Annotated in this window: 36 protein-coding genes and 3 pseudogenes; 16 read left to right on the plus strand and 23 right to left on the minus strand. The window is 55.8% G+C overall.

Annotation, left to right across the window (positions count from 1 at the left end; translation table 11 throughout):
- Positions 1-225: transposase domain-containing protein (locus ACGYKA_RS18925; RefSeq protein WP_394439615.1), on the plus strand; the 225-nt coding region annotated here is incomplete at its 5' end.
- 149 nt (positions 226-374) lie between these two features.
- Here ACGYKA_RS18925 and ACGYKA_RS18930 read toward each other — a convergent pair.
- The 5 genes from ACGYKA_RS18930 to ACGYKA_RS18950 form a co-directional block, all read right to left on the minus strand.
- Complete coding sequence (locus ACGYKA_RS18930) at positions 375-1,385, minus strand: ATP-binding protein (protein WP_394439618.1); 1,011 nt, start codon at positions 1,383-1,385, stop codon at positions 375-377.
- Positions 1,382-3,607, minus strand: coding sequence for a hypothetical protein (locus ACGYKA_RS18935; protein WP_394439621.1), 2,226 nt, complete (start codon positions 3,605-3,607; stop codon positions 1,382-1,384). Before ACGYKA_RS18935 ends, ACGYKA_RS18930 begins: the two co-directional genes overlap by 4 nt.
- Positions 3,604-4,392, minus strand: a complete 789-nt coding sequence (locus ACGYKA_RS18940; protein ID WP_394439624.1) for a hypothetical protein — start codon at positions 4,390-4,392, stop codon at positions 3,604-3,606. The genes ACGYKA_RS18935 and ACGYKA_RS18940 overlap by 4 nt, the downstream gene beginning before the upstream one ends.
- 165 nt (positions 4,393-4,557) lie before the next feature.
- Positions 4,558-4,917 carry a hypothetical protein gene (locus ACGYKA_RS18945; RefSeq protein WP_394439626.1) on the minus strand — a complete coding sequence of 120 codons (360 nt, stop codon included), beginning with the start codon at positions 4,915-4,917 and terminating at the stop codon, positions 4,558-4,560.
- Positions 4,918-5,322: 405 nt separating this feature from the next.
- A complete protein-coding gene (locus tag ACGYKA_RS18950) occupies positions 5,323-6,081 on the minus strand; it encodes a hypothetical protein (RefSeq protein ID WP_394439629.1) in 759 nt (252 codons plus the stop codon).
- Between the two features lie 535 nt (positions 6,082-6,616).
- Between ACGYKA_RS18950 and ACGYKA_RS18955 the strand changes: the two genes are divergently transcribed.
- Together ACGYKA_RS18955 and ACGYKA_RS18960 are read left to right on the plus strand one after the other, a co-directional pair.
- The gene (locus tag ACGYKA_RS18955; RefSeq protein WP_394439632.1) at positions 6,617-7,030 is read left to right on the plus strand and encodes a c-type cytochrome; all 414 of its coding nucleotides are present in this window, start codon (positions 6,617-6,619) and stop codon (positions 7,028-7,030) included.
- A gap of 113 nt (positions 7,031-7,143) precedes the next feature.
- Positions 7,144-8,391, plus strand: a complete 1,248-nt coding sequence (locus ACGYKA_RS18960) for a cytochrome P450 (protein WP_394439635.1) — start codon at positions 7,144-7,146, stop codon at positions 8,389-8,391.
- A 381-nt stretch (positions 8,392-8,772) separates the two neighbouring features.
- Here the strand turns inward: ACGYKA_RS18960 and ACGYKA_RS18965 are convergent, their stop codons facing one another.
- From ACGYKA_RS18965 to ACGYKA_RS18975, 3 genes are all read right to left on the minus strand, one after another.
- On the minus strand, positions 8,773-9,384 hold the full coding sequence (locus tag ACGYKA_RS18965) for an exopolysaccharide biosynthesis protein (RefSeq protein WP_394439638.1): 612 nt from the start codon (positions 9,382-9,384) through the stop codon (positions 8,773-8,775).
- A 320-nt stretch (positions 9,385-9,704) separates the two neighbouring features.
- Positions 9,705-11,012 (minus strand): PQQ-dependent sugar dehydrogenase, encoded by a 1,308-nt coding sequence (locus ACGYKA_RS18970; RefSeq protein WP_394439641.1) that lies wholly within the window; start codon positions 11,010-11,012, stop codon positions 9,705-9,707.
- A 332-nt stretch (positions 11,013-11,344) separates the two neighbouring features.
- Positions 11,345-11,734, minus strand: coding sequence for a VOC family protein (locus ACGYKA_RS18975; protein WP_394439644.1), 390 nt, complete (start codon positions 11,732-11,734; stop codon positions 11,345-11,347).
- On the opposite strand from ACGYKA_RS18975, the pseudogene ACGYKA_RS18980 reads away from it, so the two are divergent.
- From ACGYKA_RS18980 to ACGYKA_RS18995, 4 genes and pseudogenes are all read left to right on the plus strand, one after another.
- A pseudogene (locus ACGYKA_RS18980) lies at positions 11,691-12,317 on the plus strand (IS256 family transposase); the annotation flags it as partial. The gene ACGYKA_RS18975 and the pseudogene ACGYKA_RS18980 overlap by 44 nt on opposite strands.
- A gap of 198 nt (positions 12,318-12,515) precedes the next feature.
- Complete coding sequence (locus ACGYKA_RS18985) at positions 12,516-13,607, plus strand: sensor histidine kinase (RefSeq protein WP_394439647.1); 1,092 nt, start codon at positions 12,516-12,518, stop codon at positions 13,605-13,607.
- A 336-nt stretch (positions 13,608-13,943) separates the two neighbouring features.
- A complete protein-coding gene (locus ACGYKA_RS18990) occupies positions 13,944-14,726 on the plus strand; it encodes a ZIP family metal transporter (protein ID WP_394439650.1) in 783 nt (260 codons plus the stop codon).
- Positions 14,727-14,857: 131 nt separating this feature from the next.
- Positions 14,858-15,226: pseudogene (locus tag ACGYKA_RS18995) on the plus strand (cation transporter); the annotation flags it as partial.
- Here the strand turns inward: ACGYKA_RS18995 and ACGYKA_RS19000 are convergent.
- Together ACGYKA_RS19000 and ACGYKA_RS19005 are read right to left on the minus strand one after the other, a co-directional pair.
- Positions 15,163-15,489 carry an SH3 domain-containing protein gene (locus ACGYKA_RS19000; protein ID WP_394439653.1) on the minus strand — a complete coding sequence of 109 codons (327 nt, stop codon included), beginning with the start codon at positions 15,487-15,489 and terminating at the stop codon, positions 15,163-15,165. The pseudogene ACGYKA_RS18995 and the gene ACGYKA_RS19000 overlap by 64 nt on opposite strands.
- Before the next feature lie 704 nt (positions 15,490-16,193).
- Positions 16,194-16,706, minus strand: a complete 513-nt coding sequence (locus tag ACGYKA_RS19005; protein WP_394439656.1) for a hypothetical protein — start codon at positions 16,704-16,706, stop codon at positions 16,194-16,196.
- Positions 16,707-17,068: 362 nt separating this feature from the next.
- On the opposite strand from ACGYKA_RS19005, the gene ACGYKA_RS19010 reads away from it, so the two are divergent.
- Entirely contained in the window at positions 17,069-17,356 is a 288-nt protein-coding gene (locus ACGYKA_RS19010; protein WP_394439658.1) for a hypothetical protein, read from the plus strand.
- A gap of 911 nt (positions 17,357-18,267) precedes the next feature.
- On the opposite strand, the gene ACGYKA_RS19015 is transcribed toward ACGYKA_RS19010, so the two are convergent.
- Positions 18,268-18,618, minus strand: coding sequence for a helix-turn-helix transcriptional regulator (locus ACGYKA_RS19015; RefSeq protein ID WP_014132722.1), 351 nt, complete (start codon positions 18,616-18,618; stop codon positions 18,268-18,270).
- A 63-nt stretch (positions 18,619-18,681) separates the two neighbouring features.
- Here ACGYKA_RS19015 and ACGYKA_RS19020 point away from each other — a divergent pair, with 63 nt between their 5' ends.
- Positions 18,682-19,533 (plus strand): cation diffusion facilitator family transporter, encoded by an 852-nt coding sequence (locus ACGYKA_RS19020; protein WP_038068544.1) that lies wholly within the window; start codon positions 18,682-18,684, stop codon positions 19,531-19,533.
- Positions 19,534-19,864: 331 nt separating this feature from the next.
- Here ACGYKA_RS19020 and ACGYKA_RS19025 read toward each other — a convergent pair whose 3' ends face one another.
- The 8 genes from ACGYKA_RS19025 to ACGYKA_RS19060 form a co-directional block, all read right to left on the minus strand.
- Positions 19,865-20,209 carry a RidA family protein gene (locus ACGYKA_RS19025; protein WP_394439661.1) on the minus strand — a complete coding sequence of 115 codons (345 nt, stop codon included), beginning with the start codon at positions 20,207-20,209 and terminating at the stop codon, positions 19,865-19,867.
- A gap of 2 nt (positions 20,210-20,211) precedes the next feature.
- On the minus strand, positions 20,212-20,982 hold the full coding sequence (locus tag ACGYKA_RS19030; protein ID WP_394439664.1) for an ABC transporter permease: 771 nt from the start codon (positions 20,980-20,982) through the stop codon (positions 20,212-20,214).
- Positions 20,982-21,671, minus strand: coding sequence for an ABC transporter permease (locus tag ACGYKA_RS19035; RefSeq protein WP_091429043.1), 690 nt, complete (start codon positions 21,669-21,671; stop codon positions 20,982-20,984). Before ACGYKA_RS19035 ends, ACGYKA_RS19030 begins: the two co-directional genes overlap by 1 nt.
- 67 nt (positions 21,672-21,738) lie before the next feature.
- Positions 21,739-22,530, minus strand: a complete 792-nt coding sequence (locus ACGYKA_RS19040; protein ID WP_394439668.1) for an ABC transporter substrate-binding protein — start codon at positions 22,528-22,530, stop codon at positions 21,739-21,741.
- 23 nt (positions 22,531-22,553) lie between these two features.
- Positions 22,554-23,324, minus strand: a complete 771-nt coding sequence (locus ACGYKA_RS19045) for an ABC transporter ATP-binding protein (RefSeq protein WP_394439671.1) — start codon at positions 23,322-23,324, stop codon at positions 22,554-22,556.
- The gene (locus ACGYKA_RS19050) at positions 23,321-24,709 is read right to left on the minus strand and encodes an FAD-dependent oxidoreductase (protein WP_394439674.1); all 1,389 of its coding nucleotides are present in this window, start codon (positions 24,707-24,709) and stop codon (positions 23,321-23,323) included. Before ACGYKA_RS19050 ends, ACGYKA_RS19045 begins: the two co-directional genes overlap by 4 nt.
- Before the next feature lies 1 nt (position 24,710).
- Positions 24,711-25,019, minus strand: a complete 309-nt coding sequence (locus ACGYKA_RS19055; RefSeq protein ID WP_394439677.1) for a (2Fe-2S)-binding protein — start codon at positions 25,017-25,019, stop codon at positions 24,711-24,713.
- A complete protein-coding gene (locus tag ACGYKA_RS19060) occupies positions 24,985-26,109 on the minus strand; it encodes an NAD(P)/FAD-dependent oxidoreductase (protein ID WP_394439680.1) in 1,125 nt (374 codons plus the stop codon). The genes ACGYKA_RS19055 and ACGYKA_RS19060 overlap by 35 nt, the downstream gene beginning before the upstream one ends.
- A gap of 90 nt (positions 26,110-26,199) precedes the next feature.
- Between ACGYKA_RS19060 and ACGYKA_RS19065 the strand changes: the two genes are divergently transcribed.
- Both ACGYKA_RS19065 and ACGYKA_RS19070 read left to right on the plus strand, forming a co-directional pair.
- Positions 26,200-27,108: a LysR substrate-binding domain-containing protein gene (locus tag ACGYKA_RS19065; protein ID WP_394439683.1), complete on the plus strand. Its 909-nt coding sequence runs from the start codon at positions 26,200-26,202 to the stop codon at positions 27,106-27,108.
- A gap of 472 nt (positions 27,109-27,580) precedes the next feature.
- A complete protein-coding gene (locus ACGYKA_RS19070) occupies positions 27,581-29,275 on the plus strand; it encodes an RNA-directed DNA polymerase (protein ID WP_394439686.1) in 1,695 nt (564 codons plus the stop codon).
- Between the two features lie 210 nt (positions 29,276-29,485).
- On the opposite strand, the gene ACGYKA_RS19075 is transcribed toward ACGYKA_RS19070, so the two are convergent.
- Complete coding sequence (locus ACGYKA_RS19075; protein ID WP_394439689.1) at positions 29,486-30,205, minus strand: hypothetical protein; 720 nt, start codon at positions 30,203-30,205, stop codon at positions 29,486-29,488.
- Positions 30,206-30,496: 291 nt separating this feature from the next.
- Positions 30,497-31,549, minus strand: a pseudogene (locus ACGYKA_RS19080) (transposase); the annotation flags it as partial.
- A 100-nt stretch (positions 31,550-31,649) separates the two neighbouring features.
- Between ACGYKA_RS19080 and ACGYKA_RS19085 the strand changes: the two are divergent.
- The 4 genes from ACGYKA_RS19085 to ACGYKA_RS19100 all read left to right on the plus strand — a co-directional run bounded on the left by ACGYKA_RS19085 (position 31,650) and on the right by ACGYKA_RS19100 (position 38,842).
- A complete protein-coding gene (locus ACGYKA_RS19085; RefSeq protein WP_394439691.1) occupies positions 31,650-35,237 on the plus strand; it encodes a tetratricopeptide repeat protein in 3,588 nt (1,195 codons plus the stop codon).
- 16 nt (positions 35,238-35,253) lie between these two features.
- Positions 35,254-37,128: a TniQ family protein gene (locus ACGYKA_RS19090; RefSeq protein WP_394439708.1), complete on the plus strand. Its 1,875-nt coding sequence runs from the start codon at positions 35,254-35,256 to the stop codon at positions 37,126-37,128.
- 351 nt (positions 37,129-37,479) lie between these two features.
- Entirely contained in the window at positions 37,480-38,667 is a 1,188-nt protein-coding gene (locus tag ACGYKA_RS19095) for a tyrosine-type recombinase/integrase (protein ID WP_394439694.1), read from the plus strand.
- Between the two features lie 28 nt (positions 38,668-38,695).
- Positions 38,696-38,842: a hypothetical protein gene (locus ACGYKA_RS19100; RefSeq protein ID WP_394439697.1), complete on the plus strand. Its 147-nt coding sequence runs from the start codon at positions 38,696-38,698 to the stop codon at positions 38,840-38,842.
- Between the two features lie 289 nt (positions 38,843-39,131).
- Here ACGYKA_RS19100 and ACGYKA_RS19105 read toward each other — a convergent pair whose 3' ends face one another.
- Positions 39,132-39,401: a hypothetical protein gene (locus tag ACGYKA_RS19105; protein ID WP_394439700.1), complete on the minus strand. Its 270-nt coding sequence runs from the start codon at positions 39,399-39,401 to the stop codon at positions 39,132-39,134.
- A 14-nt stretch (positions 39,402-39,415) separates the two neighbouring features.
- Positions 39,416-39,832 (minus strand): hypothetical protein, encoded by a 417-nt coding sequence (locus tag ACGYKA_RS19110; protein WP_394439703.1) that lies wholly within the window; start codon positions 39,830-39,832, stop codon positions 39,416-39,418.
- Between the two features lie 108 nt (positions 39,833-39,940).
- Between ACGYKA_RS19110 and ACGYKA_RS19115 the strand changes: the two genes are divergently transcribed.
- Positions 39,941-40,402 carry a hypothetical protein gene (locus ACGYKA_RS19115; RefSeq protein ID WP_394439706.1) on the plus strand — a complete coding sequence of 154 codons (462 nt, stop codon included), beginning with the start codon at positions 39,941-39,943 and terminating at the stop codon, positions 40,400-40,402.
- Positions 40,403-40,820: the final 418 nt, after the last annotated feature.

The raw sequence follows: 40,820 nt of genomic DNA on the forward strand, positions 1-40,820 counted from the left end.
AACCTGATCCGCCCAATTGCATTGACGCGAAAGAATGCGCTTTTTGCCGGTCACGACGAAGGTGGCCACGCCTGGGGTCGCACCGCATCTCTCATTGCCACGGCGAAGGTCAATGATGTCGAACCGTTCGCATATCTCAAAGCGACGCTTGAAGCGATTGCATCAGGTTATCCTGCCAATCGCATCGATGATCTTCTTCCGTGGAATTTCCAGCCGTCAAGCTGATCCTAAGTGCTGCGTAGCCGCCGCTTACCCACAAACCAACTTTCGACATCTTAAATGGCACTGACCTGACTTCCATACGAGGCGGGAACAGAAAAAGGGCCGCCCTTAGGGGGGCGGCCTGTGCAGGAACAATCGTTAACTGATGGCGACTATTTTTGTGTGACCCGCTTTCGGGGTTTCTTTTGTTCTTCAACCCACCGATCCACTGCGCGGGTGGTGTCGATCCCGCGCCAATGTTCAGAAATAAAAGGATTGAGATCTTCGTCACAGCCCATCCTACCATAATAGGCAGCGGCAAAATGATCGAGATTTATGACGGCTTCACCGTCAAATTTTGCCTCACCGATGGCTTCGATTGTAAGTTCAATGGCCAAACCAAACCTGTAAGCCACGGCATGGAGGAACATCGGCATAAAGTCAGGAACGTCAATCAGGCCCTCATGGGAAAGACCAGCATCCGCGATGAGTTTCCCGAGTGCGGCTCTGAGCGCGGGACCGTCCGAATTTACCGCCAAAGGTAGGATCTCAATTGATCGCAGACGGCGAGTCAACGTAAAGTCGTGATTGATAAACTCGCGCCCCTCGGGCGTCGAAGATAGGATTAGGCAAACAGGCCATGGCGGCTTTTGCATAAGATTTCGAAATCTCTTCGCAAAGCTCGACATAGTCTTCTCGGTGGAGTATCGGCCTGCATCCTGAACTTCGTCAAGATGCACAGCCGCGACACGTCGGTGCTCCAGCTGCGTTGCAAGACAACCGATCAAGTAGTCTTCAGTTCGCGCCCCTTCAGTTGGATAGTCCAATTCTTTGAGAATTATCCGACACGTGTCGCTAATACTCGCTTGCCCAGGGACAATGACACTCACAATCTTATGTCCAAACTTACGGCCACCAGTGGCCATTGCAATCTGTTCATATTCTCCAATTGCTTTGGCCAGAATCTCTGACTTTCCGCTGCCCGCCGGACCTATCAAAGCCACCCCTTTCTGTTCAAATTTACCACGTTTCAGTCGCGCCTCCCTTGCCTCGAGGACGCGAAACACCTCATCGCGGACCGACCGATATGTTTCAGTTTTAAAGAATGTCCGAGAAAGATCCGCTTTCTCGTTTTCCCCAGCGGTGATTGCGGCCATCGCATCGAGTGAGTCCTGACTGATCATGTGTTTTCCCCTTGACCTGATGGCTTCGGCGAACGGCGAAGTGTTTTTGAACGAAAACGGTCCAACGAATCCACGCTGGGTTCGGGGGCGGTGTCAGTAATTTCATCTTCCGCATCCGGGGCACGACCGATTTCAAAACCACTAGAGACTGGGTCGGCGTATTCATCCCGGCCTACGAAAGGCTGTTCATGGGCACCCTTTCCGTATCCAAATTCTCGTTTCATTTGAGCAACCTTTTCGTCGGTATGACCGATGGGCTTTTTACCTTGCGACGTGGCTATGGCAGCGGCCTCGCCCCTCCAAGCGTTGCCTGCATTCGACCTTGCTTCAGCGTGAGCAGCCACATCGTCTGCAGCCTCTGCTTTCCTCCTTGACTGCTCTCCTTTCCACCACGCAAGGGATTTCCCACGCATATCGTCGTCCAGACACGGAACAGAGATCAAATCACCACCGGCCAGAATAGAGATGGCACCAATATCAAGCGGGTCGATCATGATTTCGAGCTTCTGGTTGGCCTCCGTAAACTGATCAGCTCCTGTTGCCATACGCTGATCCCTCACTATTCCATTAGAGTAGGTGAGGTTCATCCAGCGGATACCCGAATCTGAAATCCCTGCGGTTTGGTAGGCTCCACATGCCTCCCGCAATGCTTTTGGCCCGGGCAGTTGAGTGGGGTCGAATTGGGAATTCTTCGACAGTTTCTCCCAAGTGCCTGCCGGTGTCGCAAACGCAAGCCCCCGGTGTGGCGATTTATGATACTCATCAATAAACTGCACAAACAGGCGATGCAGTTCGTCGTCCGTGATGCAGGCCTCTTCGCTCGGCTTGCGATCATTGCGCAAATGAACAGCACCTGCCGTCGCACCATATAGATGCCTGGCCCACTTGAGTTCGAAGGTCAGGAACAGCCTTTCAATGTAACCGCGCAACTCAGGCACGCCGGTCGTGGCGTTCAGCAAAGTTCCACTGAGCCGGCGAACCGCCTCGCCGAACTGAGCCCCTCCGAACGGGTGCCTGCCAAATTCATTGCCAGAATCTGTGGAAACGAGATGCAATGGGGCGCGGAAATTCCATTGCGTGTTATTCAGACCCGCATCCTTCAGCATGTCGGTCTTATCAGCAAAGCACATGCGAAGTGCCTGAAGTGACGCCTCTTGGTTGGGCGCCGTGCAAAAGGCAAAACCCAAGATGGCCCTCGTTGCAATATCGAGGCCCACTACGACCCAGCGCCGAACCCGCTTAACTTTCGATCGCTGTTCGACGGTCATGTTGTTGTATCTTTCGCGGGTTGTATTCAGCGTTATCACATGCACTTTCCAGGCATCGAACTGAACCTGCTCACCGGGAAAGCTGGCGCTCATACCTCTCTCTACTGAACCGAACTTTGCTTTGGCTGCGGCAAGTCCTTTGCGCTGAATGCAAACGGTAAAGGGATCCAAATACATATCGATCCAACGCTCATATTGTCGCGCAGATTTAACTTTGATCAAATTCGGGAAACCCGCAGCTTTGCGTCGCTCGTTTTCCTTCTTGGCTTCTTCGACTGCCTTTGCTGCAACCTCACACTTTGCTACTGGAGCGGCGTCCGCGTATTCGTTGAGGATGCCCAGAATGAAGTGAAAGTCGTTTGCAGCAATGTGGTCGTGATCCACCGGCTTTGAACGGGGCGGAATGAACACCATTGGATTTTGCTGACCTTTACGGAACTTCCGGTAGTAATCGAGCAATGTGGTATTGGCCGGCAATGATTTCATGTCCTGATTGCAGTTCGCTGCCTCGGTGTCGTAGCGAATGCGAGCCTGATATTTCTTATAATCCTCAGCCAGAGCCGTCTTCTTTTGTTCAACCCCTTTGGGGGTCAACGGCATACCTAGCTGGTAATAGTGCTCCATGCGTCTGCAAAGAAACAGAATTCGATCAACTCGGGCGCGCTGTTTCTTTCCTGCTCCAGCAAGATGATTGTCGTCATAAAGGGCTCGGTCCGTTTGACGAGCCAAACTGTAATATCCTTTGTCGACAACAAGTAGTTCACTTTCTAACAGGTGCGGGATTTCGTCCGAACGGAACGTTCTGAAAGTCGCACCTTCGTCCGGATCGCGGACAGAAAACTTGTAATGACTGATCGTGTCGGTTTTCCTATCCCGAAGCGGGATGATCTTCACGATTTCATTTCCCTCGAAGCAAACGCGATCTGCTTTGCTAATAGCTGAAAAATAGTTCATGCTGCCCTCCGGCAGATCAGATTTTCGTCGAAGCGATCAAGTGGATGTTTCCAAAGATCTCCGTCACCGATCAGCCGCACCGCAGCCCGCCAGCCGCGACCCTGCAATTTTGAAGTCTCGACCAGCTGGGCCATCGTAAAGGTTTCTGAAAGGTCTGAAGCCACATCGAGAACAATGCGATCAGCTTCGGGGTCCCATCCGCGACGCGCATGGTGAACGGTGCGCGCGCAATCGCGCCAGACCGGGTGAAAATGATATCGCGACAATACGACAAAGCGCTCTGCGATTTCCGGCGAACACTGCGCGGCGATGTCCGCCACTTCCGCAAGATAGGACGCGCGCTTGGCCTTTTCATCGTATTTTACCGAAACCAGAACTTCATCGTCGTTCGCCAGCAGCACATGTGCGTCAACTTTCGTGTAGGATGGTGAGCCATCCGGCTTTACGAAATCTACGCGTGTGAATTGCTCTTTGAAGTTCAATACATTCGGATGAGCGGCAAGGTTTTGATAGACTGCCGCTTCCTCATAGGAGGCACACCAAAATTCTTGCAAGACAGAGGTGCGATGAAGCCGTGTGACCAGCGACACTTTGCAACTGGCGCTCGATTTTCCAATCTCCATCTTAACGAGATGAGATCTTTGAACCCACAAAGGGTCTTCAGGATCGGCGCGCAAGGGCCTCTCAATCGTGCGCAGAGTGCGCGTTTGCCCTTCTGGGAAAGTGAGTTCCAGATGCTTTGCATCTGTAGGAAAAGACCCCCCACATTCATTCTCAGTTTCCATTACTTTGGTCCATATCTTCCTGCTCCGGTGGCATTGCCCCGGATGATTGGTGTTTGACCGAACTGAGAACTTCGGGTATCCAAGACCCATGCTGCGAAGTCGACTCAGCCGTCGATGACGAACAATGCTCGGGCCCTGCAACGGTCCGAGCGTTTTATCTTAACGCTAGGTCATAATCCCCCCTTTTTCTGCCCATTTGACTTTCAGGTCTGGGCCCTCAAAATCCGACCCAGAATTGCGAATTTTCAGCATCATTTGATCGACTGTGCAGACACGACGATTCGAGTCAACACATTGATTTTTATGGGATTTGCGGAATTTTTGTCGGTGTTTCTTTTTTCCAAAAGACACTTCACTCGCCTGACCTGCCATGATCTCGCTTGTGGCGCCCGAAAAGCCAATTACGCATGCCAAAAGGGCTGCTTGAAGAAAAACAAGCAGCTTGGTCGAGCTAAGCCCGAATACAAATTCCGATAGGGAATAAAATCCCGTCCAGAAACAAAATTGGAAGCGCAATTTGAACACGTGCAAAAGCCCGACGATTGAAAGAGTATCGATGGACCTTTTGCCGTTATGGCCGCACAAGCCTGGCTCAAGGGGTGGGAATATCTGCCACTTTTAAGCGGCCTTCCCAAAATTAACTCGGATGATGTCCTATACCCGCCGGGCTCCAATAGCGTCCCGGTTTCCTAGAGTTGTGCCGTCTCCGATGACAACCTTACTATAGTATCTCTAAATCGCTGTGTCGAATCAGATTCGAATGAATCAACATTTTTTTTCGATTCATTTGGTCGTAGGGCGGCTTCGAAAAATGCTGCAGTGCAGCATCAACGTGGGATGATCGGTCGGAATTGACCGCCCATTTCGACCAGATAGTCGGCGCACTGAAGTGGCATGCCGCGCTGCATTGTGAGGGCAATGAACTATATCTTATTCAGCAGGCGGGGGTCGCAGTAAGACATCGGTATCGAGGTTAAGTGTGCTGCGCCAGAGCGGGGTCTTAAACACCTGATACGCCAGCTTGCCAACCGCGTCTTCGCGGGTTTCAATTAGCAATCCCGCCCATTCGAGTGGCCGCAGCACGCATGATGAGAATGCTGCCATCTCTTGCCATCCCGCGGTATGCCAATCTTTTGGCTCATCATAGAATGTTTCGAACAAGGCAGCTTCGGTCGTGCCGTGATCGGCTTCTACGTTAATCACGTTTATCCAGACGTCCCATTGTCCTAAGGGGCGGCCCTTAAAGCGGGCATAGGAAGCGTGATCGACCCGGAACACAAAGTGTGGGATCAGCTCGGCAAACAGGCGGCCAGGGGCTTGCATGAGCTCTGAGCCGCGCTTGGTTAGCCGGAACTCACCTTTGAAGTGACGCCCCAAGCGCAGAGAAATCAGCAGAAAATGCAACATCTCGAGCGGGGGGAACTCATATTCGTTGATCACCTTGTTATAGCGGAACATCTCTGCTCCGCGTTGGCCCGGCCAATCAAAATTCTCAATAGCCCAATGAACGAACACGCGCTTGAAGGCCTTGTTTTTGGTTAAGCCAATCGAGCCGTGCTTCTGCACATATTCCAGAGTCAAAAGAGCACCACGAAGAAGCGGAGAATGCGCGAGGTCGGGATGGTCATCGATGAGAGTGCGAAATTCGATCATTACAAGATGCTGCCACAGACTGCGCGTCAGTTCCATGACGACCGCTCAGTCTGAATTTGTCGCATGCAGAGTTTCGCGTGCGCAGCGGGTAGCAGATTCGGCAGGCTGCGCTGCAGACCGGCTACATGTAGTTGAGCGGCAGGTCAGGGGACCCTTGCATTCAGCTTTTTCGATCCAGAGTGCTCCTGCCTGCTCGATAGCATGAAGCTGAACTTACTCGTTCACTTGCTAAACACAGACCTTCCAGCACATGGCTCGATATTCTGCGGAACTATCCCGTCTCTCATGCGTATCTATCCTAGGGAGGGCGAATTATGCCGAGTTTTTCCCGCCGAGGATTTTTCAAAGCAAGCGGTAGTGCCGCCGTTGTAAGCGTAATTCCTTTGGATCAAGCCCTTGCGGGGCTTCAGACTGAGCGTCAGCATCAGCCGCCGGGGTGGCGCGAAAATGGTCGTGTCCGATTTCGACAGGACGGCATCCCGAAGGTGACAGGGGGCAAAGTCTTTGCGATCGACATACGAGCGGTTGATATGCCTGACTGGCCTGATGAACAGGCTCACGCGTTCCTCGAATGTTCCCAGTGTTAAGCCACTCAACTAAATACTTGCCTGAGCGTGATATTACGGCTGTGGCGGACTATCTAACAGCGGGTATATCTAAGGCTAAGCCACCGGAGAACAACCTGCAGGCAGTCGAACAATATCCCCTAGGACACCAGCTCTACATAGGTTTATGCGGAGGTTGTCACGGGGCTGAAGGGCAGGGCCAGCCTGCAGGATCCGTGCCGATGATAGGGAACACCACACTGATGCTCGATCAGTCAATTAACCTGCACCGGGTTATCAATGAGGGTATTCCTGCCCGTCAACTGTCCGGTTATTTGCGAATGCAGGAAATGCCGGCCTTCGAGCACCGTCTCTCCTCAGAAGAGCTAGAGGCTCTTAGCAATTATTTGCGCACAAGATGGGGCGGTTCCTCAGAGTGACTGAAACGAAGCTTGGAATGCAGGCCACTGCTTCATAAATCTAGTCGCCGTTGGAAGGAGAGTGAAATGCCAAACGAGCCAACGTGAGGAAAAACTTAACGGAGGTCCAACCCATGTCCGATATACCATCCGCGAAGGGCTTTGATAGCACGCTCGCCCTGTTTCGCAATCCTTACGGGTTCATCTCGAAGACGTGCCGTGATCTCGATGCAGACCTCTTCATAACCCGCATCCTCCTTCAGAGAGCGATTTGCATGACTGGCGCTGCGGCGGCCGAAGCCTTTTACGGAGAAGACCGGCTGACCCGTTCAGACTCGATGCCGGGCCGCATTCAAAAAACACTACTCGGCGAGGGTGGCGTTCAGGGGTTGGATGGCGCGGCCCATCGACGCCGCAAAGAGCTGTTTATGTCGCTCATGGGAACCGAGAGGATCGCCGCTCTCGAGGACATGTCGCTGCACATGCTGGACAGCTATGCGCCTGACTGGCAGGTGAGGAACGAAATCGTGCTCTACGACGAAGTGCGCGAAATGCTTACGAGAGTTGTCTGCGCGTGGGCCGGGGTTCCGCTTCCCGAGACGGAAGTATCGACCCGAACGGCGCAGCTTACCGCGCTTTTTCAGGAAGCCGGGGCGGTTGGCCCGAAACACTGGGCAGCGCGGCGGGCGCGTCACAGCCTAGAAAAATGGGCAGCAGGGTTGATCCAACAAGTTCGCGATGGCGAGCTTCAGCCGACACAGGAAAGCGCCCTTAATGTTATCGCAACATGGGACGATCTAAACGGGAAGCTGCTGACCTCAAAGATTGCCGCAGTGGAGTTGCTGAACGTCTTGCGTCCGACCGTGGCGGTGTCGGTGTTCATCGTTCAAACGGCGCACGCCCTGCACAGGTATCCCGAATGGCAAGAAAAACTGCGAAAAGACGAAGGGTTGCTCGAACCCTTCGTGGAGGAGGTTCGCCGCCTCTACCCATTCTTTCCTGCGGTCGCGGCACGGGTCAAGAGTGCCTTCGAGTGGCGGGGGTATCGCTTTCCGGAAGGGTGCAGGGTTCTGCTCGACCTCTATGGCACGAATACCGATCCGCGTTCATGGGATGCGCCGCTAGAGTTCCTGCCCGACCGGTTCCAAAACTGGGGCGAAAACCCCTTTGACTTCATTCCACAAGGCGGCGGCGACCACTACACGAATCACCGCTGTCCAGGCGAGTGGATCGCGATCAATCAAATGAAAGTATTCTGCAGATATCTCGTAAATGAGATTGATTACGATGTGCCGGATCAAGGTTTGGAGCTGGACTCCAGAGAGCTGCCATCCCTGCCCGAGAACCGGTTCATCATGCGCAATATCAGACGTCGGCAATAGCTTCGGCCTTGTCCGGATGGCCCAACCGCGCTTCTTTGGCCGCGTCAAACGCCAGAGGATAAAGAAACTGGCAGCATTGATGGGAGCAATCGTCGCTTGATCGAGGGCTCGCAGGTTTCGGTCCCGAACAAGGCGATTTCCGGCATCACGTTGGCGCTCCATGAACCCGTCATCAACGCCTTAAAGCATGGTGCGCTTTCGGACCTTGCTGGTAATATAGATGCAAGCTGGCAGAGCACGGCACCTAGGATGCTGGGCCAGCGCTGAAGGAGCAAGGTGGTCCTCTGGTGGCGAGTTCTTAGCATGAAAGGTTCGGCACCCAACTGGTGCGGCCTGGTGCCCTCTTCTACCACATCGAGTGAAGCTGAGCTATTGCCGACATCATGTTGAGAAGCCTCCAGAACCAGAAGTAGAGAAACCCGACAGACCCCAAGCGACTGCAACTACCGCGCCAATGAACCCCAAAAGCATCAGCAAGCCATCGCGATAAAGCAGACCGAGACCGAAGATAGAGATGACGATCATAGGGCCGGACGTGGCGAAGGGAATGAGTTCGAGTGGTGGAACCGTAAGAAGAAGGCCGAGAATTACGACGCAGGCCGCGCGGCGGGCGGTCGGACCTGCAAAACGCGACAAGCGCTCGTGCAGCTTCGCATCGATACGCAGGGACACCGGTTTCAGCCACTCCACTGACTTTATCACTCGCTGGGACTTGAGCCTCCGCCGCCGCAGCCATCCCGGCGCCCAAAAATGTTCATACCCCATGAGAAGGCGAATGGTGATGATCGCGAGCGTAAATGCGAGAAGCGTCGGAAAGCCGGGAATACCACCGATTGGTGTAAGTTCAATCAAGGGTAATACAGCCAAGGCAGGTCCATAACCGCGATGGTCGAGTGCGTCGATGAGCTGGCCGACCTCAACCCGATCTTCTCGCTGCGAAACCTTCTTGAGTTCATCGACAACGTCGGTGAGAGCTCCTTTTTCCTCCCTCATTCTCGGCCTTCCCAAGTTTCAATGTCGTTTGCGGTGATCCGTTCCCGGGTCGTCCATTCCTCCAAAGCTCGGGGTGTATATGACACCGGGCAGGTAATGTTCTCTTCCTCACCTCGTATGAGGGCCGACAGCTTCAGGTGGAATTACAGGAGGCACTTTCTGTGCAAACCACTGTAAAGCAGCCTCGCTGCACTTGAAGCTTCAGGAGCCCCTGTATGAGCGGGGAGCCATGCGGGTTAACATGCAGAGAGTGGCTACATTGAGGCGTCAGTAGCACCGCACTCTTAAGGTGATCCCAGGTTTGCAGAAGTTCTCAGGTTTCAGTCTGCCGAGACTAGGCCAAGGTCCAGTTCCCCCGTATCCGCATTGGTGAACTCGGGCTCGGGTCTGTCCAACGCTTGGTCACCAACATATTGAATACGGTAGATCACCCCACCCGTATCGTCCGAAAGATAGAGCGCACCATCCGGACCCTGGGCCAAACCGGCGAGACGACCCATGTTGCCCCATCCAGTCGGGCTGGCATCGTCTTGCATCAGGAATCCTGCGACGAATGGCTTCATACCGACAGGCTCACCATTCTCGAAGTCCACGCGCATAACCTCATATCCAGAGGGCGGTTGCCGGTTCCACGAGCCGCGAAAGGCCACAAAAGCATCGCCATGATAGTCTTCAGGGAAAGAACCTCCCGTATAAAAGGTCATCTGCATCGGTGCTGCATGCGGTGTATGCAAGCCAATGGGTTCTTCACTACCGTTCGCATATTCACTGAATGAGCTATTTGGCGGTGTGTCCTGCGGGTTGAACCGCGACAGGGCGTAGACATAGGGCCAGCCATAGCGGGCCCCTTGCTCTATTTGGTTGAACTCTTCATGCTGCTCATTGTCACCCAGCCAGTCGATGCCGTGGTCGAACCCGTAGAGCTTCCCCGCAGATGGCTCAAAACCATAGCCAATCGTGTTTCGCAGGCCAGAAGCGAATATCTCGCGAGCCGAGCCGTCCGGGGCCATCGAAACGATGGTCGCGTTCTCTTCATTCGTCTCACCGCAAGCATTGCAGGTTGAGCCGACCGAGACGAACAAGTTTCCGTCCGGTCCCTTCACGATCATCCTGTTCGGGTGCTGTCCGCCTTCGGGGAAGTCATCCGCGATGGTCTCCAACTCGTCGAAGCTCCCGTCGTCTTGCCGTTCAGTGCGAAAGACTTCGTTCACTGTCATCAAATAGACGGTGTCGTCGTCGATCTCGATGCCATGCAGGCCTTCGCGCTCGGCGACGATCTGCCGCTCGTCGGCCGTGCCGTCGCCGTCATAGTCACGTAGCATCAGCACGTTGCCGGGTTCCCGCTGGGTGACATAGACCGCCCCGTCGTCTGCAACGCGCATCATCCGGGGGTTCTCAAGATCACGTGCAAAGACATTTATATCGAATCCGGGGGGAAGCGCCAGCCGCGCCATGCGCTCCTCGCTCCACTCGATCGGGATCGGCTTTATGACGTGGCCTACGATTTCGACGCCCTGCCGGCCTCGATCTTCTTCGGCTGCGGGCTCGCTGCTGCCCGCTCCAGCTTGGGCAAGGGCGAGATGCGGGAATGCTATGGCGAAACATGTGAGGAAGGTGGTCGAGCGCATGGGCGGCCTCCTATTATGACTAATACTCCAACTGCATAAATGCATTCCGGTTCCACAGATAATCCTCAAGCGTTTGCGGCAGGCTTAAAGGACCGCGCTATAAGCCTTATTGCTGGGATCTTCTTGGATCGCTTTAGTCGCCAAATTCGGGCTACGCCTTCTGAGCCGCGGCCTAAAACGACCGTTTGTTAAACGACTTCAAAAACGGCCGTTGGCACAGCCCCCGCGAAAGCACATTTTGCCCTGCATCTCTGTCACTGCCGCACCGCCCGCCAGAAGCCCGGATTGAACCTTCTTAGCCAGCTATCTCGCACCTTCGCGCAAATAGCGTTTCAAAGCCGGTGCCCTCTATGCCCAGTTCCAAACTCTCGGCAAAACAGGAAGCAAAGCTTGTTGCCTTCCGGGTCGCGGACATAGGCCGCATAAAAATCTTCATCGTAGACCAGCCTGTCACCCGGCGCACCTTCATCAGATCCTCCGTGATGGAGAGCGGCTCTCCAAGCTTCATCCACGGCATCCCGCGAACTGCATTGGAAGCTCACCTGGGCGCCATTCCCAGCAGAGGCAGGTTCTCCATTAATTGGGTGGCGGATCGCAAACTGTGGCCACCGGTTCTGTTCCTTCTGCCAAAGGACACCCGCGGGCCCAACCTTGTCGAGTTTCGTGGTGCGATGGAGGCGGGACGTTCTGGGGCTGTGGTTCCAGGCCAACGAGGGTGCCAAATTCTGGGCAAAGGTTCTGAATGATCTACGCCACAGGGGCGTTCAGGACATTCTGATTGCCGTCGTCGACGGCCTCAAAGGCTTCCCCCAGGCCATTGAGGCGGCTTTCCCGGAAGCCCAGGTTCAAACGTGCATCGTTCATTTGCTGCGCCACTCTATGAGCTTTGCCAGCTACAAGGACCGAAAGGCCGTGGCGACAGCCCTGAAGGCGGTCTACACCGCCTTGGACGTCGAAGCAGCAGAGGCTGCGCTGGCCGAGTTCGAAGGGAGTGATCTGGCCAAGCGCTATCCGGCCATTGCACCGAGCTGGCGCCGAGCCTGGAACGAGGTGATCCCGTTTCTCGACTACCCGCCCGAAGTGCGCCGACTGATTTACACGACGAATGCCATAGAAGCCCTGAACTCGAAAATCCGGCGTGCGGTGCGAACCCGCGGCCACTTCCCGAGCGATGAGGCGGCGGCGAAGTTGATCTACTTGGCCCTCAATGCTACTTCCGTCGAGTGGAAGCGATCTGTGCGTGAATGGCACCGCGTTAAAAGCCAACTCGCCATTATGTTCGAAGAACGCTTTCCCATGGCGTAACTAAAGGCGCCAGGGCACAAAATTACGCACACTCCCTCGGCGTGCGGCATTACCCTAGCAAGACGCTTCTTACGACATTCACGCACTTCTGGCGGCCATGGCAGAATACCTTCTAGCTTCGCAGCACAACATGTATTGTCACTCACGTAGGATGCGATAAACTGTTAACCATTCCCAAACCACCTTATAGCTTTAGATATGAATGCTCTAGCAAACCTTGAACAGCATCTGGCAGCTATCGTCAGCGGTTCCGACGATGCGATTATTACTAAAAGCCTCGATGGCGTTATCACAAGCTGGAATCCCGGGGCGGAACGGTTGTTCGGTTATTCTGCTGAAGAAGCTATCGGTCAGCCAATAACGATACTTTTTCCTGCAGAACGCTTAGACGAGGAAGCTGGCTTCATCGCGCGTTTACGCAAGGGAGAGCGAATAGCCCATTTCGAAACAGTTAGAAAACGCAAAGATGGCTCTCTCGTTCCAATCTCACTGACCGTTTCGCCTGTATGTGATCGTGAAGGCAAAGTTGTGGGCGCATCAAAGATCGCTCGGGACATATCGCTGCAACGTAAAGCAGAAGAGCGCCAGCAACTACTTTTGTCGGAGATGCGCCACCGAGTTAGCAATTCTTTCGCAGTGGCTAGTGGACTCCTTTCCATCGCGGCCCGCCACGCCGACAATATCGATGAATTTGTTAGTGATATGCGGCAACGTTTCCAAACCTTAGCTGCAGTCCACTCCCGAGCCGTGGACGAGCCATCCGGCGCGAAGCCAGAAGGCACCAATCTTGTTCATCTTTTCAGTTCAGTTCTGGAGCCTTTTGTAGGAGACATCCCGGCTTTAATGGAAGTCCCTGAGCTGAATGTCGATCCTGCGGCGATTACGCCGCTTTCACTAGTGATTTTTGAGCTCGCAACGAACGCCGTGAAATATGGAGGTCTTTCAGCGGCCGGGGGCGGCATTTCGATCCGAGCTGCGCAGCACGGAAACCGCCTGGTCATTCGCTGGGAGGAATCCTTTATTACCGAAGCCAACTCAGACAAGGTTAGCCACTCGGGATTTGGAACTCGCATGATACAAAGCACGGTCACGTCTTCTCTGAGAGGCACCTTCGCCCGCGAACTACATTCTAAAGGAATGCGAGCGATCCTCGATCTCGACTTGACGGCCGTCACGGGAACCTCATCCAATAGTGTCGGAGATAAGGAAGAGACTTCCTCATGCGCTAAACAAAGCAAAATAGCGGTGAATGCCGAAGGGAGTTCGAAAGATTCCCGGATGAATTCGTAGTGAATGGTGGGGCGGGCTGCCCCTTTCTTAGTGTCCGGGGCTTTGTTGCACCAACCCGATGTTAGGCAGATTTCCCCATTCCCCGGACGGATTTATCCTACGGGCTCGGTGACGGGTATGCCAGGTGCAGTGTAGCTGTTTGCAACGCAGTTTTGTGAGCTCATCAGGGTTGGAACCCCCCGTTGTGTCTAGCATTAGGCTGGAGAAGGCACGTCGCATTCGAACGCTAGATGGCTTAAGCGAGCACGGGGGCACGAACGCGCGACAAGTCCAATCGGCCTCAACACTAGTTTATGGCGGGCTGCGCTAGCCGAGCCACACGAAAGGATACCTGAGTTGGAAACGATGTCGCCTCTCATGCTTGGATTCATTGGCAGTCTCGCTGCTGGAGCCATGACCGCCGTGGGGGCCATTCCGGTGCTGTTTGGAAGCACACCCTCACGCGCTATGCGCGACCTGTCGCTCGGTTTTGCCGCGGGGGTGATGCTCGCCGCTTCTTTCTTTTCGCTCATCATTCCGGCGCTGGATGCGGCGGGGGCGCAGTTTGAAAACGGCGCTGCACCCGCTGCAATCGTTTGTCTCGCGATCCTATTGGGCATGGGTGGCGTGGCGATGATGAACACGCTCCTGCCGCATGAACACTTTAGAACAGGGCGCGAAGGACCAGCAGCGGCGTCGCTCCGCCGGGTTTGGCTTTTCGTCATTGCGATCACGATCCACAATTTTCCGGAGGGATTGGCAGTGGGCGTCGGATTTGGCGCACATGGTTTGGAGGGAGGTCTTCCACTGGCGTTGGGCATCGGCCTACAGAACGCGCCCGAAGGACTAGCCGTCGCAGTCGCGCTTTTGGGTGAAGGCTATCCGAAGGGCCGCGCATGGGGAATTGCCGCATTTACGGGGCTGGTCGAGCCGGTCGGCGGATTGCTTGGCGCGGGCGTTGTTGCACTCTCAGAGCCGTTGCTGCCTTGGGGGCTGGCATTTGCCGCCGGTGCAATGCTGTTCGTCATCAGCCACGAGATTATCCCCGAGACCCATCGTAACAGACATCAGAACAAAGCGACATTGGGCTTAGCGGTCGGGCTGGTTATCATGCTATTTTTGGATGTTTGGCTGGGATAGGGAAAACTTCAAAGCGCACTTGGAGCTACGGTAGCTGTAGGTCTTATGTGCTTATTTGGCGGAAAACCAGAATGGGGGCGGAGATGGCAGACAGCACTAAGGCACAGCAAGAGTAGAGCGTCACGGGCACGGATTGCGCTGCCTGCGCCGCCAAGGTGCGCGGCGCAGTGGAACGCTTGCCGGCGGTCGCGGATATTGAGGGGGCACTGATGTCCGAACTGCGGCTCACGCTGGATGAGGGCGAAACGTCGCATAAGCGCATTGGGAAAGCCGTGCGCGGTATCAGTTTTTGCATTTCTCCGAAGGGGGCGAAGGCAGAGAGGCCGAAGGATGGTATCACCATGCCGCAGGATGCGGTGATCGGTGGGACAATGACCGCACCTCAGCTCATCTCCCCTATCTGTCCGCGGAAGTTTCCACGACCTCGGACAGCAGGTTACCCGACCCATCTTCCCAACCAGTTGCCATGGACCCAGCCTTTGCGGCGGGGATTGCCATAATACACGCCCCACCAATTGCCGTTTCGAACACATGGGCGAACACCGTCGCCGTTATGCAGTTCGTCGATCTTACGGTAATTTGTCCCCGGACCGGTGCGAACAGCCAGAAAGCCATCTCCGTTCGGATCAAGACCTTCCACTCTGGCGCCGAGGCATCCCGCGGCCTGTTCATCTTCCTCAATTAGGAAGTCCATATCCAATTGTTCCGCTGAAAGTGGAGTGTAAGACAGAAAAATTATTATGGCGGCAGCATACTTCATCATCTTAATATCCTCCTATGGAGATTGGGATTATACTACAGTTCCTACCCGTTCCCTACAGCAACGCTGGCAGCCGGAGCTTGGTGGGGGGGGGGAGGTCGCCCGCCCATTCCAAATGGGGGGCAGAGAGGGCGATAAGGGAGCGATAGTAATGAGAAAGGTCATATGGCTGGCTGTAGGTATCGTTGGGTTGGGAGGCGCAATGGCCTCCTGCTCCAATGGCGAACGCCTCCTTTGCCTTAACCCAACCGGTTATTGCGGGGGCAGCAGCACGCCAGACCCCGATCGCATCGGGGGACCTGCTTGGTTTCTCTGGCAATCCACCGCAGAAGAAAGAATGGCCTATTACCGTAAGGAATGCGCGACCAGCAGTCTGCCAATGCCCTCCAATGATGTGACGACATGCGCCCTTGAGCAGATTGAATCCCAAGCCCATTCAAATTGTGTTCAGTATTATCTGCCACCGACCAGACCTAAGGATGCAGCTGAGGAAGCACGGCGAGACAGGCAATTTGAAAGCTGTAAACGGGATGTCTTGGGACAGCACGGGTTATAGAAAGTGATTGCGAACCTCCACGTTGGCGATCCGCGTGGTAGGATTTCGAAAGCGGCGTTTTGCTCGCACTATCTGGGATAGGCTACCAGAAGAGTCAGCTGGGCTAGCTCTACGTCGTCGTCTACGAGTGGGGATTAGGTGGATAGGCGTCTCAAACGAAAATGAGATCACATTCAGCGACAGGTTTGAAACTATCGCCGTGCGTGCCGGAATCCAAACTGCCGCTGCACCATGCATCAAGGTAGCGGCGCACCGACATGAGGCCGTTGAGCCCGCCCTCCAGCATGCTTCTCAGAGGCGAGTTCCCGGTAAAATAAGGACTTTTGTGGATGCCTTTTAACCAAAGCATTCCTTGCGCCTCGTCCTCAAACAAGAAGGTAAGAGCTCTGTAGATTCCGATTATCGCTGAAATGCGTAAAAGTGTATCAAGGGATAGGGCGATGGGCCGGTGATGGTTCGCTTTCATCAACCATCTGTAATAGGTGGACCTGCTCGGTTCGCCTAATATGGTAATACGTTCCGCCACACTTAAGCCAAGTCGATCTGCGATTTTTTGAAAGACCCGAAGGCCCGGGCCGCTTGTTCTTGTGCGGTCATCCCGCGATATCGTGCGAACGTTGGGCGGCAGCGAATCGGCATTTCTATGGAATTCTGTGCTTCGCACTTCGAACCTCCTTCGATCTTTCCTAAATATGGCCTCACAGTGCCATGACCTTACTACGAGACCATAGTTGGGGTAATTTATAGCACATGACTGAGGGATACTGTGGAGAGAAATTGGGCTTCTGTTTGTGAAGCAGGTTTGTTGGGACCTCCAACGGTGCCCTTGACTAAGGGCACTAGGTGGAAGTCAAAAAGCTGGTAATGAAAAGTGCGATTGGAGTGCTCTATGCCGAAAGGCTGGTATTTTTTATCGGGATCTGCTCTCTACTGTTCTATAGATGTGATTGGCGAAGGTAGCTCGACATGCCAAAATTGCGGTCGTCGGTTCTTCACGTTTCCCTCTGAAATAGGTTCATGATTAAGATGCACGATACCAACCGTATCCATGATCGCCGCGCTCTCCCCGACGCATTGGGCCAGGCAGAGAGCGAACTGAAGGCAGCCCACCCACAACTCAATTTCCATTTTGTTGGGCAAGCTCATTACGGGGAAACGGGCCTTGCATTCATTGAGGTTGTTGGGGTGGATGATCCGATAGTTTGCGGCCAGATCCGCAAAAAAGCGAATGCTAGGCTCGAACAGCTGGGCTTTCCTATAGACCTGAAGGAGGGCAAGGATGTCTTCCATATTGTGCCTACTCGACAGGCCTGAGTGAGAGAGGAAAGGTTCAGAATGCCGAACTCTATGGGACCAACTCTTGATGATCTGCGCGATGAACAGAGGGCCTTCATTGGCCCTCCGGTGCCGCCAAAAGTTCCTAAACTTACGCCGGCGCATCAGCGCGAGTCAGTATATTCAATGATGGTAGAAAACCTAATGGCCAAAATCGCCGCCGAGAGTGCCGCTTACATTCGAAAATAGGGGTTTTTGCCCAGAGTGTCCGCGCCGTTCATCGAGAAGATAAGTCAGTGCAAAGGTTGAGAGCGTTTTCTACTCAATCCTACCTAGAAAGCAGCGGGCCGGATTTGGTGTGGGGCCAGCAGACCAGACATGCTGTCTCAATGCTGTATCTTCACGCGTCTAGCTGAGCACACTTCTGGTAAGTCGCGCTACGAGATCAAAAGAGTCGATGTTGTGGGCCACAACAAATACTGCCACTGCGCGTGAAGCGAACACTGCAGACTGGTCCCAGTGCCAGTGTTTGGCAGAACCTCGCTCTCAATTCAACTGGTATGCATTGAATATTGAGATAGCAGCCAACCGACTCGCGCGCTGAATGCTAGTTCGTTGCGGTTCACTTTGTCCCCGGGATTGGCCCTTTACTAGTATCAGGCTTAATTTGGGCATACGGTCGTTGCGACTGATCGCGAGCCGATTGTCGTGACGTTGCCTGATTGAACGGAATGCTCATTAAGTAGATCAACCAATTCGTTCCAAAGCCGACATCCAGATTTGGCTTAAATGCCGCACTGCGGCTTCCCGAGATCGGGCATTCACGTATCGTGCAGCATTCTTGATTAGTGAAAGTCAGGTGCGCGGACAAAGCGCCATTTTGCTGCGGCTGCGCAAATGGCTGCTTTAGGCCTGGCGCACCAATAGAACATTGCAGCAGGACACGTCGGTTAATCCGTATAGCTTCGGCAGGCATCGACCCCTACGGCTGTCGAGGCAAGTAGTTGATCTGCGTCGCGGATGAGATCAGCGATCCGCCTGTCCGCAAGGCGATACCGGACGAACCGACCTTCGTTCCTGCGACTGACCAGACCGCAATCCAAAAGGCAGCGCAGATGGTTCGAGACATTGGGCTGACCAAGCCCTGTTTGGGTAACGATTTCCTGCACGCTGCGTTCGTCCGACAGTAGCGCATCGAGGATCGCAAGACGGCTGGGGTCGCCGAGACCCCGGAAGAGCTTTGCCCGCGGCTCAAGGGTGTCAGCTGCCGAAAGATCGTCTTGAATGTTTTGCAATGTCATATCATTATCCACTGATACGTTAGCGGCGACTTCTTTCGCACGCTACCTTCAAGAGGATCGCATATGAGCCGAGCAGATAACACCACGTTGCCTACAACGTCTTTGCCGATCCGGATGCGGGTGCATGGCATGGACTGCGCCAAGGATGCCGCCGAGATCGAACGGGCCGCTCGGTCTGCGGGCGTGGCTGAAGGCGATGTGAAGGTGTCTGCCGCAACCCATGTCATGACATTGCGGATCGCCGAAGACGACTTGCCGAAAGTGCGTCCAGCACTGGACGCAACCGGCTATGGCTTTGAGCTGATCAAGAGCGGGGATACATCGTCCGATCCGGCTTACAAAGACCCGAGCTATCGCCGCGCGCTCTGGATCGTGGTCCTGCTCAATCTCGGCTACGGGGTGATCGAGATGTTCGGCGGGTTCCTGTCCGGATCGCAAGCTTTGAAAGCAGATGCCCTGGATTTTTTGGGCGACGGCGCAATCACCTTTCTGGGCCTGCTCGCTATCGGTTGGAGTCTGACATGGCGGGCGCGGTCGGCGATGATCCAGGGCGTGTTCTTGGGATTTCTGGGGCTTGGCGTTGTCGGCAGCACAATCTGGCGTGTCCTGAATCAGACGACACCAGAGGCCGGGTTAATGGGAGCCTTCGCCGTGGGCGCGCTGATCGTAAACATTCTTGCGGTGCTGCCGCTGCTAAAACACCGCAAGGGCGACGCCAACATGCGGGCCGTATGGCTGTTCTCCCGGAACGACGCCATCGGCAACCTCGCCGTGGTGATCGCTGCCGGACTGGTCGCCTGGCTCGGCAGTGCCTGGCCTGACCTCATCGTTGCTTTCGCCATCGCAGGGCTGTTCCTGCATTCGTCATGGATGATCATCCGGGATGCGCGGAGTGATCTGTCAGAAACCGAGTGATCTGGCGGAAAAGCTGACGTGCGAACCGGAAACCGACATTCGCCACTGCGCAGCGAGTCCGGAACTTTGGGTTCATTCCTGCCATTCGCTGCGATCGCCCAGCCAAACGGCACTAAGGTTTGCAGGTCAAGGTCGCCTCTGCGGGACTTTGCTGCCGTTCGCTGCCGACGCACGGTTTCTATTGCAGTTGGGAATACCTCTTGGAGGAAGAACGGAGAGAGGACGTTCGCTGCTGTGGCGATTTGGCCTTGTTGTCGGGGATAAAGCAGCCATTCAGCATGAGTTGATTATAAGGAAATCATCGACGAAAGAGTGAGCTCTTAACCAGTCGTCAACCAGCTACGGCGGCGGTCACGATAATTTCTACACGCAGGTCGGCATCCGCCAGTTTGGCTTCTCCGCAGGCGCGTGCTGGGGCTGCGCCTGGGGGAACCCATGCGTCCCAGACCTCATTCATCGCATCGAAATTCGCCATATCTGCGAGCCAAATCGTCGCCTGCAACATATGCTCGCGCGAAGAACCCGCTTCGTGCAACAATCTGTCGACGCGACCAAGGCAGTCCTCGGTCTGTTCGACCACTGTGGTTCCGCTGCCGACTTGCCCACAGAGGTAGACAATGCCCCCGTGTTTGACGATTTTGCTCATACGTTGATTGGTGTGGATGCGTTCGATCATGATCATACTCTTTCAGGGGTCGGAAGGGGAGAAGTCGCGGGCTGGGCAGCGGTGTCGCGGCGGGTGAGATGGCGCAGGTAGCGGCGCTCAAACCCCCGGAAGGCCCATGTGATGCACAGGACAATTAGGAAATAGAGCAGGGCTGCGGTGATGAACCCTTCATAAGCGAGGTAATAGCGCCCGTTCAGCCAGCGCCCAACGCCGAGGATGTCTTGTAAGGTGATCGTGCTGGCAATGACCGAGCCGTGCAGCATGAAGATGACTTCGTTGGAATAGGCCGGGATCGCGCGGCGGAAGGCCGAGGGCAAAATGATCCGGCGCAGGCGGCTGCGGTAGGAATGGCCGGTGGCGATGGCCGCCTCGACCTCGCCGGTTGGCGTATCCGCAATGGCACCCCGCAGCAGTTCGGTCGTATAGGCGGCAGTGTTGAGCGTGAAGGCAATGAGCGCGCACCACCAAGCCGAGGACAGGATGGGGTCCCACAGGAAGCTTTCGCGGATCACCTCAAACTGGCCGACACCGTAATAGATCAGATAGGTTTGCACCAAAAGCGGCGTGCCGCGAAAGACATAGGTGTAGCCCTGCACCAAGGGGTTAAAGACCCGGTGTTTCGACGCGCGGGCAATGGCCATGGGGATCGACAGCAAGCCGCCCAACAGCAGCGACAGGAAGGTCAGGTTAAGCGTCACCCAGACGCCATAGAGGAAACGGTCAAAATTCTCAGCGATCAGGGCGATGTCGAGCGGGATATAGGTCAGCAGGTTTTCCATCATCACGCCCTCACTACGCCACGGTTGTAATGACGCTCCACCGCGCGCAACAGCAGGTCGGACACGCCAGTCAGCAGCAGGTAGATGACAAATGCTGCCGCCATGAAGGTAAAGAGCTGTCCCGTCGAACGACCGGCGGTGAAAGCGTTATAGACCAAGTCTTGAAGCCCGATGACCGAGACCAGCGCCGTGGTCTTGAGTTGCACCAGCCAGTTGTTTGTAAAGCCCGGCAAGGCAAAGCGGACCATCTGCGGCCAGATGATATGACGAAAGATCAGCGATTTGCGCATTCCACAGCTGATGCCAGCCTCGATTTGCCCGCGCGGGATGGCCATGATCGCACCGCGAAATGTTTCGGTGAAATAGGCACCAAAGATTACACCGATCGTGCCTGCACCTGCGGCGAACTGGCTGACCTCGACATAGCCCCAGAGGCCCGTAATAGCGCCGATATTATTAAGCGTCACCTGACCGCCAAAGAACACCAGCAGGATCAGCACCAGGTCCGGCACCCCGCGCACGATGGTGGTGTAGGCTCCAGCCAGTCGCTGGGCCAGACGGTTGGCGGAAAGTTTCGCCCAAGCACCGAGCAGGCCAAAGATCAAAGCGATGACCAGCGATGTGAGCGCCAGTTTGATCGTCATGATCGTGCCGTCGATCAATTGGGATTGGTATTCCAAAAGCAGGTTCATCGCGTGTTCCTCAAAGGATCATCAGGGCAGCGCATGGCCGCCCTGATGAATGGTGTAAGGCGGAAACTCACTCGCCCTCGGGACGGCCGCCGTAGATGTCGAAGGGGAAGTATGTGTCGTTGATCTCGGCATAGGTGCCATTCTCGCGGATCGCGGCAATCGCTTTGCTCAAATCTTCGCGCAATTCGTCCTCACCCTTGCGCACCGCGACGCCCACGCCTTCGCCGTAGCATTCAACGTCTGTATGATCGCCGCCGAGGAAGGCATAGTCGGTCCCTGCCTCTGCACTCAGGAAGCTTTCCTGTGCGATCAGGCTGTCAGAAAGCTGCGCGTCCACGCGGCCAAGCGCCAGATCGCGGAACACTTCGTCTTGCGAGCCATAGAGGACGATCTCGGCATCGGGGAACAACTTTTCCGCATAGCACTGATGTGTCGCGCCGCGCTGCACACCGATGCGCTTACCGGCCAGACCTTCGGGCGTGCCTTCGAAGTCGGCGTCCTTGGAGGCCACCAGACGCGCCGGGGTCTTGTAGTATTTGTCAGAGAAATCAATCTGGCGTTTGCGCTCTTCTGTGATCGACATGGAGGCCACGATGGCATCGAACTTGCGAGCTTTTAGCGCCGGGATCATGCCGTCCCATTCTTGCTCGACCAGTTCGCATTCACGTTGCATCTCGACGCAGAGTGCCTTTGCAATGTCGATGTCAAAGCCGACAAGCGTGCCGTCGGATTCCTTGGAGGAGAACGGAGGATAGGCACCTTCGACGCCGATGCGCAGCGTGTCTTGGGCAGCCAGCGGCAGGGCGACGGCGCTCAGCGCAATGGCAGCAACGCTGCTTAGGATGGTTTTACGAAACATAGGTTGGTCCTCTTTGTGGTTGGTCAGTTCATGCGCGATAGAAACGCTTGGAACTCTGGGGTTTGCGGGTTGGAAAACAGCTCTGCGGGCGGGCCTTCTTCACAGACCTCGCCCTGGTGCAGAAATACGGTTCGGGTGGATACATCGCGGGCAAAGCCCATCTCGTGTGTCACGACGAGCATGGTGCGGCCCTCTTCGGCCAGATCGCGCATAACGCTCAACACTTCGCCCACCAATTCAGGGTCCAGCGCCGACGTTGGCTCGTCAAACAGCATCACGTCAGGGTCCATCGCCAGCGCCCGGGCTATTGCCACGCGCTGCTGCTGACCGCCCGACAGATGCGCGGGGTAGTAGTCCGCCCGGTCCGACAAGCCGACCTTCGCGAGCAGTGCTTCGGCCTTTTCGCGGGCTTGCGCCTTGGGGGTTCCCTGAACGTAGAGCGGGCCTTCCATGACGTTTTCCATCACGGTCATATGTGACCAGAGGTTAAACCCCTGAAATACCATCGCCAGACGGGCGCGCATCCCTTCGACCTGTCGCAGGTCTTGCGGCACGATCTCGCCGCGGCGGTTCTGCGTCATCCGCATTTGCTCGCCCGCCAGCCAGACCTCGCCGGAATTCGGCGTCTCCAGCAGGTTGATGCAGCGTAAAAAGGTGCTCTTGCCAGAGCCGGAGGCTCCAAGAATGGCGATTACCTCGCCTTTTTGCGCCTCAAGCGACACGCCTTTGATGACGTCATGCGAGCCGAAACTCTTGTGCAAATCTTTGACTTTCAAGGCTGCGGGGGCGCTCATGCGGGTTCCTCCTGAGGGTGTGAGAGTGCGGCCAGCTCGCCCAAGGCAATCGGCTTGATCGGCGAGCGGGCGCGGGGCAGGTCGATAGGATGGTCGGGCGGGGCGTCGGCGCTGAGCAGGCCGCGCAGTGTGGCGTCGCACATGCGGCCCTGACAGGGGCCCATGCCACAGCGCAGGGATGTTTTGATCTGGCGGTGGCCGTGGGCGCCTTCGCGTATGGCCTGTCGGATGGCCCCGGCAGAGACTTCTTCGCAGCGGCAGACGATGGTGTTGTCTGATGGGGTAAGTATCTCGGTCGGCGGTGGGTATGCGGCATCAAGGAAGGGCCGAATGGCGCGGGCGCGGAACAACGCGGCGCGGGCGCGGGCGGCACGCTGATTGCGGGTGTCGCTGCTCAGGCGGCCTGATTGGAACAGGATACCTAACGCCGCTAATTCACCAGCCGCCGCAGCCGCCTCCGCCCCGATAATCCCAGCACTGTCTCCGGCCACATGCAGACCCGGCTGGTCGGTCGCACCCCAGATATCATGTTTGGGCTGAAAGGCAGCCTGCGCGGCGTTCCAGTGATGCGAGATCCCCGCAGCCCTTGTGATATGGGTGCCGGGGATCACACCCTGATGGGTCAGCAGCAGACCACAGGTAAGGCTTCGATCGCGCCCTTTCGCCCGGAAGGAAAAGTGGATGTCGCCATTCGTTTTAGCGTTCGCTTGGAAGTCCGAGGCGGCGGTGTAGCGCAGCACACCCGCCGCGCGGATCTTGGCGATCAGGCTCAGCCCTTTCAGCAAGGTTGGCAAGCCAAACAGGGCGCGGGGCAAATTAGGTGATGCACCCAGCATCTGCCGATACGTCTGTGTCTCGACCAGCGCCTGTGGGGGGCTTCCGGCGTCAATCATCTGCGCCGCTATCAGATAGAGCAGCGGACCAGACCCTGCGAGCACGGCATCGTTGGGCAGCATCCCCGCTGTCTTCATCAAAATCTGCGCGGCCCCTGCCGGCATTACACCGGGGAGCGTCCAGCCGGGAAATGGCACAGGGCGTTCCTGCGCACCGGTTGCCAGCAGCACATGGGCGGCCGAGGTTGTCTGACTTTTGCCGCCGCGCGACCAAGTTACCTGCGGCCCTTTGTCGAGCCGCCAAACCGTTGCGCCAGATTGAAGAGTGATGCCAGGATGCTCGAGTGCATCGACCAAATCCGCCCCGGCGGAATAGGCTTGGCCAAGAAAGCCGCGCTTGCGCCGGTTCTGAGCCACATTGCGGTAAATCTGACCGCCGGGCTGGGGCTGTTCGTCCAGCATCAACACCTGCAAACCGCCCCGCGCCGCGACGGCTGCGGCCGATATGCCTGCGGGCCCGGCACCAATGATAATCAGATCTACCTTAGTCACCTTAACCTCCGTTCAAATCACGCAGGCCCGTTTGGCGTCGGACGGACATACCCTCGCGCAGAAGGGTCATGCAGGCTTGGGTGTTGGGCGTGCCATCGACCTCGACCAGACAGTCAAAACACACACCCATCATGCAATAGGCCGTGCGCGGTGCGCCCTGTGCAGTCCGCCGCGTCCACGCGCCCGAATGGGCCAGCAACGCCGCTGCGACAGTGACCCCGGCGGGCGCAGTGGCAAGCGCGCCATCCAGCGTAAACTGCACACGATCTCCGGTCTCAGGTAGCGTGCGAAAGCGCGAAGCGACATTCATCGAAAGCCTCCAGATCAGGGGTGGCGGATGTATTCAGGATCCACTTAGCGAGCACGCTGGCGTGTAGTGGGGCAAGCGTGACACCGCTGTGGCAGGTCACCAGAAAGGCGCCGGGATTCGAGCCCGATTTGGCATAGACCGGGTAGCCGTCGGGCGACATGACCCGCAGCGCACCCCACGCCCGGACAACCCGCACATCGGCAAGCGCAGGGAAGACCGTGACCGCACGGTGCGCGAGTTTGGACATGATGGGCAAAGTCTCACGATCATCAAGCCCTGCATTCGCCTTGGTGCCGCCAATCTGCACGCCGCCCTCGTCGACCTGCCGGATGGTGCTGGACAGGAACGGCAGGCGGTCGCCCAGCTTTTCGGTGATCAGCAACTCGCCAAGCTGCGGGCGGACCTGTGTGATGAACCCAAGATCGCGGGCCAGAGTGGCAGCGCCCAGGCCGGCACAGAGCACGACCTGCTCCGTGTAATCGACTTCCCCATTTGCCAACGCGAGCGCAAAGCCACCCCTAAGTTGTGGCCTGATCGCGGCAACGGTGGCTCCCAGCGTCACACGCCCGCCCATCGCCTGAACCGAACACCGCAGGGCGCGAAGAAAGCGGAGCGGGTTTACATGGCCATCGCCGAGCGAGAAACTCGCGCCGACAACATCGGGTCCAATGCCTTCCAACTGACTGCGCAGGTCATCCCCGTAGAGCATTTCATAGCTGGCGCGTCCGCCCAGATGCGCTGCTTGCTGGTCCAACTCGGCCTTGAAGGCGTCCATCTCTGACGGATCGGTAAAGAACTCGTAGCCCCCGGATTGGTCGAGTGCCACGTCAATGCCCGATAGCTCCTTCAACTGCTGCGCAAAGCCGGGCCAAGCGGCCAGCGCATCCATTGTCCAATTGGCGTAAGGGGCGAAATCCCAGCCTTTGCCTTGGCCCCAGATCAGACCAAAGTTCCCCTGTGATGCTCGCGCATCGTTATCCGCCCCGTCCAACACCCGAACACGCTGTCCAGCCATCAGCAGACCGAGCGCTACAGAAAGGCCGACAAGGCCGCCACCGACGATGGTTATTTCAGGTGTGCGTTGATGCATGCGATTCCTCCATCGTTTAGATCGCAGCATTGCCTTCATAAGAATAATCGTAATATTTGCGTAAATCATTCTCTGAGGTTATGAATTGCCATGCTCTCTCGACTCACTCACCGTCAGATCGAAGCCTTCCGCGCTGTGATGGAGACCGGCAAGGTTACCTCCGCAGCTGTCGTCCTGGGAACAACGCAGCCCTCGGTCAGCAAACTAATTGCGGATTTAGAACGCGCGGCTGGCTTCGACATGTTCGAGCGGCAAGGCAGGCAAGTTGTGCCCACTTCTGAGGCGCGCGCGCTTTATGAAGAGGTTGAGCGGGCTTTCGTCGGAATGATGGAAATTTCCCGCGTTATCCGAGACATCCGAGACTTTCGGACTGGCAGCTTGCTGATTGCGGGGATGCCAGCACTGGCTCTGAAACTACTGCCCGATGTAATCGCTGAATTTATCGCAGGCCAACCCGGAATCACTGTATCCTTGCGCACCCGAAGCTCTCAGGCGGTGCTACGTCATCTAAGTTCGCAGCAATTCGATCTTGGCTTTGCTGCTTTGGAAAACGACCATCCCGCTGTCTTGCGCCGCGAGTTGTTCACGGGACCAATGTTGGCCGTGTTACCCCTGTCTCACGAGCTTGGGCGGAAAACAGTGCTCTTGCCGGAAGATTTCGATCAGCGCCCATTCATCGCGCTCGGCGCAGAAATTGGAACCCGCTCCGAAACAGATGCATTTTTACTCGCGGGCGGTGCTCGTCCTCGGATCGTTGCCGAGGCGCAATTGTCTGCGTCGATCTGTGAATTGGTGGCCGCTGGGGCTGGAGTTTCAATAGTAGAGCCTGTGACAGCAACGCATTTTGGCAATCTCGGTAAGATTCTGGTGCGCCCTTTGTCGCCTGTTCAGCCCTTTCGATATGACCTGCTTCTACCAGCCACGCGCCAACCGTCGCGCATAGCGGAGCAGTTTCTAAAATTAGTTGAAGCGCGGTTTGATGCGCTCCTTGGTGTTTAGGGATAGTGTCTCGGGCGAATTTTTTATCTTAACGAACGCGCGGATCGAACGGCAGCTTTAGGAAAGCCATGGTGCGGCAACGAAAGGTCAGACCAAGGCCCGGGTAGGGCCGCCCCCCGAAAAGAATGCGATGCTGCGACTGCGAATAGCTTCAAACCCGGCACTGTCACTAAGGGCTTAAAGCGGCCATGCGGCGTTGCGGCGGAAGGACTGGTCCACCAAGCAGGGAACGATAACGCTATCGGCCCAGAGCGGTCATTCGATCAAGCCGCGACGCATGCCCGGTCCGAATCTCTAAGCAGATCTGCTGGACTTGCGCATCCAGCTGCTACTCGCAGCTCGCCACACCTTTTGCCAAACTCAACCGTGCCAAACTTCCCACCATAATTGTGAGAAACAGCTCCTTGAAATGGCATTGAAGTGTCTCGACTTTTACGATTACCTTAGGTCTGAATAACCAAGGAAAAGATGAGTGTTGAGTGATACTTTACGTCGCGCATTGCTGTCTAAAGGCTATTTCCCAAAAGAATTGCCACCGGTGTTTACAACCGAAGACTTTGGCGAACATTCAGCTGATATCTTGGAAACTTGGGAGGCAGACGAGGTTTTCAAGGTCGACTCGAAGTCGCTCGGGAAGACACCTGAAAAAAAGAAGCGCCGCAACGCTCACACTTACAAACTGAGTAGCGCTGAGGCTGAGGTTCTTTCGAAACCTAAACGAGGGTATGAGCGCAGGAACCTCCACATTACTCACCCGATTCCACAGGCTTTACTGGTCAGCGAAATTTCTAAAAATTGGAAGGCAATTCAGAAATGGCTTTCCAGGCAAGCATTTTCGATTGATGAGATACACATCTCGAAGGACTATGATCGAGCGATCAAAGACATCAATTTTCGAGCACACCGCGAAAAGTCATTCTATCTTGAAGCAATATCAGATTGGCTGGTGAAAACAGACATCACGAGGTTCTACCCTTCAATCTATACGCACTCCATTCCATGGGCAGCCTACGGAAAGGAGCGTGTCAAGAGCTCTATGGACTATTACAAAGGGTCCTTTGCTGACCGTATCGATGTCTTAGTTCGCGCATGCAACAGAAATCAAACGATCGGCATCCCGATTGGGCCGGAAACCTCCAGAATCATCGCTGAAGTTATTTCGTCACGCATAGATATGGACTTTCAAGCCCGCGAACTTGAGCTTCCAGAGCATAGCGTTGATCGCCTTCAGGATGACTGGAATGTCGGAACGAAGACCCTTGAGCAAGCTGAGGATGTGATTACATGCATCAGTTCAATTTATAGGACATATGGGCTTGAGATAAACGGAAGCAAGACTTCTATTGAACACATTATTGCATCCAAACGAAAAACTTGGCTGTCTGAGATCGGTTCTTTTCTATCTCATCACAATGGAGCCTTGCACGGGGCAAGGCTCCGCGAGTTCATCACCATGAGCTTGCGGCTGCAATCTGAACATCAATCTGAACCTGTGGTCAGTTATGCTCTGTCAGTCATTGAACGCGCGGGGATGACGAACCCAGATATCCGTGAGGTCGAGAGCTTTCTTTTGCAGGCAGCCGTCATTGCACCAGGCTCAATGGACAAGGTTTGTCGAATTATTCTCAACATTCAGCACGCAACTGGGGCGATTTCAGCAAAGAGAATTGGGCGGCGTTTTTCACTCTTGGCAGAAAGGAACTTGGAAAAGGGGCATCATTTTGAAGTCATCTGGCTTCTTTATACCCTTCGAGGGTTAAAACGACCACTCGAAGCGAAAAAGCTGTGTGGTCTTTCCGAGTATGCGTCCTCAAGTGCAATTGCCCTTATTTTGCTGGACATGAAGCAATTGGGGATGGGCATTGGCACGCTTCCTAAAGCAGAATGGGAGGGCCAGATCTCGTCACATAGCGTTCTGCAAGATTGGTCATGGCTTCTTGCATATGAAGGGTTCAGGAAGGGCTGGCTGCACGATAGCAAGGGGATTTTGAAAGAGCCCTTCTTTGCAGCCATGGATAAAAGAGACATCGTTTTTTACGACCCAAAGCGAAGCATCGCTACCTCTCGCAGTGTCCTGAAGAAGGCGACGACGCTGAGGAAGCGGCAGTCGCATGAAATGAGAGCGTTTTTTGCGGAGATTCGTGGAGAAGCCTTCGATGAGTATTGATCTGAGGCAGTTTATTGAGAACTGATATGCGATGTCCCTTTTCGGATCGGACACCGAATTACGCATGACCGACGTCAGTGCATGTTGCATCGCATGGCTGCTTCCTGGCTTTCGGGACCAGGACAGGCAACGGTTCGACCCGGCCACTTCTGTCCGACGCAGCGAAGGTCCAGTCGGAGCTTTAAGTTGCTGCATAGCGGCAAAGCTCACTTAAAGAGCTCGGGCAACGCTACCCAGAGTCACCTCCTTTATTAGGAGGCTTAACTGATATCCATCTCGTTCAAAACGTGCGTGAAACTCTTCGGAATTGATAGGGGCGTGAATGATGTCTGAGACCCGAACATCGGCGCCTATTCCGGCCGCAGAAATAGAGGCCGAAATACCTGGTCGGATTGCCCCTGCTGAGCGTGATTTGACAGCGCCGTTCTTATGGGTCATGAAGCCGAGAAACCCCAAGCTAAAGTTGTAGGTCACCTCGACAACTGGTTCAGTGGAATTTTTTGATGCTCTAAGAAAGGCTACAAATTTTATCAGTAAATCTTCAAGGTCGGTTGTAACAAATGCGGTTGCGCCTCGAAGCTCAAGGGCCTGCAATTCCACTACGAACTGATCGACGTGGGATACAAAAACGGAGAGCCATTCTTCATCCTTCCCATGATAGAGATAGTTTTGGAACGCGCCCTTTAGAGCGGCGAGTTCCGCACTCAGGGGGACGTAGACGGTTCCGATCTGTTCCCGCGCATTTTTCAGATAAAAATCTCTTTGCTCATTAAACCTCTCAAGGCGAAGCTTCTTTAGCTCATCATTGAATTTCGATGCTGTATGCCAGCGCGAGACAATTGCGCCAATGCCAGCGCTCAGGATGACCGAAAGAACTCCAATGAGTGCAACGAGGACGGTTGGATCAAGGCTCTCAATCGCATTCATCATAGGTTTATTCCTTCGCCCGAAAACCGAAGTTTGTCGAAACTTAGTGAGAAAGCCAATGTCTGCAAAGCACAAAGAGCTGCTTTGCGATTAGACCGCTGCGGATGATCGCGCACCGCCCTTCGTGTCAAAGTTTGGACCGCTACCCGGGCTGTCGGCTGAATGTCCGCTTCGCCGGTGGGGCCAAGGCGCCTTTGCTCCCGCAGCGAAGGGCCGCTCTCCGCCGGTTCTGTGGAAAAATTAACGTTTGCAAACGCAGAAATAGCTGTTCCAAATCCGGCGCGTGCGCAGTTCCTATAAGGCTTTGCGCGTTTGCTGCGGCGCAGGAAGGTTCTTAGCCAATTTCTGGAGATTTTGGGCGGTTGCGGCGAGCAGGAATTCGTGATTTGCGCCGCATGGCCCACGCAATCGAAGCTGCCCCAAGCCAAGAATACGTTTGAGGTGCGCGAAGAGCCTCTCGACCTTCTTTTGGAGCTTCATCGAGATGCCGTATCGTTTGATCTTGGCGAGGTCGCGCGCAGCTTGTCGGGCGTCTTCGTGCTCCACGCGGGTGATCTTGCGAGCGTCCGCATTTGGGCAGCATCTGGCTTTGGACGGACAGGCCTGACAGACCTCTTTCAGGGCGCAGCACTGGGCTGTGCCTTTACCGCTCGGCCCACGGTTCGGGTCGGATCAGTTGCGGCGGAACTGCTTTAGGGTGTGACCTTCAAGGCAGATGTATTGGTCGTTCTCGGCGTCCCACTCGAAGTTAGCCCGCGTCCGGGTGCCGTCGCTGCGCCCGGACTTGTCGAACACAGGGATGTGGGGCGCGATCTTGCGATCAACCAGCCAGCCCAGCATGGGTCCGGTGCCGTAGGCGGTGTCCGCGATCAGGCGTTCGGGATGCGACTCGGACCTGGCTTTTACCCTATTCAGCATGGTCCTGGTCGATCCGACCTCGGCTTGTCGAATGGATCGCGTGGCTTCGACATCGACAATCACCCGATGATCCGTGTCGATCAGGTAATTGTCGGAATAGCTGAAGAATGCCGGCCCCTTGCGTGCTGCGGTCCACTGGCTGGCCGGGTCCGAATGCGAGGTGAACTTTGGCTGCACCTCGCTGGCCGCACCGAATGCTGCCTCGTCCAGCGTGTCGAGATACTCCCGAACCGCGCGGGGTGCATCCGCCGGGTCGATAGTTGATGCGTCCCATTCCTCTTTGGACGTCGAGTTCTGTTTGTTGGCGTCCGCCTCGATAAGGCTGGCATCCATCCCCATGCGCTGCCCACTAACAAGACCTTCCGCGATGCACCGCGCGACGGTTGTCTCAAACAGGTGTCGCAGAAGTTCGCTTTCGCGGAAGCGACCGAGAAATACAGCAATAACTACCTCCTTCGTTCCGCGTGTGTTCTTCTTGTGGTATAAACTACAATATACTGAATCACCGAACAGAAACCTGAATAACGCAATGAATAAGATTGAAAAACCAGGCAAGGGCACGGGTGTGCGCGAAGGGACACGGCAGAGCGCCGAAGCTGGTCTATCTCTTTTACCGGGAGGCGGAGTTCTTACATCCTTCGCGCGCTGGCTGTTGCCATCCAAGCTGGACAAGCAAAAAGCGGAATGGCTGGACAGGATTACCGAAGCAACCAACCAGCAAGGCGAAGACATTGAGGGACTCTCCGCGCAGACAGATGTCCTAAAGCTGGAGCAAGCGGACCTGGTCGTCCGAGTTGATGATACCAGGGAGCATGTCGACGAACTCGCTCGAAAACTTGAGGCCGGTATTGTTGAAGCTGACCCGTTGGATGGCGAACTTGAAATTTGCCGGGAACTTGTGCTTGCAGAGAAGTATCAAACAGCGTTGGACCTGCTGGAAGAGCGCTTTGATGATCCCAAGCGTTCAAATCAAATCTCCCCGAAGTTGAGGGCCAGGATTCAGGGCCTGCAAGGAATGTGTCTGAAATACCTCGGGCAGTTCGACGCGGCCGCACAGCACTTTCTGGCCGCATTGGCTACCGATCCTGAAAGCCCAAAAGTGCGCGCTAATGCGGTGGTTGGGTATCTCATAAAAGGAGATACAGATGCTGCCGTCGAACTTTTGGATCGATTGATCAAAGATGAGCCAGACATGCCGATGCACTGGGCCAACCTGATCTACACACGGAGCAAGATGGGCGAGGTGGTGGATCTTAAGTCTATCCCGGTCGCCATTCGCCAATCCAAAGATGTCTGTATAGCATTGATCGATGCTAAACGTGAGAACAGCGATCCGACATGGGCCCAGCAAGCTCAGGAAGTCGCGCATCTGCATCCAGAATCGGAGCGGGCGCGGCGTCACGGAGCCGAAGCCGCTCTTGATATGGCAGTTCAGGCGATGGTGAATGACGATGTATCGGTGACAGAAAAGACACGAAGACTGCAAAAGGCCGGCGATGCTGCTTTGGAACTGGAGAGGCAGTGGGCCGAACATCTTTCATCGGAGGCGTCAAAAGCCTTTCCCGACGTAACACTCTTGCAAAACGCACTTGTAGCTCATCGCGTGAACGGAACAAGGGCGGCAGCCTCCGCTTTGGTCCAGGCGCATGTCGATCTGCTTCTCTCAGATGATCGGGCAAGGCAAGCTCTCGGTGCCTTTGCACTGGATACCGGTGATGAAGCTCTGCTGGATCGGGTTCTATCGGATAACTTTTCCGGGTCCGGGATTATTCGGCTCGAGAAGGCGCTGCGGGGTGCGGACTGGGCGGAGGCGCTGGCACTTTGTGAAAAATACCCAGAAGAAATAGAACTTTCCGGTCGAATTGACCCCGCTTTTGCGGCTGATGCGCTGCGCGCAATCCTGTCGGAGGAACCAGACCAAGCGGCTGCTTTCGAAGAGATTTTTACGCGCGAACTGCCGCCGGACCCGGTGAATGAACTTTTTCTGTGCCAGATCGCATCGAAAGCTGGGCTTCCGGACGTGGCGGACGCCGCCTTTGCGCGCGCGACGGCTGCGGAGGTCGGAACAGACGCGGAGCTCCGACGTGCGCTTGCCGGCGAGGCAATGGAAAGAGATATGCCGGAGTTGGTCATCGACCTGCTGGCCCATTTTGTCGATCCCGCGCGCGATGACAGGCTCAGACGGTGGCTGGCAATTGCCTACGCCCGAACCTCCGTCCCGCATGAGGCAGGTATCGCATTCTTTGCGGCAATTCGATCGGTGCCGAACCTTGATGCCGAGCTGAATCGCGCCGGGGGTCATTTTCACCTCAATCGGCGGAGGCCGGCAGAAGCGGTCCCGTGGTTTCGGAGGTCTCTTGAGCACGAACCACACAATGTGCGCACGCAGCTAGCCTATTGGCAGGCTCTGAATCGTGACGGGGCGCATAGACGGGCCAAAGATTTTCTCGCAGGCATCGATCTGCTACTGATCGAGGGGCCGGCAGAAGACCGTATGGCCATGGCGCAGCTTCTTTGGCGCAATGGTCGAGAAGTGGCACTTGAATACGCCTACGAGCTGGCAGCCAGAAACAGAAACGACTTTCAGGTTTGTCTGGGTTACAGCGGTCTGCTTCTCGCTGATGCCTTCGACGGGAAAGCGCCGCAGATCCCCGATATTGATGAGGTGTCTATTGATGCGATGGTGCGTTTGGGGCGGGTGGCACGGGATGACTGGGTGATCGTGATCGACAATAACCAGAGCGATCTGCCTGACCACGTTCAGGTTAACAATGCTATCGTGCAGCAAGCGCTGGGTAAGTCGGCCGGAGAAACGTTCGAGACAACGACGGGGCCAAATTGCTTCTCATGGACCGTCAGAGAGATCAAATCGAAGTATCTGCATCTTTTTCACGAGATCACGCGGACGCTGCAGGATCAGTTTCCGGATAACGGCAGCTTTTACTCGATGACCATTGTCGACGATGACGTGACACCGATCCTTGAAAGCGTCCAGGCGCGGCGAAAGTCAGTCGAGCGTCTGGAGGAGAATTACCGCGAACACCCAATGCCCCTCGGAGCCGTCGCCAAGGCGGGAGGTGGTTCTACCATCGATTTTGCGGTCCATCTCGCGCAAAGTGGCCGACAGGTTTTCAGCGCAACGGGACATGCATCGGATACGGAACGGGAATTCGCGATCGCTCAAAAGTCTTTTGACCGTGTGCTCGTGCTCGATGCGTATACGGCTTGGCTTCTGGATGGGTTGGGCGTTCTGGAGGCTGTAAAGGATGCCTTCCCAAACCTGACTTTGCCGGCATCGGCACTCGATGAATTCGGAGAAATGATTGAAGAAATAGGACGCAATCCGGATGGTCGGAAATCCATGACGGCGCATGATGATGGATATGTGATCCACGAGTCTACGGCTGAAGAGGTAGGGGAGCATGTGTCTTCACTGGAACAGACTAGAAATCGTATTTCCAGAACCTGTCGGGTCGTTGGCATTGAGGTGTCGGCAGATGCCGACGCCAGCTTTCTACGATATTCTGATTTTTTGGGCAGCCAGTTTGATTGCCTCTCAGTCATTCAACGAGAAAATGGTGTCCTCGTGTCGGCCGATTTGCGGCTTCGACAAATTGCTTCCGAAATCTGCAACGAGCAGGCATTCGGCTTGGACGCCTTGTTGCGAGCCATGGCAATTGGAGGCGCGTTAAGCATTGAAAGCTATGCAGATGCGCTCCTGAAACTTTGTAGCCAAGGGCACTCCTATGTGTCGCTCAATGGACAGATTATGCAGAGAATGCTGATGGTTGATGACACAGCTACTCTCGAAAGATTCAAGAACGCCGCTGCGTATTTGGGCACACCCAACGCCGATATCGAAACCCATATTTTGGCAGCAGCAGACTTCATCGGCCGTGCGTTTCGATACTACCGCGGAGGGTTAAAAGCGCAGCGCGCAGCGAGCATCGTGCTTCGCCGAATTCTTCTGCTAGAGGCGGTCGAGTTTTCCTATATTTTGATCAAACTCATTAACATAATCGAGAACCCGCAGGTGACGGACTACGTCAGTAAATGGCTCGAAGGTCATTTCCTTTTAGACGCATTTGAACGTCAAGTAGAAGCTAGAAAGGCTTAAGAATTTGAACGGGCTTTTGACTGATCGGACTTATGAAACCCCTCGACCCAAACCTCGTGAAACCATTGTGTCCTTTCTGTCACGCCTATCAGCGTCAAAGAGTGCGAATGCAAAGGACTTTGCTTATGACATGGGAGGATCATTCAAGCGAGTTCTGAACCTCGACGCAGAAATGCTATCTCTTCTCTGTCGGTGGGGCGAACTTTCCACCGCAGATTTGAACGAACTGCTGTCTTGGACCGGCGAGGGCGTTGGTAATGCCCGTATGCGGTTTCGAGGTGAGATATTTGTTTCGCGGGCGCTTCGTAGCCCAGTGATCCGAGGTTGTCCTGCCTGTCTCAGAGAAGATGTCCAGACCTGCAATTCAAGTCCCTTCGAAGTTATGGCTATGCGGGGCGACTGGCTGCTTAGGGAAGTGGCTGTCTGTATAAAGCACGAACACCTTCTGGTGCCCCTCTGGCGAGCTGACAAGGTTACGGACCGGGACGACATCGGCATGCGGCTGACGGAGACTTTGGACCAAATTTTACAAGGGCGGTTTGACCGACCGAAAGTGAAAGCTTCGCCATACGACATGTGGCTGAATGGGCGACTGGAAGACGGGTCGGATTCTACATGGCTCGCCGATCATTCTCTTTATGCAGCATCGACTTTTTGCCGGCTTCTCGGTGCTGCGATACTGGATCTTACAATAGCCGACATTTCAAATGACACGGACAATTTACGAGCTGCTCAAGCGAAAGGGTTTGAAATTGCAAAACGAGGGCCCGCGCAAATACGTGCTGCGTTAGATACCCTTGTAGATCGGGCGACCGGAGTTCAGGATCGGCCAAAAAAGGCCTTCGGCCAGCTGTTCGTAAAGCTCAGCCAGGATTACCTAGTGGAGGATGACTTCGCGGTATTTCGTCAGCTATTGCGCGATTGCGTCCTCGCAAATTGGCCAATCGGTAGCGGCGAAACTTTGCTTGGTGAGCTTGTTCCTAAACGTCTCCTGCATTCCCTTCAAACAGCAGCAAAAGAATCCGGGGTGGGCTCCAAGATTTTAGATCAATTCCTGACAGAAGCAGGTGCTTTTGAATGCAACGATCAACGGGCGCCAAGTAAAAAGATCTTTGACGCAATGCGGTATGCTGCGCTTCTCGAAGAAATTCCGACATTGGTCGGGCCAATTGAGATGCAAACGGCCATGGGTGCAACTAGGGCAGAGTTCATTGCACTTGAACGGGACGAAATCCTGGCACCCCGGACCCAAGTCCCAACGGTTAGATCACCCTGGAGTTTGCCAGATGGGCGAGCACTGGTTGAGGAACTTCAGTCGTTTGCAAAGAGTGGAGTTGCGGATAATTTACATTGGGAGAGCATCCAGCAGTCCAGCAAACGAACCGGCAAGGCTGTCGGGAAGATTATTTCAGAAATCCGGGGCGGAAAGATTCGCGTCAGACTCAAGAAGAATGTTCTTGGCTATCACGGGATATGGATTCACAAGAGTGATGCGGGTAGCAGCCGCAAGTCGAAGCTCGACATGTCAGGTGAGTTTACTGCGTCTGTTCGTGACACGATTTCAGCCTATGCCTTCGCGCGCTCAATCGGTCTAAGGAACCGGGGACAATTCAGTGAATTCCTTGAAGAAGGACACAGTCCGGCGATCCGAATTCAGAATCCAAGCAATCGAAGGTGTCACCTCAGGTTGACAGAGGACAACATTGCTTCCTTCCACAATAAATACATGACACTGAATACGATGCAGGCTGAACTAGGGTTGCATCGGAACACTATTTCCACACGCTTGAAAGCGATGGATGTGCTTCAGTTCACATCCGGTGGAAAAAGTTTCGGAGCAATCTGGTTACGCCATGAGGTCACATCTTTGTTCGACGATAACCGCTCCTGACGAAAGTTTTCACTGTAAGATACTTAGCCGATGATCATGGCGCTAGTATATCAGTGGTTCGGTATCGGTGCTCTGTGGCAAAACGGTCATTGGCGGCGGTGAGATAACCAGATGCTACATGATAAAGCTCAAAAGCCAACTTTTGTCGAAAAGTCGGTCTTTCGATGTCGAACGACAGGTGTAGGAAAAAGTGGCGCTCCCTGAAGGAACCTACCCCCTGTCGCAGCGTGGCGCAGGCAGGAACAATAGGCCTTTATTTATCAGGCACATCGCGGATAAAACTGTCGCATGTTGGCGCTTGCGGGATCACCGAAGCGCGCCCCAGCTTGGGGGAACAATTGGGGGAACGGAATGCCGCTCACTGCGATGGGTATCAAGAAGGCGCCGGACGGGAAGCACGAGGACGGGAACGGGCTGCGGCTGCTCAAGAAGGGGGAGCGGGGCAGCTGGGTCTACCGCTACTCGATCTGGGGCAAGCGCAAAGAGATGGGGCTGGGCAGCTGGCCAGCCGTGACGCTCGCCGAGGCGCGGAAAATCCGCGACCGATGGGCAGCAGAGCTCCGAGACGGCCGCGACCCCATATCGGTGCGCAGACAGCAAAGGGAAGCCGACGCCCTCGCCGCCCAGCGCGCGGACCCAACATTCGCGCAGATGGTCGATATGGTGTTCGAGGCTCGGAAGGCGACACTGCGCGGCGACGGGAAGCGCGGCAAATGGCGCAGCGCCCTCGACACCCACATCATCCCCAAGATCGGGCGCAAGCCGATATCGCAGATTTCGGTACAGGACGTACAAGGCGCGATGGCGCCAATCTGGCACGCCAAGCCCAGCGTAGCGGTCAAGGCATACCAGAGGACGCGGCTGGTGTTCGCCAAAGCGAAGCTCATGGGACACGACTGCGACCCGTTCACCGTCGACGCCGCGAAGGAAGTGCTGGGCGCGGTCGAGTACATCCCGACGCCCATCCCGGCAACACCGTGGCAGGAAATCCCGGCGCTCTACGCCCAGCTGGCCGAGACGAAAAGCGATGTGGCGCAATGCCTGCGCTGGATCATTCTCACGATGGTCAGATCGGACGCGGCTCGCGGGGCGCAGCTGGACGAAATCGAGGACAGCGTCTGGACCGTCCCGGCCGAGCGGGTCAAAGGACTGCGAAACAAGACGGACGACTTCCGCGTCCCAGTGACGGACGAGCTCCAGCGGATTGCAGACGAGCAGGCACAGATCCACAGCGGCTTGATGTTCACCGGCTTAAGAGGGCGCCCGGTGACGAGCCGCGGGCTGGAAAAGCACCTCGACAGTATCGGCGAGGCGGGTCGGCCCCACGGGTTCAGGACCAGCTTTCGCACATGGGTACAGGACACCGACGCCTGCTCATTCGAGGTAGCGGAGACGATCCTCGGCCACGCGATCAATACCAAGGTCCAGCGCGCCTACGCGCGATCCGACCTACTGGATCGGCGACGGATCGTGATGGAGGCGTGGGCGCGGTTTGTTACGGGGCAGGGGGCAGCGACGGTCACGCGCCTGCGCAAGTAGCCCAGCGCCCGACCGGATCGGCGCCGGCATGACCGAAGCCGAGAGAGAACTGCGCGACAAGATCGCAACCGAAATAGCCGAGTGCTACGGGAGCCTTGGCCCATACGGTATGGTGCAGCAGCTGGTCCGGACGGGCGAGCCGCCGCCCAAGGTCACGCTGAAGAAGCGCAAGTGACACGCCCCCTTTGTTTTGGCCGCTGGGTCAGCCCCGCCCGAGGAATGTGGCGCATTCGGTAGCGCGTCCGACTGTTCGGGGTTTCCTACAGCAAAACACGGTTAAGGCGGGGCTGGCCGAGCGGTCTCCTATTCAGACTGCATTGCGAGGCTGGCAACCGTAGTCGGGCCTTTCTAGGGGCGGCAGGTCTACGCGGGTTTCCCCCTGCCTTTAACCGACTTGCACAGTGCGGTTGCGACGTTGTGCTGCGCCGCGCCCCGTTCACCTGCCAGCCTCGCAATGCAGTCTCCTATGTGGACAGCACATGCGGGGGAACCCACACGCGATTAGGGCCGAAACCCTCGGTCAGAAATTCAGTCTCAGGCCACTCGGAGACGGTCAAGTCGCCGCCTTCGGTGTAGCGGGTGAACACCTTGCCACAGGTGACGTCCACCACTTCGTAGACCTCAAGGTCTGCGCGCGACGTGGTGTAGAGGTCGCCCGCCTTGGGCTTCCATTCGAGGCCCTGATAGAAGCGCGCGGCAAGCGCCTCTAGCTTCTGCGTCTCGGTCAATTTCATGCCATCGCTCCTGTTTAGACCCTGCCGCGCGAGCGCGCAGCGTTGAAGTTATTACGGCGCCGGGCGAACTCGGTCTCAACCTCGGCAGTATCCGCGCCCGGCTCGATCACAAATAAATCGCCATTCACCGCAACCGTCACGCCCGCCTCGGCCATCTGCGAAAGAAACCACTTCGCGTCCTGCGGTGACACCCCGAGGCACATCGGATCGGCCACGCATACACGGTCCCCGCGCAGCACTGCGCCAATCAGGTCATTCCGCCCCGCAAGTTGCGTTTGGCCCGCCGTGGCGTGGCGCTTTGCCCGGTCCAGCTTGTCGCGCCAGACCGTGCCGAACTCGGACACATCAGCGCCGAGCGCCGAAAGCGCGGTGCGTTGCTGCGCCAGTTTCGGGCGCCCCGGCATCTCCAGAATATAGCCCCAGATCGTCACTTTATTGCCGCCTCGCTTGCTTGGTTCTTGCCCGTCACTATATTGCGGGGTAATTTAGTGCACAAGGGCGCATTCGCGCGCCGCAGTCCAAACAGCCCGGAGGCACCCATGGGGTACACATTTACCATCGGCAACGCGAAGCCGAAGCACCACAAGGACGACTTCCCATACCTGAGCGCAGAGTGGGCCGTCGAAGGCATGACGCACCCGGACGCGCCGACATTTCCGAACGATGAGATGACGGGCAACAGCAATCAGCGTAGCCCCAGCTATTCGGTTTGGAGCCAATTCTGCCGAGAGGTCGGCCTGTCGAGCATCTTCTATGATGAGAGGGGGCATCTGCTCGGAAGTCACCCCGGCTGCTACGGGCTGACGCCGGAAATGGTAGCCGAGGTTTCAACGGCACTCGCGCGCTGGAAGGCGAAGGCGACACTGCCCCCCGGATTTGAGGGATGGAATTATGAAGGCCCGCCAAGGTACGACTACCAACTCGCGCGCCTGACGTGGCTCGACTGGTGGTGTCGGTGGGCCATTGAGAACTGCGAAACCCCCGCAATCGCCAATTACTGACCCCTGTCCACCTAACCCCAGAGGCCGAAATGATTTCAAATATCAGCGAGAAGATAGGGCCAGCGCGCAAGCCGCACCGCTGCGAAGAATGCGGGCGAACGATCCCGAAGGGCGAGGTTTACCTGCGCCAAGTCAACGCGGATGGATCGCAGGTTTGGACGTTTAAGGCTCATACAGATTGCGCCGCTTTGGGCGTTGCCTACCGGACAAAACACAGGCTTTGGGACGAATACGATTGGCTTCCGATGTATGAACTCGCAGACGGTGACCATCTCTTAGGCCAGTGGCGAGGACACTACCCTCACGCCGTTTGCCGCCTCGAATTTAACCAATCCTAAAACCCCCCGGAGGCAACATGACCGACGAACCTACCATCATTAAGCGGCGCATTGAGGCTTGCGCGATGCAGGCGCAGATG

Source organism: Sulfitobacter sp. 1A15106 (assembly GCF_043556995.1).
GTDB classification, from domain to species: Bacteria; Pseudomonadota; Alphaproteobacteria; order Rhodobacterales; family Rhodobacteraceae; genus Sulfitobacter; species Sulfitobacter faviae.

Excerpts from the sequence above, each read along its gene's own strand:
- ACGYKA_RS18930 (WP_394439618.1), bottom strand. The coding sequence starts at position 1,385 with ATGATCAGTCAGGACTCACTCGATGCGATGGCCGCAATCACCGCTGGG.
- ACGYKA_RS18935 (WP_394439621.1), bottom strand. The coding sequence starts at position 3,607 with ATGAACTATTTTTCAGCTATTAGCAAAGCAGATCGCGTTTGCTTCGAG.
- ACGYKA_RS18940 (WP_394439624.1), bottom strand. The coding sequence starts at position 4,392 with ATGGAAACTGAGAATGAATGTGGGGGGTCTTTTCCTACAGATGCAAAG.
- ACGYKA_RS18950 (WP_394439629.1), bottom strand. The coding sequence starts at position 6,081 with ATGGAACTGACGCGCAGTCTGTGGCAGCATCTTGTAATGATCGAATTT.
- ACGYKA_RS18955 (WP_394439632.1), top strand. The coding sequence starts at position 6,617 with ATGTTCCCAGTGTTAAGCCACTCAACTAAATACTTGCCTGAGCGTGAT.
- ACGYKA_RS18960 (WP_394439635.1), top strand. The coding sequence starts at position 7,144 with ATGTCCGATATACCATCCGCGAAGGGCTTTGATAGCACGCTCGCCCTG.
- ACGYKA_RS18965 (WP_394439638.1), bottom strand. The coding sequence starts at position 9,384 with ATGAGGGAGGAAAAAGGAGCTCTCACCGACGTTGTCGATGAACTCAAG.
- ACGYKA_RS18970 (WP_394439641.1), bottom strand. The coding sequence starts at position 11,012 with ATGCGCTCGACCACCTTCCTCACATGTTTCGCCATAGCATTCCCGCAT.
- ACGYKA_RS18985 (WP_394439647.1), top strand. The coding sequence starts at position 12,516 with ATGAATGCTCTAGCAAACCTTGAACAGCATCTGGCAGCTATCGTCAGC.
- ACGYKA_RS19000 (WP_394439653.1), bottom strand. The coding sequence starts at position 15,489 with ATGATGAAGTATGCTGCCGCCATAATAATTTTTCTGTCTTACACTCCA.
- ACGYKA_RS19010 (WP_394439658.1), top strand. The coding sequence starts at position 17,069 with ATGCACGATACCAACCGTATCCATGATCGCCGCGCTCTCCCCGACGCA.
- ACGYKA_RS19015 (WP_014132722.1), bottom strand. The coding sequence starts at position 18,618 with ATGACATTGCAAAACATTCAAGACGATCTTTCGGCAGCTGACACCCTT.
- ACGYKA_RS19020 (WP_038068544.1), top strand. The coding sequence starts at position 18,682 with ATGAGCCGAGCAGATAACACCACGTTGCCTACAACGTCTTTGCCGATC.
- ACGYKA_RS19025 (WP_394439661.1), bottom strand. The coding sequence starts at position 20,209 with ATGATCGAACGCATCCACACCAATCAACGTATGAGCAAAATCGTCAAA.
- ACGYKA_RS19030 (WP_394439664.1), bottom strand. The coding sequence starts at position 20,982 with ATGATGGAAAACCTGCTGACCTATATCCCGCTCGACATCGCCCTGATC.
- ACGYKA_RS19035 (WP_091429043.1), bottom strand. The coding sequence starts at position 21,671 with ATGAACCTGCTTTTGGAATACCAATCCCAATTGATCGACGGCACGATC.
- ACGYKA_RS19040 (WP_394439668.1), bottom strand. The coding sequence starts at position 22,530 with ATGTTTCGTAAAACCATCCTAAGCAGCGTTGCTGCCATTGCGCTGAGC.
- ACGYKA_RS19045 (WP_394439671.1), bottom strand. The coding sequence starts at position 23,324 with ATGAGCGCCCCCGCAGCCTTGAAAGTCAAAGATTTGCACAAGAGTTTC.
- ACGYKA_RS19055 (WP_394439677.1), bottom strand. The coding sequence starts at position 25,019 with ATGAATGTCGCTTCGCGCTTTCGCACGCTACCTGAGACCGGAGATCGT.
- ACGYKA_RS19060 (WP_394439680.1), bottom strand. The coding sequence starts at position 26,109 with ATGCATCAACGCACACCTGAAATAACCATCGTCGGTGGCGGCCTTGTC.
- ACGYKA_RS19065 (WP_394439683.1), top strand. The coding sequence starts at position 26,200 with ATGCTCTCTCGACTCACTCACCGTCAGATCGAAGCCTTCCGCGCTGTG.
- ACGYKA_RS19075 (WP_394439689.1), bottom strand. The coding sequence starts at position 30,205 with ATGATGAATGCGATTGAGAGCCTTGATCCAACCGTCCTCGTTGCACTC.
- ACGYKA_RS19085 (WP_394439691.1), top strand. The coding sequence starts at position 31,650 with ATGAATAAGATTGAAAAACCAGGCAAGGGCACGGGTGTGCGCGAAGGG.
- ACGYKA_RS19095 (WP_394439694.1), top strand. The coding sequence starts at position 37,480 with ATGCCGCTCACTGCGATGGGTATCAAGAAGGCGCCGGACGGGAAGCAC.
- ACGYKA_RS19100 (WP_394439697.1), top strand. The coding sequence starts at position 38,696 with ATGACCGAAGCCGAGAGAGAACTGCGCGACAAGATCGCAACCGAAATA.
- ACGYKA_RS19105 (WP_394439700.1), bottom strand. The coding sequence starts at position 39,401 with ATGAAATTGACCGAGACGCAGAAGCTAGAGGCGCTTGCCGCGCGCTTC.
- ACGYKA_RS19115 (WP_394439706.1), top strand. The coding sequence starts at position 39,941 with ATGGGGTACACATTTACCATCGGCAACGCGAAGCCGAAGCACCACAAG.